We start from the raw sequence: 57328 nt of genomic DNA on the forward strand, positions 1-57328 counted from the left end.
AAAGTACGGATAAATTAATAGAAGGTCCTAGGGGAGGATTAATGGCTGGAAAAGCTAAATTTATTGATAAAATAAAATCTAAATCATATGAATTCGGTTTAGAGGCACAACCACCAGTTATTGCAGGTATGGTAAGGACATTAGAGAAATTCACTCCGGATAGAATTTTTGATGCAAATAAAAAGAAAAATGAGACATATAACGCACTAAATCAACATTTTAAAAATGTTAAAAAAACGCCAACCGGTATAATGTTATCTGCTGAGGGTTTAATCAACGAATTGAAAATCAACGGTCATAAAACAGTTCTCTCATCCCAGGAGGTTTCATTTATATTTGCCATGATACTTTTAAAAAATCATCATATAATAACTATACCCGCAGTAGGGATGCCGGGGGCTTCTGCTACCATACGAATTGATCTGGCATCCAAAGACGCGGTAAAAATAACCACGGATTTTATTGTAAAAGCATTTACAGACACATTTAAGGTCCTCACAGATACAATAAATGATTTAGATGCATGTAAATCATATCTATTTAATTGAGGATTTTCTGAATCCATCAAAACATTAAAAACTATTCTACATTCTTTTTATAGTTTTCAAACATATTTTTATCAAAATATTTTACTGGTTTAAATGATGATAATCATTGATGGTTCATATGGTGAGGGTGGCGGTGCTATTATACGAACTGCGACTGCTTTATCTGCTCTAAAGGGCCAATCAATACATATAAAAAATATCCGTGCTAACCGTCCAAAAAAAGGGTTAGCACCCCAGCATCTTACAGCCATCAAAGCTCTGTCAAATTTGACTGGCGCATATTGTTCTGGTCTAAATATAGGCTCTGAAGAAATTTATTTTAATCCCAGTACCATATCTGGAGGAACTTACCAGATTGATATAAAAACGGCAGGTAGCATTACCCTGGTCCTCCAATCATTAATGATACCTTCCATGTTTGCAGATTCTACTGTAAAATTAGAGATTAGGGGAGGAACAGATGTGAGATGGTCACCATCTATTGATTATTTCAAAAATGTAACACTGCCTCTGCTAAGATTATTAGGATACGATGTCAAAGTCGATTTAATTAAAAGAGGATATTATCCACGGGGCGGCGGGATAATTAAAGCAGTAATAAATCCTTTAAAACAATTAAAACATTTGAATCTAACCTATATAGAGATAGATAGTATAAAAGGAATTTCACATTGCAGCAAACTCCCAGATCATGTTGCAACAAGGCAAGCCCATGCCGCTGAAAAAATCCTTGAAAAATGTGGTTATGATGTAGACATTGAAATCCAGTGTAAATCCGATAGTTTAGGGCCGGGATCAGGTATAGTTTTATGGACCAGCGGAAATAATCCCATTGGTGGAAGTGCTATTGGAAAACCTGGAAAACGTGCTGAAATTGTAGGAAAAAATGCTGCAAATGAACTCATATACCATATATCCAAAAAAGCACCGCTAGATAAGTATATGGGTGACCAGATAATTCCATATATGGCCGCTTCTGGTCATTCTAAAATTAAAACATGTGAGCTAACCCAGCATACTACAACTAATATTTATGTTGCAGAAAAAATAATGGATAAGAAATTTCAAATTCAGGGTAAATTAGGAGAGCCGGCCATAATAAGTGTGAAATGATCTTCAATTCAAATTTTTTTTATCAAGAAAGAAAAAAAACTGTAATTTAATTTAGGTGTATGCACTCCCCTGAGAATACCTTTCTTAAATTACCATCATCTAATTCTAAAATAAGTGCACCTTTTTTGTTAATACCAACAGCTTCGCCTCTTACAACTTTTCCTAGTTTTTTATGCACTTCTACATAGCTTCCAATGGTTTTAGAATACTTTCGCCATTTTCTAAGTATTTCTGGGAATTTATCCTCATTAAATTCAAAGTAAAAGTCTTCGAATTTTTCTAAAAATCTTTGAACAAGTTCCACATAAGATATTTCCCTTTTTAATTCTTGTTTTATTGATGTTGCATCGTTTCTTAACTCTTGAGGGAAAAGTTCAATATCTACGTTGGCATCGATGCCAATTCCAATAATTACGTAGTCTAAAGTATTATATCTGGCATGTGCTTCTGTGAGAATTCCGCAGACCTTTTTTTCATCAATTAATATGTCATTGGGCCATTTAATTTTAACATCCAATCCAGTTTGTTCTTTTATAGTTTCAGCAACTGCAACTCCAGTAACCAGGGTTAATAGGGGAGCTTTTTCAGGGGATATGGTAGGCCTTAATATTATAGTCATCCAAATCCCTCCACTGGGAGATATCCATTTTTTGCCATGTCTTCCCTTACCTCTTCTCTGGGTTTGTGCAATGATTAATGTTCCATCCTCAGCACCATTTTCTGCCAATTCTTTAGCTAAGTCGTTGGTTGAGTCAACTTCTTGGTAATAATAGATCTTTTTTCCAATGAAATCAGTGTTTAAATTTCTTTTTATTTCATAAGGAAGCAATAGATTAGGAGTTTCTTCAATTTTGTATCCCTGTCCCTCAGAGAAGGCTATTTTATATTCCTGATCTTCCAGTGATTGGATAATTTCTATTAATTCTGGTTCTGAAATATCTAAATCAGAAGCAATCTTGGATGCAGGGATATATTTCCCCTTTTTTTCATAGAAAAAATCTAAAACCAATTCGTTTAATCTCATTTTAATCCCCCTTATTCAGCCCTTTTTTGAGATATTGAATGGGCCATATAATTGTTTACGGCAGCAGATATTGCTGCAATTTTTTTATTAGGTAAAAAAGTGGATTTTAACCTTGCTTCTATTTCTTTATCCTCATAAAGAACTTTTTGCATATCATCCATTATACCGTTCTTGTGTTCATCTACAAAATGAGTATGTAACCTGGCTTCTCTAAAGTTTTCATTCTTCATTATAGCCTTATGGAAAGGTATAGTGGTTTTAACTCCAAGTATAATATATTCTCTTAAAGCTCTCTGCATCCGGGCAATGGCGTCGTCCCGGGTTCTGGCCCATACAATAAGTTTGGAGATCATTGAATCATAAAAAGAAGGTATTACATAATTCATATAAACCCCACTGTCAACTCGTATTCCATTGCCTCCCGGCGACCGGTAACCAGTGATTTTTCCTGGATTTGGAGCAAAATCTGAAAGTGGATCTTCTGCATTTATACGACATTCAATGGCATGACCTCTTACCTGTATTTCTTCCTGTTTACAGCATAATTCGTTATTAGAAGCTATTCTCAATTGTTCTTTAACCAGATCAACGCCGGTTATTACCTCAGTAATAGGATGTTCCACTTGAATACGGGTGTTCATCTCTAAAAAGTAGAAATCTCCATTTGAATACAAGAATTCTACAGTCCCTGCATTAGTATATCCAATATGTGTGGCTGCTTTAATTGCAGCTGATCCCATCTGTTTTCTTAATTCATCAGTCATAATGGGTGAAGGAGCTTCTTCTATGAGTTTTTGATGTCTTCTTTGAATAGAGCATTCACGATCAGCTACATGGATGGTATTGCCATGTTCATCAGCTAAGATCTGGAACTCTATATGTCTTGGTTCTTCTAAATATTTCTCTATGTAAACTGTAGAATCTCCAAAAGCAGATTTGGCCACGGATTGTGTAGATTCAATAGCTCTTATCAGTTCATCTTCCTCATAAACTGTCCGCATACCTATTCCACCACCACCGGCAGAAGCCTTAACTATAACTGGATATCCAATAGATTCTGCAATTTTAATTGCTTCATCAATTTTAGTAATTCCCTTATCTGTACCTGGAATTACCGGGACGTTTGCTTTTCTCATAAGCTTTTTAGAGGTTATTTTATCTCCCATGGCTTCTATTACTTTGGGTTCGGGTCCTATCAATTTCATACCATGTTTCTCACATTCCTTTCCTAAATTAGAATTTTCAGCTAAAAATCCGTATCCTGGATGTATTGCTTCTGCCCCATTAGCTTCAGCTACCTGGACTATTTTTTCAATATTCAGGTAACTCTGAGATGGAGCAGATCCTCCAATATTATATGCTTCATCAGCATACTTGGCAAAAAGTGAGTTTTTATCAGCATCTGAATAAACTGCAATACTTTTAATATCTAGTTCCCTGCAAGCTCTCATAACTCTTATTGCAATTTCTCCACGGTTGGCAACCAATACTTTCTTAAACATGGTATCTCCTTATATCTACTTAATTCTTTGATTCATATTCCCTAGATTAAAAAAATTAAATCTATTCATCTTTTTTAATTAGTTACTAATTTATTCAAACTTTCTCAGTGGATAACTATGTCAATTATTATATTTAATAAATTTTATATACTTCCTTTACTTTTTTTATTTTCATATCTTAACCATTTTATTATAAAAATATCAATTCTAATAATATTATTATATAATAAAATTTTTTAAAAAGAAGGTTATTGGGTCTTTTACTAAAGTGTACATAATCAGATTATACTGTTGAATTAGTAATAGGGGAGTAACATGAAACAAATAATAACTAGAAAAAAACAGTTAGAAATGGCCCTTCAAAGAATACCTTCTAATCCATCCCCTAATATTCAATTTGAACAATATCTTACTCCAACTAAAATTGCGGCAGATGTTTTATGGAATGCATATGCCCTGGGAGATGTTGAAGAAAAAAAAGTGATTGATCTTGGCTGTGGCACAGGAATTTTTACAATCGGAGCTGCACTTTTAGGTGCAAAGGAATCTTTAGGTGTAGATATTGATTCAGAGGCATTGAGAGTTGCCAAATTAGAAGCAGAACATTTTGGAGTTGAAAATAGAGTAAAATTTATACATTCAGACATTGAAGACTTCTCATCCAGAGCCGATACTGTAATTCAAAATCCTCCATTTGGTGCTCAAAAGGCCCACCGAAAAAAAGCAGATAGGCTATTTATGCAGAAAGCCTTGGAAATAGCCCCTACAGTTTATTCATTTCACATAAAAGAGACAGAAAAATTTGTTAATAACTATTTTAACTCATTAGGCGGGCTTTTAACTCATAAATTCTATTATGAATTTGTTATACCTCGTATTTACCATTTTCATGAAAAAGAGAAGATTAATATTAATGTAATGGTAGTTAGGGTTATAAAATCATGAATAAGTTTCACTTGATAATTTTTTAAGGTTATAATTTATTATAAAGTTCTTTTTTAGTTTTAGTATTTAAATAAAAATTATATTCCACGAATAGGGGATGATATGTTGATATTGATTATATAATGGGGATGATACTGATCTTCACATATATGAATAATTGATATGAAAAATTATAATCTCATAAATTAATTTAAAAAAATCGGTTCGACCACATATTATATATATTAGAAATCAGAAAATTAATCAAACCTATTTAGACAGATTAATCTATAGACTTAAACTACCATATTACAAGTTTGAATCTAGGATACCACTGAAACTCTGAATGTCTATTCTTGCAAATTATATTGTAAGTGATATTCATATCATATTCAATGAATAATGATATTTCTAGAAAAAGGTAGTTAGGGTTATGGACAACAAGCTTTATAACCTATTAAAACAAATATTTGAAGATGGGAATAAAGCACTTAACCATTTTCATACCGGCCTCTTTAACTGCAGAATCAAAAGATTTAAAAATAAAAACCTATAAGGTAGGACTTATTGGTAGATCTGCAGCAATTTTTAATGTTGATAAGATTGTGGTCTACAATGACGATGCAGACCCCCAAGAGGCAAAGTTTATTAGTGATATTCTCAATTATATGAATACACCCCAATATCTTCGAAAGAAGGTATTTCCTATAAAAAAAGAATTAAAACACGTGGGAATTCTCCCGCCACTGAGATCTCCTCATCATCCCAAAGAAATGCCGGTTCAAGGGGATTATCGACAAGGTTTAACCCTTAAAAGGACAAAAAAAGGTACGGTTGTTGATATTGGAGCCGAAAAATTAGCTTTATGCAAGGAAAAACTCAGTGTGAATAAAATATTAAGCTTTAAAATAACAAAGCTGGCAAAAGAGATAATTATCGAACCAGATGAACCTGACGTTTACTGGGGTTACGATACATTATCCTCTAATAAAAATTTATATGATAGTATTCGGGCAGCAAAACCTGATGTTGTGGTTTCAACATCCCGTTTTGGGGAGCCCATCACTTCTATTCTAAATGAAGTAAAACATAAGTTAAAAGAAGCCAAACATCTAGCTATTTTGTTTGGTGGTCCTTATTCAGGCTTACATGATATAATTCAGGGCCAAAACATTGTGGATATTGATGTAAACACAGTCCCCAAACAGGGGACTAAGACTGTAAGGACGGAAGAAGCGGTTTTAGCTACTTTATCTGTGTTTAATCTAATCTTAAATGCAGAATAATCAGGAAAATTGGAAATTTGCTATATGTAAGGAGGTAAAATTAAATGGTTAGACATCACCAACCAAAAAAAGGATCAGTTGCATTTAGTCCTAGAAAAAGAGCGGCCAAGGAGACGCCTAGAATAAAATCCTGGCCAGAAAATGCAGAACCGAGTCTGCTTGGTTTTGCAGGATATAAAGTGGGAATGACCCACGTAATGATGGAAGATAACGTTAAAAACTCACCAACCGAGGGAATGGAAGTAGCAACACCTGTTACTATTCTTGAAATCCCACCCATGGTGGTTATGGGCATAAGAGCCTATGAAAAAACTACCAATGGCTTAAAAACTATGTTGGATGTTCTAGCAGATAATTTAACAGACGAGTTATCAAGAAAAATAAGTCTACCTAAAGACTATAATACTGATTCTAATTTAGAAAAACTTAAAGAAAACATGGATTTTGTGGAAGATATAAAACTAATAATACACACAAATCCTAAGAATACCAGTGTCCCCAAAAAGAAACCTGAAGTATTAGAGTTTGGAATTGGCGGGAAAAACGTTGATGACAAACTTAACTATGCTCAAGAGATTTTAGGAAAAGAAATAACTGTTAATGATATTTTTTCTGAAGGGGAATATGTTGATTCTATTGCTATTACTAAGGGTAAAGGATTCCAGGGACCAGTAAAAAGATGGGGAATTAGAATACAATATGGAAAAGCTGCAAGAAGCAGTAAAGGACGACATGTAGGTTCTATCGGGCCATGGACTCCTTCTAGAACCATGTGGACTGTAGCACAAGCTGGTCAAATGGGATATCACAAAAGAACAGAATATAATAAGAGAATTTTAAAGATAGGAGAATCATCTGAAGTTGATGCAGTAAATCCCGAAGGCGGATTTGTGAAGTATGGATTGGTAAAAAGTGATTTTATTATGATAAAAGGATCAGTGCCGGGTCCATCAAAGAGGTTAATAGTCTTAAGAAAAGCTATAAGGCCTAATGGAAAACAAGGCGAAGCACCTGAAATATCATTTATCAGCACAGCTTCAAAACAAGGCGTTTAAGTTAAAGAGTGATGCAAATGAAGAAGTTCAAGGTTTATTCATTAGAAGGTGAAGTCGTAGATGAAATTGATTTGCCCGAAATTTTCAGTGAGCAATTCAGACCAGACCTAATAAAAAGAGCAGTTATATCCTCACAAACAGCGAGAATCCAACCATGGGGTTCAAATCCTATGGCTGGTAAGCGTAACACTGCCGAATCTTTCGGTGCAGGGCGTGGAGTGGCTATGGTGCGTAGAATTAAGGGAAGCAGACATCCAGCAGCATCAAAAGCAGCATTCGCACCTCAAACCGTAGGCGGTAGGAGAGCTCACCCACCACGGCCTGAAAAAGTTTTACATGAAAAAATTAATCGAAAAGAGAGAAGATTCGCTATAAGATCTGCCATAGCAGCTACTACCGATCAATCTTTAGTTGAAAATAGAGGACATGAAATTGAAAATGTGCCTCAACTCCCTATAATTGTAGATGATGAATTGATTAAAGTCAAAAAAACCAAAGAAACTAGGGAAATTTTCAAGAAACTAGGATTAATAGATGATATTGTCCGAGCTAAAAACGGTAAAAAAATACGCTCTGGTAAAGGTAAAATGAGAGGTAGAAAATACAAATCACCTAAGGGTCCCCTAATAGTTGTAGGTGAAGACAAGGGAATAAGTTTAGGAGCAAGAAACCATCCTGGCGTAGATGTTGTAGTAGTAGATAACTTGAATGCTGAACTTTTAGCACCCGGTACTCACCCCGGTAGATTAACGGTTTTTACTAAATCAGCTATAGAAAAACTAGGTGACTTATTTCAATAATAATGATTAAAAGGTTGTGTAGATATGGATCCTTATGCAGTAATTGTTAAACCGCATGTCACAGAAAAAAGTATGAATTTAATTGACCAGAATAATGAGCTAACATTTGTTGTTCTAAGACAAACCAACAAAACTGAGATAAAAACAGCTTTTGAGGATTTATTTGCAGTAAAAGTTGAAAAAGTAAATACTCAAATCACCTCCAAAGGAAACAAATTAGCTTACATAAAACTGGCTAAAGAACATAATGCTGAAGACATAGCAGTAAAAATGGGAGTATTCTAATAGGGCCTGATTTTGTAGGTCTATTAATGTTTATGGAGGAAATAAAATGGGAAAACGTTTAAAAACCCAGAGGAGAGGAAGGGGAACTCCAACTTATAAAAGTGCGTCTCACCGTTTCAAAGGAAAAATTGAGTACAGATCATATGATAATTTGGAAAAAGAAGGTAGTTTGAAGGGTAAAGTTGTAAATATTATGCACGATCCTGGAAGGACCGCCCCTGTAGCTCTTGTCAAATTTGAAAATGGTGAAAAAAGATTGATATTAGCACCAGAAAGTATAAAAATTAATGATGATATAATATGTGGAATTTCAGCCCCAATAAATTCTGGTAACTCATTACCACTAGCTGAAATCCCTGAAGGTACACCAGTATATAATCTTGAAAGAAATCCTGGAGACGGTGGAAAATTTGTCCGTTCTTCTGGAACTTACGCTTCTTTGATCACTCATGATGTGGATAAAGCAGTAGTTGAACTGCCATCCGGCGAATTAAAAGCATTTAATCCTCGTTGCAGAGCAACAATCGGTGTTGTAGCAGGTGGAGGTAGAAAAGAAAAACCATACCTCAAAGCAGGTAACAGATATTATGCTATGAAAGCTAAGGGTAAAAAGAATGTTACTGTTAGAGGGGTTGCTATGAATGCTGTAGACCACCCACATGGTGGAGGAAACAGACAGCATCCAGGAAGACCAACCACAATATCAAGACACGCACCACCAGGACGAAAAGTTGGTTCAATAGCTGCTAAAAGAACAGGGAAGAGAAGATAGGAGGTGAATTATTGGCTAGAAAAGAATTTATGTATCGCGGTTATACATTAGAAGAATTACAACAGATGCCTTTGGACAATGTAATAGAATTGTTCCCAGCAAGACAGAGAAGATCCTTAAAAAAGGGCTTTTTACCAAGGCAGAAAAAGATACTGGAAAAAATAAGAAAATTGAAAAAGCAAGAAAACAAAGGTGGAAGACCACAGATTATCAAAACTCATTGTAGGGATATGATAATTCTTCCAGAGATGGTAGGACTAACCTTTGGAATTTACAATGGTAAGGAATTCGTGAATGTGGAAATACAGCCCGAAATGATTGGATGTTACTTCGGGGAATTTGCACTCACCAGGAAAAGGGTGGAACACGGAGATCCCGGAATGGGAGCAACCAGGTCATCAATGTTTGTGCCGCTTAAATAAGGAGAATATACAATGGCAAAAATTAAATACGCTTATACAGGTGACGAAGAAAAAACAGCAAAAGCCGTTGGGAGATCCCTTAAGATTTCACCAAAACATGCTGTTGAGATATGTAACCAAATCAGGGGCATGAAAATAGAGAATGCCAAAGAGTATCTGGAAGAAGTTATTCAAATGAAGAAAGCAGTACCATTCAGAAGACATAACAAAAAAGTAGGTCATAAAAGAGGTATAGAAGGATGGCCTAGCGGTCGCTACCCTGTTAAAGCTGCAAAACAGATTTTAAATGTTTTAATCAACGCAGAGGCTAACGCAGAGTACAAAGGATTGGATACGGAAAGTCTCCGAATAAAACACATATCCAGCCATCGCGGTTTTGTTATAAGGGGATGGACGCCCCGAGCATTCGGGAGAGCAAGTCCTTTTAATACACCAACCACCCACATTCAGATAATTCTAGGGGAGGCATAGATTACATGATTGAAAAAGATTTTGTCACTGAAGGTCTTAGAAGAACAAGGATAGATGAATACCTTGAAAACGAACTTGAAAGAGCAGGTTACGGTGGAATGGAAATCCAAGTAACTCCCTTAGGTACAATGGTAGTGGTTTACGCTGAACGTCCAGGTATGGTTATTGGGAGAGGTGGAAAAACTGTCCGCAGTATAACCCAAAACTTGAAAACCGACTTTGGAATTGAAAATCCTCAAGTTGAGGTTAAAGAAGTTGACGTACCTGAACTGAACCCAAAAATAATGGCATATAAAATTGCAAACATGTTGCAAAGAGGTATGCACTTTAGAAGAGTTGCTTATACTGCCCTTAGAAGAATTATGGGTGCCGGAGCTCAAGGTGTTGAAGTTACTATTTCAGGTAAAATAAGAGGTGCCCGATCAGCTTGTGCAAAATTCACTGACGGTTACATAAAAAGATGTGGTGAACCATCCACTCGATTTGTAAGAGAAGGATTTGCTACTGTTCAACTTAAACCGGGTGTTTTAGGTATATATGTTAGAATTATGCCCCCAGATGTTGTTCTTCCAGATAAAGTGGACATATTAAAACCTGATATAAAAGAAGAATCAGTTGATCAGGTAATGGGAACTTTAGAGACTGAAGATTCTGCTCTTGAAGACATTGACGCTGTAGAAGAAACTGCAAAAAAGGCAGTAGAAGATGTCAAAAAAGCTGCAAAAGAAGTAGCTGAAGATGTCAAAGAAGTTGTTGATGTGAAAAAAGCTAAAAAAGACATTGAAACTATAAAAAAATCTGCTAAAAAGGCTGCTAAAAAGGATGTTGAAGTTATAGAAAAAGCAGCTGAAGATGTCAAGAAAGTTGCTAAAGTAGTAGCTGAAGATGTAGAAGAATCTCCAGAAAAAGCAGCTGAAGATGTCAAGAAAGTTGCTAAAGTAGTAGCTAAAGACGTAGAAAAATCTGCAGAAAAGGTAGTTAAAGATGTCAAAAAAGCTGTAAAAGATGCAGTTGAAACAGCCGAAGAAATTGCTGAAGTTGAAGATACTGAAGAAAAACCTGCTAAATCAGAAACTAAGGATAAAGGTTCATCAAAAGATGATGTTGAACCAGATAAAACTGAAAGTAAGGAAGATTCAACTGAAAAAGCAGTTGAAGACCAACAAACCGAAGAAACTACTGAAGAAAAGTCAGATAAATCTGAATAAATATAACTGAAAAGATAAAATATACATAACAAGGGATGAAGTAAATGGTTATATTAAGGAGCAAAGAAATAAGAGAGATGGAACTGGACGAAATCCAGAAAAAACTGGATGAACTTAAGGCTGAACATGCAAAAAACGTCTCTAAAAGTTCTGCAGCTGGAGTTTACGAAGATCCAGGGAAAATCAAGGAACTCAAAAGAACAATTGCTCGTGTTCTTACTATCATTAATGAAAAAAAGGGAGAAATAAACTAGATGAAAATCTGTGATGTGTGCGGTCTTCCAGAGGAATTATGCGTCTGTGAAGAAATTGCCAGAGAAGTTCAAACAGTTAAAGTCTATACCGTAAGAAGGCGGTTCGGAAAATTAATGACTATCGTCGAAGGGATAGATGAACACGACATTGATGTGAAAGAACTAACAAAAGAGCTTAAAGCAAAATGTGCTTGTGGAGGAACAGCCAAGAAAGGCCAGATAGAACTTCAAGGGGATCAAAAAAGAAAAGTAAAAGAAGTTCTTGCAAATATGGGTTTTTCTTCAGATACGATTGAAATAAGAGATAGATATCATAAATAAAATTATTAAATTAGTTTATTGAATTTAATAGATTCTCTTATTCCATTTCATCTAACAATTGGCAAATCATGGAATATGATAAGTCCACAAAACATCTTTCGGCACGAACTTATTGGACTTTCAGTCCTGATCACAGAAAGTTCAAATTCGGATTTAATCGGAATAAAAGGAAAAGTTGTTGACGAGACCAAGAATACAATTAAAATTGAGAAAATCAATGGAGACGAAGTTTTAATTCCTAAAAATGTAGCAACTTTTCATTTCATATTAAAAGATGGAAATGTAGTTGAATTAAAAGGCAAAATCCTAATGACTCGTCCTGAAGATAGAATTAAAAAAAAATTCAGAAAATATTGGTGATAATATGGTTGGCATTGATGTACCAGAACCTAAATCAAAATGTAATGATCCAAACTGCCCTTTCCATGGCACTCTTCCTGTAAGAGGTCAAATACTGGAAGGGACCGTCACAAGTGATAAAGCAGAAAGGACTATTACAGTAGAAAGAAGTTTTTATAAATTTATTAGAAAATACGAAAGATATGAAAAGAGAAAATCAAAAATTAAAGCACACAAACCCGACTGTATCGATGTAAAAATTGGTGACATAGTGAAGATTGCAGAATGCAGACCACTGAGTAAAACCAAAAATTTTGTTATAGTTGAGGTTAAAGGAGAGAAATAAGATGAAGGCTATTACATCAAACGTTACAAAAGCCCTGCCTATAGGTGCAAGACTCCAGTGTGTGGATAACACCGGCGCAAGAGAACTTGAAATAGTCTCTGTAAAGGGTTATAAAGGTGTTAGGAGAAGACTAGCTCCTGCAGGTGTGGGTGACATGGTGATAGTCTCTGTTAAAAAAGGAACCGCAGACATGAGAAAAGAAGTACTTACCGCCATAGTGGTAAGACAAAAAAAGGAATATCGAAGGGCTGACGGTTTAAGAGTTAAATTTGAAGATAATGCTGCTGTTATTATAACTCCTGAAGGAACCATAAAAGGTTCTGAGATCAGAGGACCTGTTGCTAAGGAAGCAGCAGATAGATGGCCAACTGTTGGCAGTGCAGCAAGCATAATTGTTTAAATATAATTTTTTAATTATCAAGGTGATTATATGTCAAAACAACCGAGAAAACAGAGAAAGTTCATCCATAACGCACCATTACACAAGCGTAATAAATTAATGGGTGTTACTCTGAGCAGTGAACTTCAAAGTAAATACGATAAAAGATCTCTACCTGTGAGATCTGGTGACACAGTTAAAGTCATGCGTGGGAACTTTAAAGATCACGAGGGAAAAGTGGAAAAAATTGATCTTAAACATTATAAAGTAATGGTAGAAGGATTAATAATAAAAAAACCTGATGGGAATCAAGTTTACTCCCCTATCCATCCCTCAAACCTAATGATCATAGAGTTAGATCTAAGTGATGATGAAAGAAATAATATATTAGAGAGGAAGGGATAAAATGGCAAAGATGGGTTCAAGAAAACATCTTAAACGTTTTAAATCGCCAAAAACATGGCCTATTCATACAAAAGAAGATAAATGGACAGTAAAACCTAGTGCAGGTCCTCATTCTATAGAAAATTCTTTACCTTTACTTATAATAATTCGTGACATCTTAAAACTCGCGGATAATTCAAGAGAAGCAAAAAGAATTATAAATACTGGAAAAATTTTAGTTGATGGACGAATAAGAAAAGATTATAAGTTTCCTGTAGGATTCATGGATGTTATTGAAATTCCGGATTCTGAAGATACTTACCGAGTTCTACCTGACGAAAAGGGTAGGTTGGTTCTTCATCCTATACCCAAAGAAAATTCAGAATTTAAATTGTGTAAAATTGAAGACAAAACCACTATTAAAGCTGGAAAAATTCAATTAAATCTTCATGATGGTAGAAACTGTCTAGTAGACGATCAATTTAGCGCTGGTGATGTTTTAGTATTGAAAGTTCCTGAACAGGAGATAACTAAAACTATAAACTTCGAAAATGGGACTATTGGTCTGGTAACTGGAGGAAAACACATTGGTGAAATAGGCAGAATTAAAGAAATTAATATTACCAAATCATCCATGCCTAACACTGTTGTAATTGAAACTGATGACAAAAAGTCTTTCCTTACCTTAAAAGATTACGTGTTTGTAATCGGTAAAGAAGAACCTGCAATTTCACTTCCCGGAGGTAAATAGATGAATCCGATGGAAGAAGTAAAGATTGCCAAAGCCACAGTAAATATTGGTGTAGGTGAGGGGGGAGAAGCATTAGTTCGAGCTGAAAAACTTTTAACCTCCATGACCAATCAGAAATCTGTTCGTACCTACTCTAAAGTTACTAATCCTGAATTTGGTATAAGAAAGGGACAACCTATAGCATGTAAAGTTACATTAAGAGGCGAAAAAGCTAAAAATGCTATTAAAATGGTATTAGATGGTATAGGCAACAAATTAAAAGCAAAACAGTTTGATAATCAAGGAAATGTTTCATTCGGTATAGAAGAACATATTGATATTCCAGGAATGCGTTACGACCCTGATATTGGTATATTTGGCATGAATGTTTCCATAACATTTGAAAAACCGGGTTACAGGATTAAAAAAAGAAAAATCCAAAGAAAATCCGTTCCAACTAAACATAAGGCCACACCAGAAGAAACTATGGACTTTATGAAGGATAAATTTGGGATTAAGATAAAATAGGTGATAATGTGCCAAGAAAATATGGAAAGGCATCAAGAAAATGTAGAAGATGCGGGGACCATTCTGCCATGGTTAGGAGATATGGTCTAATGTTATGCAGACAGTGTTTCAGAGAACTCGCACCAAAAATAGGATTTAAAAAATATAATTAGAGGTGTTTATTGTGACTCTTATGGATCCTCTAGCAAATGCTCTAACAAACATGAGAAACAATGAATTGCAGGGAAATAAAAGATGCACTGTATCTCCTGCATCCAAGTTAATTGGTCGTGTTTTAAGAACAATGCAAAAAGAGGGATATATAGGCGATTTCGAATTTGTAGACGATAACAAAGCAGGAAAATTTATAGTAGAACTGGAAGGAAACATTAACAAATGTGGTGTAATCAAGCCCAGACACGCTGTAAATAAGGACGAATTCGAAAAATTTGAGAAAAGATATTTACCTGCTAAGAATTTTGGTATTATGATAGTTACAACACCACAAGGTATAATAACCCACAAAGAAGCGAAAGATAAAGGTATTGGTGGGCGGCTCCTTGCGTTTATTTACTAAGGTGATATGATGGTTCAAGCAGCAGTTCTAAGGGAAGAAATCCCTGTTCCAGATGACGTGGAAATAATCCTAAACGATACAGTACAGGTTAAAGGACCTAAAGGAGAGCTTTCCAGAAAATTTTCCTCAAAAAATATTTTCATAAAAACAGAGGATAACAATGTCATTGTGGAAGCACACTTCCCAAAAAAGAAAGACAAAGCCATGTTAGGAACAACAAAATCTCACATAACTAATATGATTCATGGAGTAAAGGAAGGCTTTACCTATAAAATGAAAATTGTTTACGCTCATTTCCCTATGACGGTAAAAGCAACTGGAAATAAAGTAACCATTGATAATTTTCTTGGTGAAAGATATCCCAGAACTGCAAAAATCGTAGGGGATGCTAAAGTTCAGATAAAGGGCGATGAGGTGTTAGTCACTGGAATCAATAAGGAAGATGTCGGACAAACCATGGCAAACCTGGAACAGGCTACCAAAATAAAAGGAAGAGATCCAAGGGTATTCCAGGATGGTATATACCTTGTAGATCGAGCATAATCGGTAATAATGATTTAACGGTGATCCAATGAGAAAGAAATTTAAAAGACAGGAATATGCCAGGTACAAAAAACTTGGTCAAAAATGGAGAAAACCCAAGGGCAGAACAAGTAAAATGCGAAGATATGAAAAGGGTAAACCAGCTATGCCCAGTGTTGGTTATGGATCTCCAAGCGAGACAAAAGGTCTTCATCCATCCGGTTTTGAAGATGTGCTTGTTTGCAATATAAGGGAACTTGAGAGTTTGGATCCAGACACTCAAGCAGGTAGAATCAGTTCCACAGTCGGCAGAAGAAAAAAAGAAATAATGATTGAAAAGGCAAAGGAATTAGGAATAAAAGTTCTTAACAAAAACCTTTGAACTTGTGGACTGAAAAATTAAATAAATGAAATAGAATTTGGTTAAAAAAGGATTAAAAGGAAAAAATATAATCTAAAATTATAAAATTTCAGATTATTATCAATTAACCTGACCAAATGCATTGTATGTATAAAATGATGTTCGCATCATTTATCTGAAATCGAATTGATTGAATCCTAATCAAGGAAAATTGTACTAATATAAATTATAATATTTGGAAATTGTACTCATAATTTGATGTTCAGATTAAAACTTTTAACAACCTTTTTTAAGGTTGAACGGAGGTTTATTAATGAATCTTACTACTCAAAAAAGATTGGCTGCAGATATACTAAAAGTTGGGGTAAACAGGGTATGGATAGACCCTGAAAACATTGAAGAAGTATCAAGGGCCATTACCAGAGAAAGCGTTAAACAGCTCGTTGATAGTAAAATTATCAGAGCCAAACCCCAAAAAGGAATTAGTAGCTACAGATCAAAGAAAATAGCTCAACAAAAAAGTAAAGGAAGAAGAAAAGGACATGGTAGTACAAAAGGAGCTAAAGGGGCTAGAAATCCTAAGAAAAAAGCTTGGATGACTACTATACGGGCCTTACGAAAAGATCTAAAAGGCATGAGAGATAACCGGGAAATTAACAAGACCACCTACCGTAAACTCTACAAAATGGCGAAAGGTGGCGCATTCAGAAGCAAATCATACATGAAAACTTATGCCAGAGATCATGGTTTGCTTAGGTAGGCATGGAGGGATTTAATTGGCACACGGATCAAGATATAAAGTTGCTTTCAAAAGAAGAAGGGAAGGAAAAACAGATTACGGGGCAAGATTAAACCTTATCGAAGTTGATAAGTCAAGACTTGTAGTAAGAATAACCAATAATCATGTTATAACACAGATTATAAATGTTGCTCCTGAAGGTGATGAAACATTAATATCTGCACATTCCAGAGAACTTAAAAATATGGGATGGCTGGGGAATACTAAGAATATTACTGCAGCATATCTAACCGGATATTTATGTGGTAAAAAAGCATTAAAAGAAGGGATAACTGATGCAGTATTGGATATTGGTTTAAAATCACCAATAAAAGGTTCTAAAATATTTGCTGCTTTGAAAGGCGCAGTAGACGCAGGCCTTGAAATTCCTCATAATGATGTTATTCTCCCTGAAGACTCAAGAATCCAAGGAGAACATATAGTAGAATACGCTAAAACTCTAGATGAAGATGAACTTAAAAAGAAATTTTCACAATACTTAGATAATGGCCTATCACCTACAGATCTCCCTAACCATTTTGAAGAAATAAAGCAGAAAATAACGGATGAGGTATCATAATGAATTATAATAAGGAAGAATGGGAACCCAAAACTAAATTGGGATACATGGTGAAGGAAGGTACCATCACCGATATTGACGAAATATTCGAAAAAGGCCTTCCCATAATGGAACTGGAAATAGTTGACACTTTACTACCAGATCTAGAAGAAGAAGTAATGGATGTAAATCTTGTACAGAGAATGCATAAATCTGGTCGGAAAGTTAACTTTCGAGTAATTGTTGCAGTAGGTAACAAAGATGGTTATGTTGGGCTGGGTCAAGGAAAAGCCAAAGAAGTAGGACCAGCCATAAGAAAAGCAGTCGACGATGCTAAGTTTAACATTATAAAAGTTAGAAGAGGTTGCGGAGATTGGGGATGTGTATGTGGAAAACAACACACTGTTCCCTTCAAAGTAACTGGCAAAAGTGGTAGTGTACGAGTAACACTCATACCTGCACCGGGAGGAGTTGGTCTTTCCATAGGAGACGTTGGTAAAACTTTAATGAAGCTCGGTGGGATTGACGATGTTTGGTCACAGACCATGGGTCAGACTCAAACCACAGTGAACTTTGCATTCGCAGTTTTTGATGCTCTTAAGCAACTAACAAAAGTCAAAGCAAGCCAAAAAGAATTAAAAAACCTTGGCGTCCCTGTATAATAAAAAAATAATATATCGGTGATAAAATGATAACAGCAATAAGGGTAAGAGGTACTGCTGGTGTAAATAAAGATATTAATGACACTTTATTAATGTTAAAACTTAACAGAATAAATCACGCAGTATTAATCCCGGAAAATCCAAGTTATCAGGGAATGTTAGTTAAATCAAAGGACTACATAACCTGGGGAGAAATTGATGAAGAATCCTTATCTCAACTTATTAAAGAGAGAGGTGAGCTGATCGGAGGTAACAAAGTTACTGATGCTTACCTTAAAGAGAACACTGACTATTCATCAATAATGGATTTATCCAAAGCACTTTTAGAATCAAAAGTTAAATTAGAAGATGTTAACATTAAACCTGTTTTCAGGTTACACCCTCCTCGTAAGGGATATGAAAATACCAAAAAATCCTTTAAAGAAGGTGGAAGCCTGGGATACAGGGAAGATCAGATTAAAGATCTCATAAAAAAAATGGTTTAAATAATTAATTAATCAAAATCTTGTAAATGTCATAGGTTAATATGGAATAATTAACCACAATTTATATGATAATATTGAATAATTATCAACCTTCTTGGTTTAAATGGAGGTATTAATGATGATAAGAAGAAAAAGAAAAATAACCAAAATGAGAGGCTCCCGGACAGTCGGAGGCGGCTGTTCTAAGAAAAGAAGAGGAGCAGGCCATAAAGGTGGAAAAGGAATGGCCGGTGGCCACAAACATATGTGGACATGGATGGTTAAGTACGATCCAAATCATTACGGTAAATATGGATTTAAAAGGCCACCATCAAGCATAGCTAAAATTGATACAGTTAATTTAAGTTATTTGGATGAAAAATCAGAGGAATTATTAGAAAAAGGATTAGCTACCAAAGAAAAAGATAAAATTGTAATAGACATCACAGATCTTGGCTATGATAAATTGTTAGGAAGCGGTAAAATAACCAAACCCCTTATTATTAAAGCTCCTTCTTTCTCAAATCTAGCTGAAAAAAAGGTCCAGGATGTTGGGGGAGAAATAGTTACCCTTTAATTTAATAATTTTAAGGTATTCCAAAGCAAGGCAGAGTGAGGAGTGAAATTCATTGATTGAAAAACTACAGCCATTTTTTTCCATACTACCTGAGGTCAAATCACCAGTGCACAGAATTTCTTTTAGAGATAAACTCAAATGGACAGGTATAATCCTCATATTATATTTCTTTTTGACCCAGATACCATTGTATGGACTAAGCCCATTAGCAGTAGACCAGTTTGCACAGCTTAGAGCAGTACTGGCAGGTAACTTTGGTTCAATCCTTACCTTAGGGATAGGCCCCATTGTTTCTGCATCTATCGTGCTGCAGCTTCTTGTCGGTGGAAAAATTATAAATCTTGATCTCTCTCGACACGAGGATAAGGCAATATTCCAGGGAACACAAAAACTCCTTGCAATTGTTTTCGTTTTATTTGAAGCATTAGTGATGGTACTAACCGGCGCAATTTCTGCCACTTCACCAGATTTTCTATGGATCCTTATACTGCAAATGTTTGTAGGAGGAGTATTGGTAATATTCCTGGATGAAGTAATTTCTAAGTGGGGATTCGGAAGTGGTGTAGGATTATTTATTGCTGCCGGAGTAGCACAACAGATGATTGTAGGAACATTCAACTTCTTATCATCACCAACTCAGCCGGGAGTACCTGCAGGTAAGATACCTGCATTTATTTACTCACTAACTATAGGACAACCTTCGTTTGACTATTTAATACCTGTGTTTGCAACTATAGCTGTTTTCCTGGTTGTAGTATATGCAGAAAGTATGAGGGTAGAAATACCATTATCTTACGGCGGTGTTAAAGGTGCCAGAGGTAAATATCCTCTTAGGTTTATCTATGCCAGTAATATGCCGGTTATTCTGACCAGCGCATTACTATTGAATGTACAACTGTTTGCCAACATATTCCAGAGAATAGGATTTCCAATTTTGGGTACCTTTTCCAATGGTCAGGCCATTACTGGATTGGCATATTTCTTAACCCCACCATATTCAATAGATCAACTTTTAACTGAACCTTTAAGAGTTCTATTCTATGGAGTGGTATTCATATTGGCTTGTGTCCTGTTCTCATGGCTTTGGGTAGGATTAAGTGGAATTGGGCCTAAACAAGTGGCAAAACAGCTTCAAGGAATGGGGATGCAGATTCCAGGTTTTAGAAGTAATAGAAAACAGTTTGAAAAGATATTAAAAAGGTATATTCCAATTATAACTATTTTAGGCGGAGCATTTGTAGGATTATTAGCGTTCGGGGCAGATCTTACCGGTGCATTAGGAGGAGGTACAGGTGTACTTCTGACTGTAGGTATCGTCTACAGATTGTATGAAGAAATTGCTCAAGAACAATTAATGGATATGCACCCAATGCTTAGAAAGTTCTTAGGTGATTAAACCAATTGGGAAAATTTGCCCATAAAAAATAAGAGGTATGGTGAGGTTAAAAAAATGAAAGTTGTCGTATTAGCCGGAATTCCAGGATCAGGAAGTACTACAGTATTAAATCATGCTTTGGAAAATCTCAATTACATAAATGTGAACTATGGAGATGAGATGTTAAAGATAGCTCAAGAAGAGGGGTTAGTTGAACATCGAGACGCTTTAAGAAAATTATCTCCAGATATACAAAAAAAAGTTCAGAAAAATGCGGCTAAAAGTATTAGAGAAAAAGCCGAGAAAACCAACATTATTGTTGATACTCATTGTACCATAAAAACACCATCTGGATTTTTGCCGGGACTTCCCAAATGGGTTTTAGATGAACTCCAGCCAGATGTTTTCGTATTGATTGAAGCTGATGGCGATGAAATCCTGCTGAGGAGAATAACTGATGAAACAAGAAAAAGGGATATGGAAAAATTAAAGGATATTGAGCTTCATCAAGAAATGAACCGGGCGGTATCAATGGCATACGCAGCCCTAACCGGTGCAACAGTTAAAATTATTGAAAATCATGATAATTTACTAGAGAAATCTGTTGAAGAAATGGTAAATACATTAAAATGACTTAAAAGTTAATTAAATATTTAAAGTGAATTAATTTAAATAGTTCATATTTCTAAATTAATCAATTAATAGTAAAAAATAAAATTTGAGGAAACAAGATGGTACTTGAAGTATTCTTTAATGCATTGGACATGGTATTTGATCCCATATTATACTTATTTAAGGATCAACCTTTCATGGTGATATTGTTAATTGCTGCAGTAATTTCTTTTGTAAGTACACTTGCAAACAAATTATTGATAAATCAAGATAGATTAGAGTATTTAAAAGAGGAAATGCAGGGTTTCCAGCAGGAAATGATGGAAGCCAGAAAAACTAATGATCCTCAAGCTCTGGCTAAAGTTCAAAAGAATCAGGCCGAATTCATGGATCTTCAAAAAGAAATGATGACCATGTCTTTCAAACCTATGCTGGTCACATTCGTTCCTATAATCATTGTATTCTGGTGGATGGCCCAATCAGCATTGAACACGGTAGTTGTAAAGTTGCCAACTGTAGCATATTATGTGTTACTGGTTCCGCTCTGGCACATGTTCTATCACCCGGCTGCCACAACACCGGTAGGGGCTGTTGAATGGCTGGGCTGGTACATACTTTGTTCGTTTGGACTGTCTATGTTATTTAGAAAAATCCTTGGTATTAAGGGTCAAGGAATGTAGTTTGAACTCATTAAAAGCGAAAAAGATGATTTTAAGTTATTTCATGTTTGAGTTTATAAAAATATTTAAATAATATTATAAAAAAATTAGATAATCTCAATTCATAACTTAAATTTTTATTAACATTTTTTTGCTTGTTTTTCAAGAAGTAGTTCTAAAATTAAATTAGGAGATGTGAAAATGCCCGAATTAAGATACAGATCTAGATCATACAAGAGAACATTTAAAAAAACCCCTGGAGGAAAAACAGTATTACATTATAAGAAGAAAAAACCCAGCAAACATGTGTGTGCTGAATGTAACAAGCCTCTTCATGCTGTTCCACGGGGAAGACCATACCAAATAGGAAAACTTTCCAAATCAAAAAAGAGACCTAACCGGCCATACGGTGGATATCTCTGTCCTGAATGTTCTCGTAGATTGTTCAAGAAAGAGGCAAGAAAATAATGATTATTACTATCGGTGGATTAGCAGGAAGTGGAACAACCACTGTTGCTAAAATATTATCTGAAAAAATGAACATGCCTCTTATTTCTGCAGGCGATATATTTCGTCAAATGGCAGCTGAAAAAGGTATGGACATTTTAGAATTCAGTGAATTCGCCGAGAATAATATAAATATTGACATAGAAATTGATAAAAGACAAGCTGCAATAGCTAAAAAAAAAGACAATTTAATTGTTGAAGGACGTTTATCAGCTTTTTTTGTGGATGCTCAGCTTAAATTATGGTTTATGGCTCCTTTAGATATACGAGCTCAACGTATAGGTCAAAGAGAAGATAAAACATTTGACATTGTTAAAAAAGAAGTTATCATAAGAGAAGAGAGCGAGACAAAACGGTACTGGGATATACACAACATTAACATTAAGGATATGGATGTGTATGACTTTATTATAAATACCAATCGTTTTGAAGCTGAAAACGTTGCAGATATTATATTAAAAGTAACAGAGGTGATTTAATGCCAGCAATAGAAGTAGGAAGAATCTGTGTTAAAACTGCAGGAAGAGAAGCAGGAGAAAAATGTGTAATTGTTGAAGTTATCGATGATAAATTCGTAGAAGTAATTGGTACATCTGTAAAAAACAGAAAATGCAATATAAAGCATTTAGAACCTTTAGAACAGACCATAGAAATTAAATCCGAGGATCCTGAAGCAATAAAAAAGGATCTGGAGAAAGCTGTTGCTTAACTAATCTCAGAAGCTAAAACTTTGTTAGATGGAATTAAAAGGTTTTCCAATGGTAAATTTTCTTATAAAGGCAGAAACAGAATCTGATCCTTCTTATGGATGTCTGCCCAATGAGAGGTCCATTGAAGAACATATAAATAAAGGTGTTATAAACTTAGATAAACCTCCTGGTCCTACATCCCATGAAGTTGATTCATGGGTTAAAAAAATTCTAAATGTGGAAAAAACCGGCCACGGAGGTACTCTAGATCCTCGAGTTACAGGAGTACTGCCAATTGGAATAAACCAGGCCACAAGAGTTATTCAATTATTACTTGAGGCAGGAAAAGAATACGTCTGTCTCATGAGACTTCACAAAAAGGTCACAGAATCCAAGATACGTAAAATTTTAAATGAATTCCAGGGAAAAATATTTCAAACCCCGCCAATTAAAGCCGCAGTAAAGCGGGAATTGAGAGTTCGTAACATTTATTACGTTAACATTCTAGAGATTGATGGCCAAGATGTCCTTTTTAAAATAGGATGTGAAGCCGGAACATATATTCGGAAATATTGTCATGATATTGGTGAAGCATTAGGATGCGGAGCTCATATGGCTGAACTTAGAAGAACTAAGGCTGGTCCTTTCAAGGAGGATGAAACATTAATCACTCTCCAGGATCTAACTGACGCATACTATTGGTGGAAAAATGAGGATAATCCCAAATACCTTCGAAAGTACATATTACCTATGGAATCTGCTGTAGAACATCTTCCTAAATTATTTATAAGGGATTCGGCTGTAGATGCAATCTCTCATGGAGCAGATCTTGCATCGGGTGGAATAGTATCATTACAGGATAATATAAAAAAGGATGATACTGTGGCAGTCTTAACACAGAAAGGTGAACTGGTGGCTTCCGGCAAAAGCCTGGGAACATCTAATGAAATTTACAAAAAAAATAAGGGCATTGTGGTGGACATAAAAAAGGTTTTTATGGAACCGGGAACATACCCTAAGATGTGGAAATAAGTACAAAAATAATTTACTTACAAAACAAAAACTATTTAGATAGTAAAATATATAAAACAATAATCTAATATTTCAAATAGTAGTTTAACAAACCACATCTTTTAGCTGATAATTATCTGAATATTTGAATTAAATAATCACTGGTTCTGATGTATAAAAACAGCTCCAGCAAGTAATATCATTAAAAACTAATACTAAATAATTTGATCTAAATTCAATACTATCGACATGTTAGATTAGGTTATAAACAAGGTAAAAATTGCCAATGTTATCATATGCCGGGATAGTCTAGCCTGGTAAGGCGCAAGACTGGAAATCTTGTGGAGCTTTGCTCCGCCTGGGTTCAAATCCCAGTCCCGGCGCTTATTAGCAATTTAATTGCTTTCCTATGACTGCTCAATGCAGGAATGCATTGAAATTATAAATTTGCACGAATAAAATAATAGAGATAAAATAATGGAAATAAGATGCTTACTCTTATTGGAGGTTAAATAATGGAAGAAGAATTCAAGCACATGGTTCGTATTTCCCGTAAGGATATAGACGGAAATAAAACCATCGAAAATGCCCTAACTGATATAAAAGGTGTAGGTAATGGGCTATCAAGGGCAATAGGCATTGTAATGGGCTTTGATCTTAATGAAAAAATAGGTTATCTTTCTGATGAAGATGTATCCAAAATTGAAGTACTGCTAAAAGATCCTAAAAAATATGATATTCCTGAATGGATGTTGAACCGGCGTAATGATTATGAAACTGGAGAAACTCTTCACTTAATAGAATCTGATCTGGCCATGACTTTAAGGGATGATTTAAACAGAATGAAAAAGACCAGAAGCTATAAAGGAAGAAGACACGAAGTAGGACTACCAGTTAGAGGACAAAGAACTAAATCCACTTTCAGAAAGGGTAGCTCAGTTGGAGTTAGAAGAAGAAGGGGAAGACCACAATAAGGAGATATTGATATGGGACATCCAAGAAAAGCTAGAAAAAAATACGATACACCACCTCATCCATGGAATGCAGATAGGATCAAAGAAGAGAACAAGCTTACTAATAAATATGGATTAAAAAGTAAGAAGGAAATATGGAAAGCAGAAACTATGGTAAGGCGTTACCGAAGAGATGCCAGACACCTTCTAGGTTTATCAACTGAACAAACATCAGATGAAAGATCACAACTTTTAGGGCACCTTATGAAATTAGGTTTCTTAGGTGAAAATGCCAAACTTGAAGATGTATTGAATCTAACGGTTGATGATGTGTTACAAAGAAGATTACAGACTATGGTTCACAAAAAAGGACTTTCCAAAACGGCTAAAGAAGCAAGACAATTTGTTATACATGGACACATAGCATTGGACGGCAAAAAAATCGACTCTCCAAGTTACTTAGTAAAGAAGGGTCAGGAAGATCTTATAAATTACTACTCTTCATCCCCAGTACCAAAAAACCTAAAACAAGTATCTGAAGAAGGAAATAAAGATAAAAGAGAATAATAGGTGATAACATGGCAGAAAAAGAAAAATGGGGAATTGCGAATATTTACTCATCATTTAACAACACCATAATAACTGTTACAGACATAACTGGTGCAGAAACCATTACTCAATGGTCTGGTGGAAAGGTGGTTAGAGCAGACCGACAGGAAGCTTCACCATTTGCAGCAATGGAAGCTGCTACTAGAGCAGCAGATGACGTCAAAGAAAAAGGTATAGTTGGATTACATATTAAAGTTAGAGCACCTGGTGGAAACGGGCCAAGAACTCCAGGACCTGGAGCACAAGCAACCATAAGAGCCCTTGCAAGAGCAGGTATTAAAATAGGTAAAATTGAAGATGTTACTCCAATACCTCACGACGGTACAGGCAGACCCGGAGGTAAGCGGGGAAGAAGGGTCTAAAATGGAGATAGACGTAAAGAAAAAAACTGATAATGAACTTCTCTTTATTGTAGAAGGAGTAGATGTTCCATTTGTTAATGCCTTAAGAAGGATAAGTATGATGGAAATTCCTAAAATGGCTATTGAAAATGTGGACATTATTAGAAATGACTCTACATTATTTGATGAAGTATTAGCTCATAGACTGGGACTAATTCCAATCACATCAGATACAGCATCAAAATCGATAATATTTGCCAGTGAATGTGACTGTGGAGACCACTGTCCAAAATGCAGTGCTTCATTTATCTTAAAGGAAAAAGGTCCAAAAGTTGTTTATTCCAAGGATTTAAAACCGGAAGATCCGGATATTAAGCCAGTATATGATAGTGTTCCAATATTAAGACTTAAAAAAGATGAAGAAGTGGAACTAGCTGCCATTGCACAGCTTGGAATAGGCCTTGAACATGCAAAATGGGAACCTACAACTGCCTGCGCATACAAGTACTACCCTAAGATTACAATTGACGATGATTGTGATTCGTGTGGTAAATGTGCTGAGGAATGTCCAAGAGGCGTACTCGAATTAAAAAAGAATAAAATAACAGTGGTGGATGCTGAAAATTGTTCAATGTGCGGAACTTGCATGAGAATATGCCCCACTGGCGCAATTGATATAGGTGCAGAAGAAGGGAAATTCATATTCAGAATAGAGACGGACGGTTCTCTATCCCCAGAAGAAATTTTAACTAAAGCATGTGATGTTTTATCTGAGAAATCAGAAAGAATTATAGAATTTTGTTAATAAGGAGGAAGTTAAATGGTAAAAAAGATTACCAAGACTAATCCCAATCTCATCGAACTCATAAGAAATCTTAAAGAAAAATCTTATCAAGAAAACGTTGCAATATGGAAGGATGTTGCCAGAAGACTGGAAAGATCAAACAGAAGAAAAGCGGAAGTAAATATATCCAAAATAAACCGATACAGTGATGATGATGAAATAATTCTCATACCTGGTAAAGTTTTGGGAAGCGGCAGCATGGATCATAAGGTAAATGTTGCAGCCTTGGGTTTTTCACAAACAGCCTTGGAAAAAATTAAGACTGCTGGTGGAGAATGCTTGGAAATAACAGAAATATTGGAAAAAAATCCTAAAGGAAGTAAAATAAGGATAATTGAATAAAATAGCATGATATTTGCTATAATATTAAAATTGCGGATTGGTGTACTTTATGATTATTGATGGAGAAGGACACGTCTTAGGAAGACTTGCAAGTGTTGTAAGCAAGAAACTACTTGAAGGCGAAAATATAGTAATTTTAAACGCTGAAAAAGTTTTAATTTCAGGTTCAAAGGAATGGGCATACGCAAAATATAAACAAAGAATTGACAGGGCCAGCATATCAAATCCTAGAAGAATGGGACCTAAATATCCGAGAAGGCCTGATGATATTTTAAGAAGAACAGTAAGAGGAATGCTCCCTTATAAAAAAACTAAAGGTAGAGAAGCTTTCAAAGGTCTAAAAGCCTTTGTAGGAGTTCCTGTAGAATTTAAAGATGCAGAAATCATAAGAATTCCTGAAGCAGAACCTAAAAACATTACAAAAAGCATAGAATTAGGAGAAGTTTCAAAATTACTTGGAACTAAGTATGAAGTTTAAGGATGTTAAAGAATGAAAAAAGTAATTCATACCAGTGGAAAAAGGAAAACTGCCATAGCCAGAGGGACATTTAGAAAAGGAAAAGGCAGAATTAGGGTTAACAGATGTCCAGTAGAACTTTACGATCCAGAACTGGCCCGACTCAAAATCACCGAACCTGTAATGTTAGCAGGTGACATTGTCAATGACCTAGATATAGACGTTAAAGTTATAGGCGGCGGAATAATGGGTCAAGCTGAAGCAGCGCGTATGGTAATAGCCAAAGGTTTAATTCAGTGGACTAGTGACATGGATTTAAAAGAAAAGTTCGTTCAATATGATAGGACCATGCTGGTTGGAGATCCACGAAGATCTGAACCTAAAAAGTATGGTGGAAGAGGCGCAAGAGCCAGAAGACAGAAAAGTTACCGATAAATTAAAATCTTTAATTTATCCATATTTATTATATAAAATGTGCAAAGCACAAAACTCAATAGATGATTTGTCATGATCCCAGTAAGATGTATAAGTTGTGGTAAAGTCGTATCCGCCTTTTTCGATGAATTTCAAAAAAGGATTGACGACGGAGAAAATCCCAAAGAAATTCTTGATGATCTTGGAATAACAAGATACTGTTGTAGAAGAATGATAATTGCCCATGTAGAGGCATGGTAGGGGCCGTAGGGTAGCTTGGTCCATCCTCCCAGCCATTGAATTAAATTTACAGATGTATTATATAAATAAAGGTTTTAATAAGTCCTTTATTGTATTATCCTAAAGATTCTAAATAATCTTTATAATTCTATATTTATTCAACTGGAACGGGGATGGTCACACCGGAACGCTGGAGACCCGAGTTCAAATCTCGGCGGCCCCATCTTTAATTATAAGGAGAAGATGCAGATGACATCTAAACTTACAAGATTTGAAAAAGCAAGAATTATTGGTGCAAGAGCTCTTCAACTTTCAATGGGCGCAAAACCATTGGTAGATATACCAGAATCTCTTGATCCGATAGATATTGCAACATTAGAACTTAAAAAGAAAGTAATCCCTCTTGATATCAGGAAATAACCATTATTTTTTTAAGAAGAGGTGTTTTTGTGGATAGCGTTATTGAAGACGTTCGTGTCAGAAAAATTTTAGATAGTAGAGGAAATCCCACAGTAGAAGTAGATGTAATAACGTGGAATGGTTTTGGAAGGGCAGCAGCTCCAAGTGGTGCCAGCACTGGAATGCGTGAGGTTGTTTCTTTTCCCGAAGGTGGCGTTGATAGAATAATAGGTGAAGTTGAAGAAATTATTTCATCAGAACTTATTGGTATGGATGCAGAAGATCTCAAAGATATAGACATGATTCTAAAGGAGATCGACGGTACAGATGATCTATCTGCCTTAGGTGGAAACACCATAGTGGCAGTTTCAATGGCTACGGCCAAAGCTGCAGCATCATCATATAACATGCCCCTTTACAGATTTTTAGGCGGAAATATGCCTGATGAAATTCCTTATCCTTTAGGTAACATGATTAACGGAGGAGCACACGCAGGAAAACATGCTCCCGATATACAGGAATTTTTAGTAGTTCCATTAGGAGCTCAAAATATTACAGAAGCTGTATTTGCTAATTCTAATGTTCACAAAAGAATTAAAGAACTTATCCAAATGAAAGATAAATTATTCACCGGTGGTAAAGGAGACGAAGGTGGTTGGGCACCTAATCTTTCTAACAATGATGCACTGGATATTCAAGCTAAAGCCTGTGAAGAAGTAGGCGATGAGATGGGGATAGAGATAAGGCCATCTTTAGATTTTGCAGCAAGTGAAATGTGGAACAGTGATGAGCAAAAATACTATTATGAACAGGATAATATAAAAAGAGACACTGGTGAACAGATAGACTTTGTAGAAGAAATTATCCAAACCTATGGCATGTTCTTTGTTGAAGATCCCCTACATGAAAGCGATTTTGATGGTTTTGCCCAGCTTACCAAAAGGGTAGGTCAAAGATGTCTTATATGTGGAGACGATCTTTTTGTTACCAATGCTTCCATATTAGAAGAGGGAATTAAACAAAAAGCTGGAAATGCTATTATTATAAAACCCAATCAGATCGGAACTTTAAGCGACACCTATGATACAATCAGGCTGGCTAAAGATAACAAATATGTCCCTGTGGTTTCTCATAGATCAGGGGAAACAACAGATGAAACTATAGCCCATCTAGCTGTGGCATTTTCATGTCCCATGATAAAAACCGGAGCTTTAGGTGGAGAGAGAATAGCAAAACTTAATGAGTTAATAAGAATCGAGGAAGAAATACCTAACTCCAGGATGGGAATATTTGGGTAGTTAAATATCTATTATTATGATTTTAGACAATAAAAATTTAATTTACTAATATTAATGAAATTTTAAAAAATATAATAAAAGGAAATAAAGTAAAAAGGAGATTAATATGGTTAAAATAGTTATTGATCATGAAAATTGTGATGGTGCAGACTGTGGAGAATGTGTAGATGTATGTCCTATGGAAGTTCTTGTAATTGAAGGGGACAAAATTGTAATTCAAAACATAGAAGAATGTAGTCTATGCGAAGTATGTATGGATGTATGCCCTAACGAGGCAGTAGAAGTAAAAGACGATTAAAACTTTTATTATTATAATAATAATTAATGATTTTAAAATTCTATTTCAAAATTAAGAATAATACTAATTAAATTATAAAAAACACAGATTAACTTTGATATAAAATGAGGTGATAAGTTGTCAGAACTATTAATTCCACTGGACAAGTACTTAGCAGCAGGTTTACACATAGGAACTCAACAAAAAACTGGAGACATGGAACGATACATATACCGAGTAAGATCCGACGGATTATACGTATTGGATGTTAGGAAAACAAACGACCGAATATTGGCCGCTGCAAAATTCCTTGCAAAATTTGATCCAGACGATATCCTGGTTGTGTCCACAAGACAATATGGACAAGCTCCTGTAAAAAAATTCGGAGAACTAACCAAAACTAAAACCATACCTGGAAGATTCATCCCAGGTACATTAACCAACCCTAACTATGCTAAATTTATTGAACCCAAAGTTTTAGTGGTAACCGATCCAAGATCAGATTTCCAAGCTATTATTGAGGCAAAACAAATAGGCATACCTGTAGTAGCGCTTTGTGACACTGAAAACTTACTTGGAAATGTAGATATTGTCATACCCGTAAATAACAAGGGTAGAAAAGCTATTGCACTGGTTTACTGGTTAATTGCCAGACAATATTTAAGAGAAAAAGGAATTCTTGCTGAAGACCAAGATCTAGAAATCTCACCAGCAGAATTTGAAATAAAGATTTAATAATATATCTTCCAAAAAAGTTTAAATTAAGTTTAAATTAAATTTAACGGTTTAAATTAAATTTAATTAAATTTATAAGGATTTTATAAGGATTAATATTTTTAAATTAAATATCTTCAAATATTTAATTAAGAAAAAAATGGCAGTGGTTTTATGATAAGAAAACCTGCGGTGGCAGGTACTTTTTATGAAGGAACCCGTGAATCCTTAAAAAAGAGAATAGAATGGTGTTTTAAACATAAAATGGGCCCAGGAGTTATTCCTGATAAAATTGGAAATAAAAGAAGTATAAAAGGAGTTCTGGCTCCCCATGCCGGGTATGCAGCTTCCGGACCTGTTGCGGCACACACCTATTATAAGCTTGTTGAAGACGGTTTTCCAGAAACATTCGTAATTTTATGTCCCAACCATTATGGGATTGGTTCTGGAGTATCTGCCATGACCAGTGGAGAATGGGAAACACCACTTGGAAATGTGGAGATAGACCAGGAGTTTGCCCAGCAATTAATCCAAAATTCAGATATCATTGATTCTGAGTCCTCAGCACATCTGCGAGAACACAGCTGCGAGATCCAAATTCCATTTTTACAGTACTTTAAAGAGGATTTCAAGATCGTGCCTGTAAGTATGTGGATGCAGGACGTTGAAACTTCCCATGATATTGGGATTGCTATCAAAGAAACAGTAGAAACCCTTGGAAGGGACACAGTAGTAATCGCTAGTTCGGATTTTACTCACTATGAACCTCAAAAGGCAGCATACGCTAAGGACAGACAAGTACTGGACGCAATTGCTCAACTCGATGAAAAATTAATGGTTAAACGGGTTTTTGAGCTTAATGTAACTATGTGTGGGCCTGGACCTGTAGCTGCAACTATTGTGGCTTCAAAAGGTCTCGGAGCTCAGAATTCAGAAATAATAAAATATGGTACTAGTGGAGATGTAATAGGAGATAAAAGAGAAGTAGTTGGTTATGCTTCAGCCATATTCTGGTAATTTCTTTACAAGTTCAAATTTACATATAAACCTAAAAATTTAATAAATTGTTCAAATTGGGGATAATTAAGTAATTTTAATTAACAAATCCCTTTTTAGCTAAATAAAATAGTTAATATTTTCACAATTATAGGGCTCAAGGTGAATTTATGGAAGTTGAAGCATCTGCACCAGGTAAAGTAATTTTATTTGGAGAACATGCTGTAGTCTATGGAAAACCAGCCATTGCAGTAGCTGTGGATAAAAGAGCCATTATTAAAATATCAGAAAATGAAAAAGATCATATTCGAGTACATATAGATAATCTTGGGGCATCAGCTACTCTTGATCAATTAAATCATGAGATATCAGTTGAAAATGGTAAATCAGGGATTTTAAAATATGTTTTAGAAGCGCTGAAAATGGTGCACAATGCATCGCCAATAGATATTGAAATAGACTTGAAACTTCCTATTGGTGCAGGTTTAGGGTCATCTGCTGCTGTAACAGTAGCAACCATAGCTGCGGCATCCAAATATAATAATAACAAACTAACTAAGAAGGAGATAGCTCAAAAAGCTCATCAAGTAGAACTTAATGTTCAAAATTCTGCCAGTCCCATTGACACCACTATAAGTACTTATGGGGGTGCAGTTTATTTATCAGAGAATGCAGAATACATAAAACCTCTGAATATTAACTGGGATTACCCATTGATAATTGGGTTTACTCCTAGACCGGGAAACACTGGAAAGCTGGTGGAACAGGTTAGACTTAGAAAAGAAGCATATCCTGATATTATCAACCCCATAATTGATTCTATGGGTCTTCTTACCAAAACAGCTCTAAAAGCACTGCTTGAAAAAGATCATACTAAAATCGGAGATTTAATGAATATTAATCATGGCTTCTTAGATTGTTTGGGGGTTAATACTAAAGAACTTTCCAACATGGTTTATACCGCTAGAAAAGCAGGAGCTTTAGGTGCAAAGATTACGGGAGCCGGCGGCGGCGGAAGTATAGTGGCTCTATGTCCTGAAAATAATTTAAATGTCTTATCGGCCCTTAAGGATATTGAAGATGCTGTAGAAGTTAGTATTTCACAAACTGGTGTTGAATACGTAAAGTAGATCCTACTATTGTAAGACAATTTAGAAGCAATACTATCTCAAAATCCCTTAAAAATAGAATATTTCAGGATGCAAATGTTATTAAATTACATCACTCATTAAAATAGGTTTAGAAGAAAGTTTAGGTGTGTATCATTTGATTATTTTAAAACTCGGCGGAAGTGTGATAACTAAAAAGGATTCTTTAGAACCTGAGGCAGATTATAAAAATTTGGATAGAATCGCTCGGGAAATTGCTGATTATGCTGCAGATGGGTTAATAATTGTTCATGGGGCTGGCTCTTTTGGCCATCCCTTTGCAAAAAAATACGCTATAGGTAGCCCTATCGAAAATGAAGATGATTTTAAAGAGAAAAAGATGGGTTTTTGCTTAACACAAAGCTGGGTTAAAAAGTTAAACACAATAGTATGTGATAATCTAAGAGAAAAAGGAATTTTTGCTGTTTCTATACAACCTTCTTCCTTTCTCACCACTAAAAATAAGAGGATATATTCTGGAGAACTCCAGTTAATAAAGAAATATCTGGAAATGGGATTTGTGCCAGTTATATACGGCGACGTGGTAATTGATGTTGACAATTATATTAAAACTGCAGTTTTGTCTGGAGATCAAATAATCAAATATTTAGCTGAAAATTTAAAGCCAGAAAGAGTTATTTTAGGTTCTGATGTGGATGGTATTTACACAAAAAATCCTAAAAAATATAGGGATGCTGAGTTAATTAAAGTTGTTTCCTCCATGGAAGATTTGGAACTTATTGAAGGGGCAACTAATGTTGATGTAACTGGAGGCATGGGTGGAAAACTAAAAGAACTTCTAATACTGGCTCAGATGGGAATTGAATCTGAAATTATCAATGCAAATGAATCTAATTATATAAAAAAAGCTTTAAAAGGCGAAAAAGGAATAGGAACCATAATAAAATGAAAAAATTATATTTAAAAAAAATTAAGAGGCGTATAAAATGATTTCAGATAGAAAATTAGAACATTTATTATTATGCGCACATTGTGACGTAGAATTTAAAAATAAAAAGACTGGATTTAGTGATATTGAATTAATCCATAAAGCTCTTCCAGAAATTAGTAAGGAAGAAATAGATATATCTACAACCATTTTAGGTAACGAAATTGACGTCCCACTGATAATATCTGCCATTACAGGTGGACATCCATCATCACTAATTATAAACCGGGAACTTGCCAAAGCAGCTGAAAAACTGAATATTGGTATGGGAGTTGGCAGCCAAAGAGCCGGAGTAGAAAATCCTGAACTGGTTTCAACCTATACTGTTGTAAGAGAAAATGCACCAAATTCCTTTATTATTGGAAATATTGGAGCACCCCAGATTGAATATGCAAAAAAAGCTTCAGATATGATGGAAGCTGATGCACTGGCAATTCATTTAAATCCATTACAAGAATCAATACAACCCGGAGGAGATGTTGATGCTACAGGGTATCTTGATTCGATAACCAAAATCAAAGAAACAGTAGATATTCCTATTATTATTAAAGAAACAGGAGCCGGAATATCTATGGAGGGTGCAATCTCTCTTGAAAAGGCAGGAGCTGACGCTATAGATGTTGCTGGAGCAGGCGGTACAAGTTGGGCTGCTGTTGAAACGTACCGGGCCAATGATAAACACCTGGGAGAACTATTCTGGGATTGGGGGATACCAACGGCAGTAAGCACAATTGAAGTATGTGAATCTGTTAATATACCTGTAATATCATCTGGAGGTATAAGAACAGGTCTAGATGCAGCTAAAGCATTAGCACTAGGTGCTGATGCTGTAGGAATAGCTTTACCATTACTTAAAGCATCTTATAAAGGACATAAGGCAGTTATCGCTAAGGTAATGAAATTTGTTGAAGAATTAAAAGCTACAATGTTCCTGGTTGGAGCAGAAAATCTAAAAGATTTGAAAAAATCTAATCTTATAATTAAAGGTCAAACTAGAGAATGGCTTAATGAAAGGGGCTTTGATACTAAAAAATACGCAAGGAGGATACATAGTGAGCGTTGAAGTTATAGCAATCGGTGGATACGAAGAAGTCGGAAAAAATATGTCAGCAGTTAAAGTCGGAGATGACGTAGTAATATTTGACATGGGTATTCACTTGGACAGATTACATATTCATGAAGATACAGACATTGCCAGAATGCACAGTCTGGATCTAATAGAAAGAGGTGTCATCCCTGATGACACACTAATGAAGGAGGTTGATGGTAAGGTTAGAGCCATAGTATTTACTCACGGCCATTTGGACCATATTGGGGCGGTAGCTAAACTAGCTCATAGATATGAAGCACCAATCATTGCAACGCCTTACACTTTAGCCTTAATTGAGCGAACCATAAAATCAGAAAAGAAATTCAAGGTTACTAACCCTCTACAAATTTTAAATGGGGGGGAAAAATGTCAAATATCTCCCGATATAACACTTGAATTTATTAAAACTACCCATAGTATCCCTCAGACAGTAACTGCTGCTCTACATACATCTGAAGGAATCATAATATATGCAAATGACTTTAAATTTGATAATCACCAAAAGATATCACCCCCACCAGATTATGGTAGGCTAAGAGAGCTAGGAAGAAAAGGAGTTCTGGCCTTGATCGTGGAAACCACACGGGCAGGGGAAAAAGATGAAGTTAAAACCAATTCCGAAAAGATCGCTAGAATTATGCTTAATGACATAATGAATGCTCCACTTGAAGAGAAAGCCGGAATGATTATAACCACCTTTTCTTCACATATTGAGAGAATACAGGCAATATGTGATATTGCCAAGCACAGTGACCGGAAAATTTTATTATTAGGACGATCTATGGAAAGATACTGCAGTTTAGCTGAGTCAATGGGTTTATTAAAGCTTCCAAAGTCAACCAGTATATATGGAAGCCCAAAATCAGTTAACCGGGCTCTAGCCAAAGCTGAAGAACACAGGGAAAAATATTTGATGGTGACAACCGGCCACCAGGGAGAACCAGATGCATTGCTTCCCCGTATAGCCAATGCCCGAACTCAGTTTAATATCCAAAGAGGAGATAATGTCATTTTTTCCGCACCAGTTATACCTAATCCTATGAATATTGCTAACCGGAATCTTCTGGAGAAAAGAATTAAATCTAGCGGGGCTAGAATATTTACTAATGCACATGTTTCAGGACATGCTGGCAGGGAAGATCACCGTGATTTTATAAAAATGTTAAACCCCCTGCACATCATTCCTGCTCATGGAGATCTAACAATGCTTTCAGATTATACAGAACTTGCAGAAGAAGAAGGTTACAAATTGGGTAATGACATTCATATACTTAGAAATGGTCAGGCACAAGTTTTTAACGGGGGAATTTAATGGTAGATGTAATTGAAATCCTAAAAAAGTATTCTAAAAGTATTGATGAAGAAATTAATAAATCATTAGTTACAATTGATCCTAAAGGTCTTCGCCAATCATCAGAACATCTTATAAAAGCAGGTGGAAAGAAATTACGTCCATCTCTTGTTGTTTTATCATGTGAAGCTGTAAGTGGAAATCCCAAAAATGCATTGAAAACTGCAGCTGCCATGGAATTAATCCATACTTTTTCACTGATTCATGATGATATAATGGATAAAGATGAACTAAGAAGAGGGGAACCATCAGTACACATTTTATGGGGAGAGCCAATGGCTATACTTGCTGGAGACACCATATTCTCCAAGGCCTTTGAAGCAATACTGGATACAAAAATTGATGATGTTTCATCAAGTAGAGTCATTGAGGCCCTTAAGACAGTAGTAGATTCATGTATCAAAATATGCGAGGGACAGGCCTGCGATATGGGCTTTGAAGAAAAATTTGATGTTAAAGAAAAAGAATATCTTAGCATGATCTACAAAAAAACCGCGGCACTTATTGCTGCGGCCACAAAATCTGGTGCAATTCTTGGAGGGGGAGATCAAGAACAAATAGAAGCACTATCAGAATACGGGCGTTTGATTGGTATGGCCTTCCAGATCCAGGATGATTATCTTGATGTGATCAGTGATGCAGAAAAAATAGGCAAACCTGCAGGGAGCGATATAGTGGAAGGAAAAATGACTCTGATGGTGGTTCACACTATAGAAAACGCTTCACCAGAAGATAAAGAAACATTAATATCCATATTGAAAAGTGGTAGTGAAGATGAGGTCGAAAAGGCCATTTCCCTATTTGAAAAATATGATTCAATAGAATACACCCGCAATATTGCTTTAAATAATGTAAAGCAGGCTAAAGAATTGTTAAATATTTTAGATGATTCTGAAGCAAAAGAATCTCTACTTCATATTGCTGATTTTGTTCTGCAGAGAAATTTCTAATATTTCTACACTTTCTAATATTTTCTTTTAATTAGTTTTTATTATTTAAGGGGAATCCTAATGAATGATCTTAAAAGTTTAGTATACAAACATGCACTGATAAATGCAGTTAAACATAAAGGAAAAGCCAATGAGGGGGCAGTAATTGGTTCTATCATGGCCTCCAATCCAGAAATGAGAAAAAATGCTGGTGAAATTGTCAAAATTGCTAAAACTGTGGTGGCCCAAGTGAATGATATGGAACCACAGCACCAAAAAAGTGAACTGGAAAAAACAGGGGGTAAGATCGCAGATAAGAAAGTGGAAGAAAAAGGATTGGTTGATCTTCCAAACGTTAAAGGAGAGGTTGTATTAAGATTTGCACCAAATCCCAGCGGACCATTGCATATTGGCCATGCCCGAGCGGCTATATTAAATAACGAATATGTAAAACGCTATGGCGGTAAATTAATACTTAGGATTGAGGATACAGATCCTCGCCGGGTAGATATGGATGCATATGAAATGATTCCTGAAGATCTTCACTGGTTAAATGTAGAATGGCAGGATATAGTGGTTCAAAGTGACCGGATCCCCATATACTATGAATACGCTGAACTTCTAATCAAGAAAGGTGCAGCATATATGTGTGACTGTTCTGGTGCTGATTTTAAGAGATTAAAAGATTCATCACAACCTTGTCCCTGCAGGGAAATGACTGTGGAAGATAACCTGCAGCGATGGTTTGAAATGGAGAATATGAATGAAGGCGATGCTGTTTTAAGAGTTAAAACTGACTTAAATCATAAAAATCCTGCTATAAGGGACTGGGTTGCTATGAGGATTGTAGAAGAAGAACACCCTCGTATAGGATCCAAATACAAGATATATCCTATGATGAACTTTTCTGTGGCTGTAGACGATCATCTCATGGGCATTACCCATGTATTGCGGGGAAAAGATCACCTGGCAAATTCTGAAAAACAAAAATATTTGTATGGGCATTTTGAATGGGATGTTCCTGAATTCATACATTATGGACGACTTAAAATGGAAGACATTGCATTAAGCACATCTAAAGCTCGTACTGGTATAGAGGAAGGGATCTACACTGGCTGGGATGATCCTCGTTTAGGGACCATAAGGGCCATAGCCCGTAGAGGAATCAGGCCAGAAGCAATCCACCGGTTGATGATCGAGATCGGTGTAAAAATAGCAGATTCAATATTAAGCTGGAAGAAAATATATGGATTAAACCGTAACCTATTAGAAAAAGAGGCTAATCGCTACTTTTTTGTTGAAAAACCAGTTAAATTGTCCATTAAAAATCTGCCAGAATCAACCAAGGGAATAATCAAACGAGCCTTGCATCCAGACTTTTTAGATCGAGGGTACCGTAAGATACCATTTGACGGAGAGGTTTACATCCAAATGGATGACTTTAAAGAGGGTAAAATCTTAAGATTGATGGATGCAGTAAATATCATAATTAAGGATAATGAGGCAGTTTTTCATAGTGTAAGTTTTGAAGATGCCCGCAAAGTTAATGCACAGATCATCCAGTGGATACCTTCAAACGAAAATTTGGATGCAACTATTGTCATGCCTGATGCAAGTTTAATAGAGGGTCTTGCAGAACCACAGTGCATCAACTTAAATGAGGGAGATGAAGCGCAATTTGAACGATTTGGCTTTGTCCGTTTAGATCAAAAAAATTCATATAAACTAAACTTTTACTTCACCCATAAATAATATGATATTAAAATCCATTTACTTTATTTCTTAAAATAATTAAAATTAGGAGAGTTTTTTCAAATGCCTGTAAAAATTAATGAAAACTACCAACTACTCAAAAGCAGTTACATATTTGCTGAAATTAATCAAAGAGTTGAAAAATTCCAGAATGAAAATCCTGATGCAGATGTAATACGTATGGGGATAGGTGATGTTACCAGACCTCTGCCCCAAGCAGTTATTAAAGAATTCCATAAAGCTGTAGATGAAATGGCTAGTTCTGAAACATTTAAAGGGTATGGTCCAGAACAAGGATACTCTTTTTTAATAAAGGATATAATTGAAAATGATTTTTTACCAAGGGGAATTGAAATTTCAGAAGACGAAATATTTGTAAGTGATGGGGCCAAGTGTGATACAGGTAATATACAGGAAATATTTGGCTTAGACAACATTGTAGCTGTAACCGACCCAGTATACCCTGTTTATGTGGAAACTAATGTCATGGCTGGAAGAACTGGTCCTATGACTGCTGATGGAAAATATGAAAAACTGGTATATCTTCCCTGCACTGCAGAAAATGATTTCGTACCAGAACTTCCTCAAGAAAGGGTAGATCTTATCTATCTATGCTTCCCTAACAATCCTACTGGAACCAGTCTCAACAAGGAACAGTTAACTAAATGGGTGGATTATGCACGAGAAAATAAATCTATCATCCTATTTGATGCAGCTTACGAAGCATACATAACGGAGGACGATATTCCTCATAGTATTTATGAAATTGAAGGTGCTAAAGAGGTGGCTGTGGAGTTTCGTAGTTTCTCCAAAAATGCCGGATTTACAGGTACTCGGTGTGCCTATACTGTGGTTCCTAAAGAGGTCATGGCCTATGATGAAGAAGGTAACCCTCAACCAGTAAAACCCCTCTGGAACAGGAGGCAAACCACTAAATTCAATGGAGTATCTTATCCAGTTCAAAAAGCAGCAAGTGCAGTGTATACTCCTGAAGGACAAAAAGAAATAGCAGAATCAATAAATTACTACATGAAAAATGCCACTATAATCCGTGAAAGTCTTTTGAATATAGGACTTCAAATTTATGGGGGTGTAAACTCTCCTTATATCTGGGTTAAAACCCCGGAAGGAATGGATTCCTGGAAATTCTTTGATCTCTTATTGGAGAAAGCTAATGTGGCAGGAACTCCTGGTGTGGGCTTTGGTCCAAGTGGAGAAGGTTACTTCCGTCTTACGGCGTTTAATACATTGGAAAATACTAAAAAAGCCATGCAAAGGATATCTAAACTTTCCATCTAATTTTCTTAATTAATTTTTAATTTAGTTGAATAGATAGTTATCCTCATTAAAACTTAATTATTAAAACCTAATTTATATTAATTTTTTTAAAAATAGATATTGAACTGGTAATTTTAAATTATATTTTTTTAAAAATTGAGATTATTACTTACTTAACCTGTATAGTCAATTTAACTCGCATTATTTTTGCCAAATAATATTATTTGAGGTAATTCATTTAGTTTAGAGGATTTCCTTTTTCAATTAGTTTTAATGAAATTTCCTCAAATTCATCCCACATCCTGGGGGCTTCTTCATGAAAACGATTAGAACGAGGAATAGAAGCCAATTCAAAACCCCGTGAAGCATAAGTACTGTTATATTCTCGATCCTTAGCATCTAAATCTATAAGTTTGGCATAAATTGATCTGAGGACTTCTAAACAATTATTAAAAGCAGATATAGCAATAATTTCCTTATCATTAAAAGTAATTGCTAATAAAGAAGCTTGTTTATTCCACATTACATCATTCCATGAAGGTATGGGCATTTTAATCAATTTGTGGGCAATATCGATTTTCGATTCCTCATGGTTAACTTCAGATTCCTCTGTTCTGTTAAGTTTATACCAAAATTCTTTAAGCAGTTCTAGATTTCTTTCATTTTCAAGGGAAATCAGGGTTCTAGTAGAATTTATTTTCCTCCTTTTACTTTTTCTATCTCTTCGCCAGTTACTTAATTCACTGGAAGCCAACCCCATGGTAACACCCAAAATTGTGGATATTATAGGGGTATAATTTGTAATATTTAACACAAAATCAACTCCAAATAATATTTATTTCGAAAAAATGTGAAGCTTTAAAAAAATAATTTATAACCTTTTAATCAAATTAAAAAAAGAAATATTTTGAATAATTTTCACTCTAATTTCGTTATATTCTATTTGAATTCCAGTGCATATATACTTATTATCTACTTATCAAAAAATTTAACAAATAAAATATAATTTGAATTCAATTTTAAAATCAATCCATTAATGAAGATTATATTAAATTAATTATAATTTTAGAAATTTAATCTTTTATTTTCTAACTTTCATCTATCTATAATTAATTAGCTTTTTTTTTAAATTTATTTTCATATTGTAGATCATTTTTGTATAAAATTTATCAATGAAAAATTAATTATAAATCAACTACATATCTATGGATATGAGGGGGTAAAAACATGGAAGAGAAAGAGTTTTATTCTACAATTTTTAAAAGAAAGTCTGTTAGAAATTATGAATCCATTCCCATTGATGAAAATCTGCTGACTGAAATTAGTAGATTTATGGAATCTCTAAATCCTCTCGATCCAGAGATAAAAACTGAAATAAAAATTATCTCTGGAGAGCATGTTAAAAGTTTAATTCCTCAAAAAAAGTCACCTCATTATTTTGCTGTCTTTTCTGAAACTAAAGAAGGATATTTAACTAACATAGGTTTTATGATGCAGCAGATGGATCTGTTTTTATCAGCAAACGGCATAGGAAGCTGCTGGCAAGGAATTCCAAAGCCCACCAAAGAAGTATTAAAAAGTTCGAATCTGCATTTTGTGATTTTAATGGCTTTCGGTAATTCTAAAGAGGATCTGCACCGTACTAATATTTCTCAATTTAAAAGGAAATCTTTAGATGAGATAACAGATATTAAAGGGGAAGAAAAACTTTTGGAACCGGTTCGTATTGCACCTTCGGCAACTAATAGTCAACCATGGTATTTTACTAGAGACAACGAAGTTATACACGCTTATTGTAAAAAATTAAACTTTTTAAAGGCAAAATTAATGGCCAAGTGGAATAAAATAGATATGGGCATAGCTTTATATCATTTAACCTTATCTGCTGAATACCAGGGAAAAAAAGCTGAAATAATTTATGATAAAGATGTCGAGAATAATCCTCCCCGGGGTTACTATTATATTGCCTCAGTAAAAATAAAATAAATATCATTGAATAATACTTACTAGAAGGTGATTGATTTGGAAGATAGTCAAAAAAATAAATGGTCATTTAAAAACACTTTTTTGAAAGAAAAGGAATTTAAAACCTCTGAATTTGTCGTAGCAATCATAGCTAATATAATAGTATTGTATATTGTTAACAACCTGCTTAATTGGAATTTATCATTTATAGCTCCTTCATTTACTGAAGTTTTGTTTATATTGAATGTTTCTATTGTGGCTAATATTGTGGCTAATATTGGTTTTATTGTCTATCAAAAAGGGTGGTTTAAGACATTAGTCCAGATAGTTTTGAATATAATTGGATTTATAGTAGCTAATACTTTGTATACAGTGTTTCCATTCACATTCCAAACAATTGCATTTGCATATATCCTTAAATTTATATTGATAATAGGAATGGTAGCTTTGGTTATAGCAACCTTGGTAGAAGTAGTAAGATTTATTTTAATATATATTCTGAAAATAAATTCATAGAAAGAAATTTATTACTATTATAATTTTTAAAGTGAAAAATTAGATAAAATACTATTGATTTGAGAATACAGAGATAAAAATTAGATGTGGTTGTTGAAAATTTATGAATTTCAATGGATTTGTTTTACCATTATTAATTATAATAACTGGATTTGTAGTAGGATTATTATTTGAAATAATAATTTTTAAAAAAATAAGGGAAAAAAGCTTAGAAACTGATTGGGATGGCTTTAAAGTTGTCACGAAATCTTTGAGAGGATTATCGATTTTTTCTTTTACTATTGCAGGGATCTATATTGCTTTGGGATATATGGATTTAGGTGCTGCCAACTTAGCTAATATTCATAAAATTTTAACCATTATCCTTATTTTATTGATTACATGGGCCGTTGCCATTTTAACATCGGGTTTTGTTAATATTTACACCCGAAGGGCTGAGGGAGTTTTGCCTTCTACCTCTTTTTTTGGAAATATAAGTAAATTAATTGTCGTTTTTATTGGATTGATGGTGGTAATTCAATTTCTGGGACTTTCCATAACTCCTATGCTCACGGCTTTTGGTATTGGTGGTATTGCACTAGCTTTAGCTTTGAATGATACATTTTCTAATATGTTCGCTGGTTTAAATGTAATCACCTCCAAGGAAATGAAAATAGGTGATTATATAATGTTAGAAACAGGTGAAGAAGGGTATGTTCAGGATATAACTTGGCGAAATACCACCATAAAAGCCATTACTAATAACACAATTATTGTGCCTAACTCTAAAATAGCTTCCCATATAATTACCAATTATCACCAGGACCAGAAAGAGATGCTGGTAAAATTAAATGTTGGAGTATCCTATGAGAGTGACCTTAAAAAAGTAGAAATGGTGACTGTGGATGTGGCCAAAGAAGTAACAGAAAAACTTACAGGGGCTGATGATTCAGTAGAACCTTATATAAGATACAATGAATTTAATGATTTCAGCATTAATTTCACTGTATTTTTAAGTGTAACAGAATTTATTGAGCAATATAAATTAAAACATGAATTTATAAAAAAATTACACGAAAGATACAATCAGGAAGGTATTGTTATTCCTTTCCCCATTCGTACCGTGTATATGAAAAACGAACTAGAATAATTAATTGCAAAATAGATGCAAAATATTGATTTTGCTACATTAAAAATAAAAAAGATTATAAAAAAATAGAGATTTAAAAAAATTATAATATTATAATAATCACTTAAACTTAGTTTCTTGAAGTTATATCTAAAAAAAGGATTTAACTGGTTTTAGGGTTTTTAACCGCTCTTCCTCTTTTACTTCCAGCTTTTTTATAATGAGATTTTTGTCTTGTTCTTTTATTAGTTCCTTTAATTTTTGCCATTTTATTCAACTCTTAATTTCGTAATTTTAAATATTCAGATTGTACTTATATTCTTAGTTTAGTACTATTCTCTCCTGATTAATTTATATAAATATTATCAGGTTTATATCCGCGACAGATTTATAAAATATTTCATGATTTTATTGTCGATATATATCTTTGATATCTTTTTTAATTAAGATTAATATACTTTGTCCATCAATCTTTTAAAAGTTATCCTAAATTAGATAAGGTTTAGCTTTATTTATTTTAAAATGCCTGAGAGTTGTAATATTATGAAAATAAAAATCATAAAAAAGACACCATTCGGACCGGTGGTCTTATTATGGACTTTATTCGATGATAATCCAGTAATAGTTAGGATTATATTATCTAGTCCACAATTTTCTGCTGAAAATCTTGTTCACAAGCTTTATCCTAACTCGATCCAATCTTCATGTGCAGAAATTGATAACCTGGCTTTAGATATCAAATCTTTCCTGGAAGGTGAGAAGATTGTATTTGCACTGGATAATATAGCTCTAGAGAATTGTTCTGAATTCCAATACAATGTTTTAATGACAGAATACAGGATTTCCTGGGGAAGTGTTGGCACTTATCAGTTAATAGCAAGGTATTTAGGCAACGAAAAAGCTTCACGTGCTGTAGGAAATGCTCTGGCTAGAAATCCGTTTCCAATAATCATACCCTGTCACCGAGCTATCCGCTCAGATGGAAGTATAGGAGGATTTCAGGGGGGAGCGGATATGAAGCGTGCTTTACTTGAAAATGAAGGAATCATTTTTGATGGTAAGGGAAAGGTTCCGAAACATTGTTTGTTGAATAAAATTTAATTAGTAATTTTATTTTTACTCAGAATAATTAATTTAAAAAAAGTTAAAATTTATACTTATTAAAAAGATGGGCGGTATAGGGACGCAAATAATACCCTGTAACTCCACATGAAATTGTTTATAATGCCTCTAATTACAGGTATACATGACAAGGGTTTTTTTATTTTTAATTTAGAGGATCTAGAACAATAGTCATGTGTAAATTGAATGGAGATTTTTTGTAACTCAATGGACAGGTTAAAGTGATAAGGGATTAAAAATATATTTAGGGTATTATTAATACCGCCCAATTAACCCTTACACTTTTCAAGGACTCAAATAAATGTTGTTTTGAATCTTTTCGTACATCATTTTGTTCAATTATAATTTAAAAGTTTAAATATATAAAGTTTTCTATAAACTGTTGAATCGGAACATAATCTAAAGTTTTAAATTTTCTTTAGGCGAATTTTTAAACTAAGAATGACTTTTTTGGAGCATAATATCCAGTATTAGTTGGTCGACTTTTACCATTCCACTGTTTGCCACATTACAAAAATTTTGCATAGTTTTTTCAGCTTCATCTTCAATTATGCCTTCTTTAGCATCAATTGAAATTCCATCCAATGCCATTAATGCTGTTTGTACTGCAGCGAATGTACAGGTTGATATTTTTAAGGCGCACCCAGATTTTGCACCGTCACATATTATTCCCGTAACATTAGCCATCATTAGTTGGAGTGCAGATTCAATTTCCCTTCTTTCACCGCCTAATAAAAATGTAATGCCACAACAAGCCCCCATAGCAGATATACTTGCACCACAAACAGCAGATAATCTCCCTATATTCGATTTAATAAATAGAGTTATTAAATTGCTTAAAGTAACTGCCCGAATCTCTTTTTCCATTGGAAAGTTCATTTCTTCTGCCACTACGACAACAGGGATGGTGGCTGAGATTCCCTGATTCCCGCTACCTGAGTTGCTCATAGCTGGCAGGGAACATCCCGACATTCTGGCATCAGATCCTGCTGCAGTGTATGCCACCACGTTGGAAACAATATCATTAGAGAAAAAGCCTGTTGATTTATTTATTTCGATTGATCTTCCTACTTTAAGGCCATAAGATTTCTCAAGACCTTCTTGGCAAATGTTTTTATTTATTTTGATTGTTTTTTTAATAATTTCAAGTTTAGAAACTTCAACTTTTTGAACAAATTCCAATATTGATTTTATATTTAAAAAATTATCATATTCACATTTTTTAGTGGTATTGGAATGGACGTGGTCATTTTTTTTAATTATTTCCCCATTTACCTCTATTAATTTCACATTGGAATGTGAATCTTCAATTACCACTCTGGCCAAGGAGGCTCTACTTTCGACGATTACTTCCAAATATAATTTTGATTTTGAATCATAGAGATTTATATCAATTAATCCTTCACTTACCAATTCTTTGGCATTTTCTACGTCATTTTTGTTTAAATTAATAAGTATTTCAAAATTTTTTTCTTTCAATGGTTTTATTACTCCCAGAGCTCCAGCAAGAAGAGCAGATGAGAGGTTTATTTTGCAACTTCTGGTTCCAGGGATTGTGACACTCATAGCATTCTTTATTAAATTACGGCTGGCTTTAATTTCTACTTTGGTAATTAATTCATTTTTTATCTGTTTACGCGCAAGGGCCACAGCGTAGGTAATTGTAATAGGTTCTGTACACCCCAGAGATCTTACAAGTTCCTTATTTAAAATTTCAATGATATTGGATTCTTTCAAGTTATCACTCCTACTATCATATAGTTACATTTAAATAATTAAACTTTTACATTATACATATAATTTATGTAAAATTTTTAGGAGAAATTTAAATGAGAACTAAATTTAAAATAACTTTTTATTTTACGATTTTTCTGTCTTTATTTCTTATTATATCTCCCATTAATGCATGGGATGGGGCCACTCACAGAAAAATTGCGGATGAGATTTATTATAACCTCCCTTCTGATGTTCAGGAACATTTAAAACCTTACCTTTCAGTGATGGGGGAAGGATCCACCTATCCAGATATAATGCCTAGTGATCAAATTAATCACAAAATTAATCACAGATATCCAGGTAGTTACATACAAACTAAGATATGGTTGAATAGAGGTAGGTCAGCTTATGAAAACGGAAATTACAAGGAAGCAGCATGGTGTTTTGGTATCGCTTCCCATTATATTTCTGATAATTTCGTCGCATACCATTGTGCATGGATCGAAGATAAGGAGAAGTTTTGTCAGGTTGGGAACCAACTAACTCCTAAAAAACAAAAATTTCTAGGCATGGATATCATGTATATTGATCTTCAGCACATGTTCAAATACGGTTTTGAAAGGGGAAAAGAAAGCGCAATCAACTGGGACAAAACAGAAAATCCTGATGTTGTACAGCAAAACCTTGACCAGAGTTTTACAGCATCATATATTGCCATATTTTACCAGATTATTCCTTGCAGGGTTTCATCGCATAATGTGTATACATCACAAATGAATCTTTAAAATGAACTAAAAAGATAAAAAAATGTGAAAAAATGGGATGATAATTCATTCCAGATATGCATTAGTTGGATAATCTTCTAAACATTCCACATATACCTTTAATAATATTTTAGAAGATTTTTACATTTTTTTAGATCATTAGCCTCTGCATAAAATCTTTTTTTATCTTTCAGTGATAAAATTTATAGATGGCTCTGGTGCAAAAAATTATTTTTAGGGTAATAATAAATTCACTCTGCTTATTTTTAATTTTTTTGAAGTTTGTTAAGGTTTTTTTTTTTATTGTGGAAGTTAATTTTATATTCTAATATAAATTATTAAATTATTATACATAACACGGAGGATTAATTTCCATGGAAGACATATATGAACGTTCTCTTAAAGGCGATATTACAAAAGATGATGCTTTGCAACTGATTAAATCAAATCCATTTCAACTCTTTGACGTGGCAGATAAGTTACGCCGTGAAATAGTCGGCGATGAGGTAACATTTGTAGTCAACAGAAACATCGACATCACAGATCAATGTATGATCAAATGTGCCTTTTGCTCCTTTAGAAATAGTATAGGATATGAAATGACAATTGATGAAATATTAGAAAGTGTTAAAGAAGCAAAAGAAGTTGAAGCCACTGAAATATGTCTATTTGGTGGTATAATGCCTCACATGGATGTTGATTATTACTGTGAAATTATGGATGCTATTAAAAAGAATTTTGATATTGAAATCCACGGCCTATCGCCAGTGGAAATATATCATACAGCTCAGGCATCTGGGGTAGCTACCTATGATGCTTTAAAATCTTTGAAAAAAGCGGGTCTGGATACATTAACTGGTGCATCAGCGGAAATTCTAGTTGACTCGGTAAGGGCCAAGATATGTCCTAATAAGGTTAATACTGCTCAGTGGGTTGAAATTATCAAAGAAGCCCATAATCTGGACATTCCAACCACCTCAACCATCATGTATGGAACTGTTGAAAGTTGGGAGGATCGTATTGATCACCTGTTGATACTGCGGAATATTCAGCGCGAAACAGGAGGATTTACAGAACTGGTCCCTATGACTTTTTTGAATGAGAATAATCTGGCGGGAAGTAGATCTGCAGGGGTAAGTGGAATGGAAGATTTACAACTACATGCTATCTCCCGGATAATCCTCGGCAGGGACATACCTAATATTCAGGCGTCATGGATAAAAATAGGAACCCGTATGGCCCAGGTAGCACTCTGCTGTGGGGCAAACGATTTAGGGGGTACTATGATGGAGGACAAGATATCCATAGCTGCCGGCGCATCCCATGGTGAACATTTACCTCATCAACAAATGAATGAAATTATAAGGGCCATTGGACGCATACCTGTAGAGCGGACCACAGTATATGAGCGGGTTTGATTTTGGATAGTATCATTATCACCCAATTTCAAAGGACATTAAAATAAAATTTAAAGAAGGTTTTAATCGGGGGGGCTGGTTTTATCATCTTTTAATCCTTCAAGTTTAGCTATTTCATCCACCCATTCCCCACATTGACCCTTTTTTTCTGCTCTTTTTATTAAAAATATGCCTATTATTGCTCCGGCAATTCCCCCTAAAACATCGGTAAAAAGATCAGCCATGGTATCTGCCAGGGGGTTCATGCTAGGTGAACCCTGGGTAAGGCCTGTGGGCAGTACATGGGAAATATGAATGTATAAAAAAGCGTCGTAGAAATATTCTATCAGTTCCAGTATTGATCCAATACCTATGGTGATTAAAATTATTAAAATTGCCATTATAGGAAGGCTGGTCTTTATCCGGCCGTAAACATAGGCGGTGTACATGAACATCATTCCTGTTAAAGCTAAAATCAGAGGAATGGTGAAGTGCATGAATTTGTCGTAGCTGTGAATTAAACCATACAACCCAAAGGTGTTGCCTAATACGTATTCCAGGATCACCACGGCTAGAAACAGAATCTCCACTTCTACCGGTATGATCTGCAGATGCTTCCGGTTGAATACAGTAGGAAGATAAATAACTGTCAATGCTATGAGAGCCATCAATCCAAATACTTTGGTTCCACCAGTTCCAAATATAATAATACTACTTCCTAATATTAGAAGAGATAAACGCATAACAATGAGTAATTTTTTCTTCCAGGAACTTACTCTGGCTTTGGGGTTGGTAAAGCTCATTTTTAATCACCGAATAGTAGTATTTAATTTATTATTAATTATTGTAGTAGTATTCTATATTGGATTATTAATGTTTTTAACCTTTAATTTTTATTTAAAATAGAAGAAATAAATAATAAATTTTTTTAATAAAAAAAGAAAAAATTTACCACAGACCGTGGTAATGTTATCCAATAACCTCCTAGTTGTAGTATAAAGGTAAGGAGGCAAGTGCAAGTAGGGTATATATTGGGTATAAACATTTCAAAATTTTTATTTTCTGAATATAATTAGATAATGGGATTTAAGACCATTTTCAAGGTCTTCTCCAATTTCATTATCAACTTTAATCTTTTTTAATCCATTTCTTTTAAACATTTCTTCCAGTTCTTCTGGACTTCTTCTAGCATGTAATGGGGGTCCGTGTTTAACATCCATCTTCTTATAATCCATAATTGCTATCTTTCCACCGGGTTTAACAATTCTTTTGAGTTCTGTAATTGTTTCATCTATGTTGCCCTGTACCATCAATCCATGAAAAACATTAATCATCAAAATAATATTTACTGTATTATCGGGCAGATCTATCTCTTCTGCAATGTTGGTTTGGATAGGAATTATATTTTTTATCCCTTTTTCTTCAATTTCATTCTCCATATCTTCAATAGAGGGTTCATATATATCTAAAGCATATATTGTTGCATCATCACCCATCATTTCATGGGCAATCATGGCGACGTGGCCGTCTCCACAACCGGCATCCATGAAGACTTCATTTCCTTTTAAATTTAATCTGGAAACTACATCTCTTGCATCAATAAAAGATTCACTTGTTCTTCCTTGGATTCTGTGTTTATTTGATGGGGCTATCCCTGTCTTATTAGCCATATCATTATCTCCTTTTTTTAATATTATTTCCTTTTCAATCTATACTTCGAAATGATAATATATACATTTCGGTATTAAATTCTTAATATTTTTTTATAACTTCTCACCATTATTTTTTTCTGTTTTTCTGTACATGCTGTGATTTTTCTGTTTAAAATTTACGTAGTAATTTTTCTTTTTTGAGGGAATGGTTATATAAGTTTTTGGTCATATTTTTTAATTGAATTTCTAAAATAGAGTTTTATAAGTATTTAAATGGAAAAAAACGATTAAAATTCAATTTATTTATTTTTATAACTATTATGGACAGTCAATAATAACAGATTAAGTCTAGATTTATCATTATGTTTGTTAGAAATTTCGATATGTATATATGATATAACAAAAATATACGAGTTATAATTAAATACATATCGTTGGTAAAAACTCAACCAGATGTACTTAATTAAAAAATAGACTAAATAGGGAGGAATTTTAATTAGAACTAAAATGAATGTATTGACCTTGCTCATGGTTTTTGTTATAGTTTCTACAGGAACAGCACTTGTAGGGCCTGTATCTGCAGCAACCTTAAATGTAGCTGCTGGTTCAACGAGTCAACAGATACAGGACATTATTGACGCGGCTGCGATTGGGGATACAATAGTATTTTCACCGGGGGAATATACTGATATAAAAATTAAAATCAACAAAACACTTGATTTGATGGGTAATGGTGCCATTATTAAGGGTATTAATGAAACTGACACCAATATTTTCACAATAACTGCTGAAGGTGATGCAGATGGTTCAAATTCGAAAATTGAAGGATTTGAATTTTTCCTGCTGAACAATAATATTACATCTGGAAGTAAAACTAAATCAACAGGATATGCTATTAATTTAGATCGCGTAAATAATGTTGTGGTTAACAACGTTACTTCTCACGATGGTAAAGCAGCTGTATATAATGGAAATTCATTTAACACCCTAATAGAAAACTGTACTTTCACTGACGATTACATGAAATCTTATTCTGTACATATAATGGGTGGAGAAAATATCACTGTGAGAAATAGTACAATCAGTGGTGCTATGGACGCAATATCCATTGCTTCAGGAGCCAAAAATGTATATGTAGATGGTAATACATTTTTGAACAATGATTTCGGCGCTTTCTTTGGTGGGGGCATATCATACATAACCTTCATTAACAACATTTTTGACGGTTTCAACGAAGGTTTAGCCATCGAAAAATCCGCTAATTTGACTTCTGTAATTAACAACACATTCATCAATGGAAATGGAGATGCTATATATATTAAAAACTCAGATGCCCATGGGCCGTGGACTGTAATAACTGATATTGAAATAATTGGAAATGTATTCCAGGATATCGTTAATGGTGCTGCAATAGGAATTGATAAAGAAGGAATATTCCATGCAGGGGGTACAGGAGATTCCATTATTGGTAGAAATAATACAGTTATCAATGTTGAAAATGGATATGTAACACTCTACTCAAGTGGTGAAAATTTAAATTTCACAATGGATTCATCATTAGAAACACCACCAGTCGAAGCAAATGTTTCAATCTCCAGCACAGTTTCTTCTGCAGCTATTAAAAATGGGGACAAAGCTACCTACACCGTAACTGTGAAAAATACTGGAAATGGAGATGCAACCAATGTTAAAGTCAGTGACATTCTAAAAAGTTACTACTTCTCAAGTTATACTACCTATGCATCTCAAGGAACTTATTCTAATGGAAACTGGAACATAGGAACTTTAGGGGCAGGTAATACTGCTTCACTGGTACTTTCAGCCACAGCTGTTAAATCTGGTCTAGCTTCTTCACAGGCCAAGGTAACTGCTGATGACAACATTACAGCCACATCCAACAAAATAGAAAAAACCATAAATAAAAATATTAAACTGTCTTATTCCAATTCTCTTAGCAAAACTAAAGTTAAAAGGAATAGTTACGTTTATACAACCACAAAAGTCAAAAACTCTGGAAAAGACAAGTCCAATACAGTTAAAGTAAAAATTACTTTACCTAAAGGTACTAAAATTGTTAATGTAGGCAATGCCCATGTTTACAATAAAAATACCAAAACTTGGACGTTCACGATCCCTGCTGGAAAAACATATACCTTTAAAACTAAAATTAAAGCTACATCTAAAGGAACCAAAAAGGTAGTATTCAACGTCAACGGTAAAACCCAGGCCAAATACTTCAAAGTGTATTAACCTGTTTTAGGATTAGTCTTCTTTTAAAGAAGACTAAAATTCTTTTATTTTTAAATTAAAAATTTTAAACATGTTATAAAATGCTAAATTAAATAGGGAGATGTTTTTATTAAGTTGAATAAATGGATTTTGCTGTCTATTTTTTTCATGAGTTTACTCGTCATCAATATTTCATCTACAGACCCTGCATTTGCAACTGTCTGGACCATAAATTTTGCTGATTCTGGAATGGCAACTAATGAACAAATACAGGATATTATTGATAATGCAGAAGCTGGAGATACATTATTATTCACAGGCACACAGTATACCCATATCCATCTTTCAATAAATAAACCACTAAATATAATTAGTAATGTTGGGACCCAGTTGTATGCATGTCCCATGGAATTTCCAGTAGGATCGGATAATCTAACTGTTTTTTCAATTCACAATGGTGCTTCCGGAACCAACGTCACCGGATTCAAAATTAACAATAACAATGAGGGATATGGGATAAACATAAATAATACTAGTCAGATTAACGTGAAAAATAACATCATAAGCTGTAAAAATGGAACTGGGATTAATATAATTAGTAGTGACAGCATAAATGTAAACAACAATACTCTAACTAATTCTAATTCAGGAATTAAAATATCAAATTCCAATTTAACCACTATAATAGACAACAGTATCCTCAATAATAATGAAAATGGAATACTTTTTGGAGAAGATGTCTCTAACACCTTAATACAACACAACAACATAAGTTCCAACAAACAAGTTGGTATAAACTTATTAGAGTCCTGTGATAATGTCAACATTACTGGAAACAGCATAACATTTAACCAAAATGAGGGTAAAGGCAGCGGTGTTCACATCAATACAACCATTTCTGGCCTTAATATCACCAGTAATTTCATTTACATGAATGGGGAGACAGGAATTCTTTATTATACAGGTGTACCTGACTTACAAGAAACTACTGCAACAGTTGACAGTAATTACATCACTGGACACACCTTCAGAGATGTCATAAGGCTGGTCTATGATGAAGAACAGCAGGATGTGGTAAGAAAAGAAGTCTGGTTAAACGAAACCTGTTTTGGGGGTATGAAACGGTTATGTCCCTCAGCCCATATAGCTGGTGAGGCAATAATGAGCAACATCACTCAGGTAACTAGTGGAATATACAACATATCCTTTATTGATAAAGATACTCATTTAACTGCTAATGATCTTGGTTCATTTTATGTAACATTTTTCTTGAATAAAAATGATACCAGTAAAGGCACAGCTGATGCAGGCGATATCTGGAAAGAAATTTTAGTTCAAAATGGAGTAGCAACAGTTGACTTTACCAATGCAACCTATAAAACATCTAATAACACTATATTTGTTGTGGCGCCTTATATTTCATTCAATTCAGCCTTAAAAGATGAATTTAAAGTTAGTGATTCAGATATTCCATTCTCCAAAATCAATCTTTCAGCTTCTTCCAGTGTAAGTAAATCCAGCTTAAAAAATGGAGATACTATAATTTACAGGGTAACAATAAAAAATAACAATATTAAAGATGCCACTGGTGTTAAAGTGAGTAATATCTTATCTTCTACTTATTTCTCCAGTTCTGCAAAACCTCCACGGGGATCTTATTCAAGCGGGGTTTGGAATGTGGGCACTTTAAAAGCAGGAGAAACACTTAACCTGTCTGTAACTGCCAGGGCCAAAAAATCAGGAGTCACAAAGTCTCAAGCGAAAATAACTGGAACCAATACTAACACTCTCTACTCTAACAGTATACAAAGAACCATTAATAAACATATAAAATTGTCTTACAAAAATTATGTTAACAGTAGCAAGGTTAAAAAGTATAAATATGCTTATTTAACTACTAAAATCAAAAATTCTGGAAAAGACAGATCTAACACTGTTAAAATAAAAATCTCTTTACCAAAAAGTATGAAATTGGTTAAAGTGGGTAATTCTCATGTTTACAACAAAAAAACAAACACATGGACATTCACTATTCCTGCTGGAAAAACTTACTCCTTTACAGTTAAGGCTAAAACCACCTCCCGAGGAACCAAAAAGATACAATTCAATGTCAATGGTAAGAAATCGTATAAGTACGTCAAAGTATATTGAGTAGCAACCAGAAAACTACCCTTTTTTTGATGGGAGGGTATTAATCCCTTTTTATTTTATTTTATTTTATTTTTTATTAAATCTTTTAATCAGTTTTGAAGCTTTAATTGTTTGTTTTACAATTTTTTTAATTTATTCACCAATTTTTACCATTTTTATTGACATGTATTTATATACAATTCGTCTATAATTAATAATGCAAATCCATATTTTTGATGGTTATTGTTTCAAGATGAACTAAAAATAATCTTCAAAATCTATTGAAACTATCAAGGAGGTGAAAAAAATAAGAAACCAATCATACATGATATTTATTTTTGGCGTAATTTGTTTAAGCATGATATTTTCAGGGCCAGTTTCTGCAGCGACGATTTATATTAATGATTCATCATCCTATGATACCAGCATGGTTTCACTCAATGAACAGATACAAGATATTATAGATGCAAGTAGTGCAGGAGATACCATTGAATTTATTGGAAATTACTATGAAAATTTATCTCTTGTAGTTAACCATTCATTGAATATAATAAGCCAGGTAAGAACAATGATTTCAGGTTCTTCTAATCCGATTTTTCTAATAAACAGTAGTGGAAGTTTTGGAACTAATATCACCGGTTTCAATCTGGAAATGAAAAATGGGGACTCTATAATCATAAATAACACCAGCAAAATACTCATTTCCCGCAACAATATTAGCGCGGTTAATGGGACAGGAATCAATATCACAGGATGCTCTGGTGCAAACATAAAAAACAATAAAATCAATAATTCAAAAACAGGTATATCTATTGATGACAGCAGAAATATTATGGTGACAGGTAATTCCATCAAAAATAATGTAAATAACGGGGTTAATGTTAAAAAAACTCAAAATAGCGTTATTAATAAAAATCAAATCTCATCAAATGGTAACAACGGCGTCTCCATAACTGATAGTAAAAATATCACAATCGAAGATAATTCTATAGACAAAAATGGTAATAATGGGGTCACATTAAAAAACAGCAACAAAACTAGCATTAATGGCAACAATATTAATGAAAACCAAGGCAGTGGCATTTATTTTGATGGAAATGTGAAGGATACTCAGATAAAAAGAAACAATATAAATTACAATAAGTATTCAGGCATTGCACTTGCGAAATCTGGTGCCAATACTTACATTAACGGCAATAATATAACTGGAAATGTTATCGGGATTAATATTAATTGTTCCAGTGATAATCTGGTTATAACCCAGAACATGATTACCAATAGTATTAAACAGGTCGATGATGATAGTGGAACATCAGGGGTCGGGATAAATTTTGGTTCTAATTACGGGTCTTCTTCCACATTTAAGGTTAATTATAATGCCATCTACGGAAACCAGAGAAGAGAAGTTGAGATACGTGATACCAGTGATACGGTTATTTTTGGAGCTAACTGGTATGGACATAGTTTATTGAGTGGTTGTAACTTCTGCCCTAAACTTCAAACACGATTAATAACTGTTAAACTCATTCAATCAAAAAGTGGAGTTTACAGGGCTGTTTTTTATGATGGTAATAATGTAGCAAGTCTACTTCCATCTTTTGATGTTACTTTTAAACTTAATAATGGAAACCTCCAAAAAGTAACGGTTGTAAATGGGATAGCCACATCAACTTTCAGTAAATCTTTATACGCATCTGGCGGTAATGTTGTTTCAGTTAGAACTACCTATCAAACACAATCTCTAAATCTATCTGAAGATGATCTTAAAAGAATTTTGAATTCTGATGATTCTTCTTCTGGTTCTGGAGGTGATGGTGCAGGTAGTGGAACCGGGTCTGGATCTGGACAGGGTTCAGGTTCAGGAACAGGAGGTACCTCTGCTTCTGGATCTTTTCAGGGCAGTGGCTCCCTTTCCATGGGAACAACAGATTTATCTGGAGATCCTGGGGGTAGTCCTGGTTCGTCCACTGATTCTGGTGGATCTTCTGGTGACGAAGAGAAACAAAAAAGTGCTCAGGAAGTTTTTCTCGATGAAACAACTAAAAATCCACAGATAAAAAGCATCATAGGCTTGATTGTAATAGTGGTCATAATATTGATTGCTTATTACAGAAAAGATCTAATAAAACTGGTCAGGAAATAATTTTTTATTTAACTTTTTTTATTTTTTAATTCCATTATCCATTTTTTATTTTTATAATTAGGCTCCTTTAGCTATAATTTTCCATGGTTTGATGGGATAAAAATATATATCCTACCATGGCGATATGTTTAAATAACCATATCGAAATAATATAAACAAATTTGGAGTTCATGATATGGAAA

General features: G+C 34.4%; 70 protein-coding genes and 1 tRNA gene (1 of these 71 cut by a window edge). 65 read left to right on the plus strand and 6 right to left on the minus strand.

Going from position 1 to position 57328, the window contains the following annotated elements; all coding sequences use genetic code 11:
* Together CIT01_08650 and CIT01_08655 are read left to right on the plus strand one after the other, a co-directional pair.
* Positions 1 to 548 carry the end of a TIGR03576 family pyridoxal phosphate-dependent enzyme gene (locus CIT01_08650; protein ID AXV38264.1) on the plus strand. The gene continues 613 nt to the left of window position 1, outside the view, so only the last 548 of its 1161 coding nucleotides appear in the window; the start codon falls outside the window, past its left edge; the stop codon is at positions 546 to 548.
* 96 nt (positions 549 to 644) lie between these two features.
* Positions 645 to 1661 (plus strand): RNA 3'-phosphate cyclase, encoded by a 1017-nt coding sequence (locus CIT01_08655; GenBank protein ID AXV38771.1) that lies wholly within the window; start codon positions 645 to 647, stop codon positions 1659 to 1661.
* 46 nt (positions 1662 to 1707) lie between these two features.
* Here the strand turns inward: CIT01_08655 and CIT01_08660 are convergent, their stop codons facing one another.
* Complete coding sequence (locus CIT01_08660) at positions 1708 to 2685, minus strand: biotin--[acetyl-CoA-carboxylase] ligase (GenBank protein ID AXV38265.1); 978 nt, start codon at positions 2683 to 2685, stop codon at positions 1708 to 1710.
* Positions 2686 to 2696: 11 nt separating this feature from the next.
* A complete protein-coding gene (accC, locus tag CIT01_08665) occupies positions 2697 to 4187 on the minus strand; it encodes an acetyl-CoA carboxylase biotin carboxylase subunit (GenBank protein AXV38266.1) in 1491 nt (496 codons plus the stop codon).
* A gap of 315 nt (positions 4188 to 4502) precedes the next feature.
* Here accC and CIT01_08670 point away from each other — a divergent pair, with 315 nt between their 5' ends.
* The 54 genes from CIT01_08670 to CIT01_08935 all read left to right on the plus strand — a co-directional run bounded on the left by CIT01_08670 (position 4503) and on the right by CIT01_08935 (position 40425).
* Positions 4503 to 5132, plus strand: a complete 630-nt coding sequence (locus tag CIT01_08670) for an RNA methyltransferase (protein ID AXV38267.1) — start codon at positions 4503 to 4505, stop codon at positions 5130 to 5132.
* 455 nt (positions 5133 to 5587) lie between these two features.
* Positions 5588 to 6397 carry an RNA-binding protein gene (locus CIT01_08675; protein AXV38772.1) on the plus strand — a complete coding sequence of 270 codons (810 nt, stop codon included), beginning with the start codon at positions 5588 to 5590 and terminating at the stop codon, positions 6395 to 6397.
* A gap of 44 nt (positions 6398 to 6441) precedes the next feature.
* A complete protein-coding gene (gene rpl3p / locus CIT01_08680) occupies positions 6442 to 7452 on the plus strand; it encodes a 50S ribosomal protein L3 (protein ID AXV38268.1) in 1011 nt (336 codons plus the stop codon).
* A 17-nt stretch (positions 7453 to 7469) separates the two neighbouring features.
* Complete coding sequence (locus tag CIT01_08685; protein ID AXV38269.1) at positions 7470 to 8252, plus strand: 50S ribosomal protein L4; 783 nt, start codon at positions 7470 to 7472, stop codon at positions 8250 to 8252.
* Between the two features lie 24 nt (positions 8253 to 8276).
* Complete coding sequence (locus CIT01_08690) at positions 8277 to 8537, plus strand: 50S ribosomal protein L23 (GenBank protein ID AXV38270.1); 261 nt, start codon at positions 8277 to 8279, stop codon at positions 8535 to 8537.
* A gap of 46 nt (positions 8538 to 8583) precedes the next feature.
* Complete coding sequence (locus CIT01_08695) at positions 8584 to 9309, plus strand: 50S ribosomal protein L2 (GenBank protein ID AXV38271.1); 726 nt, start codon at positions 8584 to 8586, stop codon at positions 9307 to 9309.
* 11 nt (positions 9310 to 9320) lie between these two features.
* Complete coding sequence (gene rpsS / locus CIT01_08700) at positions 9321 to 9731, plus strand: 30S ribosomal protein S19 (protein ID AXV38272.1); 411 nt, start codon at positions 9321 to 9323, stop codon at positions 9729 to 9731.
* A gap of 12 nt (positions 9732 to 9743) precedes the next feature.
* Positions 9744 to 10202 carry a 50S ribosomal protein L22 gene (locus CIT01_08705; protein AXV38273.1) on the plus strand — a complete coding sequence of 153 codons (459 nt, stop codon included), beginning with the start codon at positions 9744 to 9746 and terminating at the stop codon, positions 10200 to 10202.
* A gap of 5 nt (positions 10203 to 10207) precedes the next feature.
* Positions 10208 to 11410 carry a 30S ribosomal protein S3 gene (locus CIT01_08710; GenBank protein AXV38274.1) on the plus strand — a complete coding sequence of 401 codons (1203 nt, stop codon included), beginning with the start codon at positions 10208 to 10210 and terminating at the stop codon, positions 11408 to 11410.
* Positions 11411 to 11454: 44 nt separating this feature from the next.
* On the plus strand, positions 11455 to 11664 hold the full coding sequence (gene rpmC / locus CIT01_08715) for a 50S ribosomal protein L29 (protein AXV38275.1): 210 nt from the start codon (positions 11455 to 11457) through the stop codon (positions 11662 to 11664).
* Positions 11665 to 11985 (plus strand): stress response translation initiation inhibitor YciH, encoded by a 321-nt coding sequence (gene yciH / locus CIT01_08720; protein AXV38276.1) that lies wholly within the window; start codon positions 11665 to 11667, stop codon positions 11983 to 11985.
* 75 nt (positions 11986 to 12060) lie between these two features.
* Positions 12061 to 12345 carry a ribonuclease P gene (locus CIT01_08725; GenBank protein AXV38773.1) on the plus strand — a complete coding sequence of 95 codons (285 nt, stop codon included), beginning with the start codon at positions 12061 to 12063 and terminating at the stop codon, positions 12343 to 12345.
* 4 nt (positions 12346 to 12349) lie between these two features.
* On the plus strand, positions 12350 to 12670 hold the full coding sequence (locus tag CIT01_08730) for a 30S ribosomal protein S17 (protein AXV38277.1): 321 nt from the start codon (positions 12350 to 12352) through the stop codon (positions 12668 to 12670).
* Position 12671: 1 nt separating this feature from the next.
* Positions 12672 to 13070, plus strand: a complete 399-nt coding sequence (locus CIT01_08735) for a 50S ribosomal protein L14 (protein AXV38278.1) — start codon at positions 12672 to 12674, stop codon at positions 13068 to 13070.
* A gap of 30 nt (positions 13071 to 13100) precedes the next feature.
* On the plus strand, positions 13101 to 13454 hold the full coding sequence (locus CIT01_08740; protein AXV38279.1) for a 50S ribosomal protein L24: 354 nt from the start codon (positions 13101 to 13103) through the stop codon (positions 13452 to 13454).
* Between the two features lies 1 nt (position 13455).
* A complete protein-coding gene (locus CIT01_08745; GenBank protein ID AXV38280.1) occupies positions 13456 to 14184 on the plus strand; it encodes a 30S ribosomal protein S4e in 729 nt (242 codons plus the stop codon).
* Positions 14185 to 14691 (plus strand): 50S ribosomal protein L5, encoded by a 507-nt coding sequence (locus CIT01_08750; protein ID AXV38281.1) that lies wholly within the window; start codon positions 14185 to 14187, stop codon positions 14689 to 14691.
* Between the two features lie 8 nt (positions 14692 to 14699).
* Positions 14700 to 14843 (plus strand): 30S ribosomal protein S14, encoded by a 144-nt coding sequence (gene rps14P / locus CIT01_08755; protein AXV38282.1) that lies wholly within the window; start codon positions 14700 to 14702, stop codon positions 14841 to 14843.
* Positions 14844 to 14854: 11 nt separating this feature from the next.
* Positions 14855 to 15247, plus strand: coding sequence for a 30S ribosomal protein S8 (locus CIT01_08760; GenBank protein ID AXV38283.1), 393 nt, complete (start codon positions 14855 to 14857; stop codon positions 15245 to 15247).
* A 9-nt stretch (positions 15248 to 15256) separates the two neighbouring features.
* On the plus strand, positions 15257 to 15790 hold the full coding sequence (locus tag CIT01_08765; protein ID AXV38284.1) for a 50S ribosomal protein L6: 534 nt from the start codon (positions 15257 to 15259) through the stop codon (positions 15788 to 15790).
* A gap of 28 nt (positions 15791 to 15818) precedes the next feature.
* The gene (locus tag CIT01_08770; protein AXV38285.1) at positions 15819 to 16151 is read left to right on the plus strand and encodes a 50S ribosomal protein L32e; all 333 of its coding nucleotides are present in this window, start codon (positions 15819 to 15821) and stop codon (positions 16149 to 16151) included.
* 292 nt (positions 16152 to 16443) lie between these two features.
* Positions 16444 to 16890, plus strand: a complete 447-nt coding sequence (locus CIT01_08775; GenBank protein ID AXV38286.1) for a 50S ribosomal protein L19e — start codon at positions 16444 to 16446, stop codon at positions 16888 to 16890.
* A gap of 16 nt (positions 16891 to 16906) precedes the next feature.
* Entirely contained in the window at positions 16907 to 17488 is a 582-nt protein-coding gene (locus tag CIT01_08780) for a 50S ribosomal protein L18 (GenBank protein ID AXV38287.1), read from the plus strand.
* Positions 17485 to 18129, plus strand: a complete 645-nt coding sequence (gene rpsE / locus CIT01_08785) for a 30S ribosomal protein S5 (GenBank protein ID AXV38288.1) — start codon at positions 17485 to 17487, stop codon at positions 18127 to 18129. Before CIT01_08780 ends, rpsE begins: the two co-directional genes overlap by 4 nt.
* Positions 18130 to 18155: 26 nt before the next feature.
* A complete protein-coding gene (gene rpmD, locus CIT01_08790) occupies positions 18156 to 18614 on the plus strand; it encodes a 50S ribosomal protein L30 (protein ID AXV38289.1) in 459 nt (152 codons plus the stop codon).
* A 118-nt stretch (positions 18615 to 18732) separates the two neighbouring features.
* Complete coding sequence (locus CIT01_08795) at positions 18733 to 19170, plus strand: 50S ribosomal protein L15 (GenBank protein ID AXV38774.1); 438 nt, start codon at positions 18733 to 18735, stop codon at positions 19168 to 19170.
* 52 nt (positions 19171 to 19222) lie between these two features.
* Positions 19223 to 20566 carry a preprotein translocase subunit SecY gene (locus CIT01_08800; GenBank protein ID AXV38290.1) on the plus strand — a complete coding sequence of 448 codons (1344 nt, stop codon included), beginning with the start codon at positions 19223 to 19225 and terminating at the stop codon, positions 20564 to 20566.
* A 54-nt stretch (positions 20567 to 20620) separates the two neighbouring features.
* Entirely contained in the window at positions 20621 to 21178 is a 558-nt protein-coding gene (locus CIT01_08805; GenBank protein AXV38775.1) for an adenylate kinase, read from the plus strand.
* A 98-nt stretch (positions 21179 to 21276) separates the two neighbouring features.
* Complete coding sequence (locus CIT01_08810) at positions 21277 to 21837, plus strand: hypothetical protein (protein ID AXV38291.1); 561 nt, start codon at positions 21277 to 21279, stop codon at positions 21835 to 21837.
* Positions 21838 to 22017: 180 nt separating this feature from the next.
* The gene (locus tag CIT01_08815; protein ID AXV38292.1) at positions 22018 to 22284 is read left to right on the plus strand and encodes a 50S ribosomal protein L34e; all 267 of its coding nucleotides are present in this window, start codon (positions 22018 to 22020) and stop codon (positions 22282 to 22284) included.
* Positions 22284 to 22802: a cytidylate kinase gene (locus tag CIT01_08820; GenBank protein ID AXV38293.1), complete on the plus strand. Its 519-nt coding sequence runs from the start codon at positions 22284 to 22286 to the stop codon at positions 22800 to 22802. Before CIT01_08815 ends, CIT01_08820 begins: the two co-directional genes overlap by 1 nt.
* Positions 22802 to 23032 (plus strand): 50S ribosomal protein L14e, encoded by a 231-nt coding sequence (locus tag CIT01_08825; GenBank protein AXV38294.1) that lies wholly within the window; start codon positions 22802 to 22804, stop codon positions 23030 to 23032. Before CIT01_08820 ends, CIT01_08825 begins: the two co-directional genes overlap by 1 nt.
* Before the next feature lie 49 nt (positions 23033 to 23081).
* Complete coding sequence (locus CIT01_08830; GenBank protein AXV38776.1) at positions 23082 to 24044, plus strand: RNA-guided pseudouridylation complex pseudouridine synthase subunit Cbf5; 963 nt, start codon at positions 23082 to 23084, stop codon at positions 24042 to 24044.
* A gap of 277 nt (positions 24045 to 24321) precedes the next feature.
* A tRNA-Ser gene (locus CIT01_08835) sits at positions 24322 to 24406 on the plus strand.
* Positions 24407 to 24538: 132 nt separating this feature from the next.
* Positions 24539 to 24997: a 30S ribosomal protein S13 gene (locus tag CIT01_08840; GenBank protein AXV38295.1), complete on the plus strand. Its 459-nt coding sequence runs from the start codon at positions 24539 to 24541 to the stop codon at positions 24995 to 24997.
* A 12-nt stretch (positions 24998 to 25009) separates the two neighbouring features.
* The gene (locus CIT01_08845; GenBank protein AXV38296.1) at positions 25010 to 25543 is read left to right on the plus strand and encodes a 30S ribosomal protein S4; all 534 of its coding nucleotides are present in this window, start codon (positions 25010 to 25012) and stop codon (positions 25541 to 25543) included.
* An 11-nt stretch (positions 25544 to 25554) separates the two neighbouring features.
* Positions 25555 to 25947, plus strand: coding sequence for a 30S ribosomal protein S11 (locus CIT01_08850; protein ID AXV38297.1), 393 nt, complete (start codon positions 25555 to 25557; stop codon positions 25945 to 25947).
* A 1-nt stretch (position 25948) separates the two neighbouring features.
* Positions 25949 to 26731 carry a DNA-directed RNA polymerase subunit D gene (locus CIT01_08855; GenBank protein AXV38298.1) on the plus strand — a complete coding sequence of 261 codons (783 nt, stop codon included), beginning with the start codon at positions 25949 to 25951 and terminating at the stop codon, positions 26729 to 26731.
* Positions 26732 to 26746: 15 nt separating this feature from the next.
* Positions 26747 to 27112, plus strand: coding sequence for a 50S ribosomal protein L18e (locus CIT01_08860; protein ID AXV38299.1), 366 nt, complete (start codon positions 26747 to 26749; stop codon positions 27110 to 27112).
* Positions 27113 to 27161: 49 nt separating this feature from the next.
* On the plus strand, positions 27162 to 27590 hold the full coding sequence (locus CIT01_08865) for a 50S ribosomal protein L13 (protein AXV38300.1): 429 nt from the start codon (positions 27162 to 27164) through the stop codon (positions 27588 to 27590).
* Positions 27591 to 27602: 12 nt separating this feature from the next.
* The gene (locus CIT01_08870; protein ID AXV38301.1) at positions 27603 to 28004 is read left to right on the plus strand and encodes a 30S ribosomal protein S9; all 402 of its coding nucleotides are present in this window, start codon (positions 27603 to 27605) and stop codon (positions 28002 to 28004) included.
* A 72-nt stretch (positions 28005 to 28076) separates the two neighbouring features.
* Positions 28077 to 28244, plus strand: coding sequence for a DNA-directed RNA polymerase subunit N (locus tag CIT01_08875; protein ID AXV38302.1), 168 nt, complete (start codon positions 28077 to 28079; stop codon positions 28242 to 28244).
* Between the two features lie 222 nt (positions 28245 to 28466).
* Positions 28467 to 28643: a DNA-directed RNA polymerase subunit K gene (locus tag CIT01_08880; protein ID AXV38303.1), complete on the plus strand. Its 177-nt coding sequence runs from the start codon at positions 28467 to 28469 to the stop codon at positions 28641 to 28643.
* Positions 28644 to 28672: 29 nt separating this feature from the next.
* Positions 28673 to 29920 carry a phosphopyruvate hydratase gene (gene eno / locus CIT01_08885; protein AXV38304.1) on the plus strand — a complete coding sequence of 416 codons (1248 nt, stop codon included), beginning with the start codon at positions 28673 to 28675 and terminating at the stop codon, positions 29918 to 29920.
* A 106-nt stretch (positions 29921 to 30026) separates the two neighbouring features.
* Positions 30027 to 30218 (plus strand): ferredoxin, encoded by a 192-nt coding sequence (locus tag CIT01_08890; GenBank protein ID AXV38305.1) that lies wholly within the window; start codon positions 30027 to 30029, stop codon positions 30216 to 30218.
* 117 nt (positions 30219 to 30335) lie between these two features.
* On the plus strand, positions 30336 to 30932 hold the full coding sequence (locus CIT01_08895; GenBank protein AXV38306.1) for a 30S ribosomal protein S2: 597 nt from the start codon (positions 30336 to 30338) through the stop codon (positions 30930 to 30932).
* 153 nt (positions 30933 to 31085) lie between these two features.
* Positions 31086 to 31928, plus strand: a complete 843-nt coding sequence (locus CIT01_08900; protein ID AXV38307.1) for a hypothetical protein — start codon at positions 31086 to 31088, stop codon at positions 31926 to 31928.
* Positions 31929 to 32077: 149 nt separating this feature from the next.
* Positions 32078 to 33037, plus strand: coding sequence for a mevalonate kinase (gene mvk / locus CIT01_08905; GenBank protein AXV38308.1), 960 nt, complete (start codon positions 32078 to 32080; stop codon positions 33035 to 33037).
* 136 nt (positions 33038 to 33173) lie between these two features.
* Positions 33174 to 33965 (plus strand): amino acid kinase, encoded by a 792-nt coding sequence (locus CIT01_08910; protein ID AXV38309.1) that lies wholly within the window; start codon positions 33174 to 33176, stop codon positions 33963 to 33965.
* A 37-nt stretch (positions 33966 to 34002) separates the two neighbouring features.
* Positions 34003 to 35067 carry a type 2 isopentenyl-diphosphate Delta-isomerase gene (locus tag CIT01_08915; protein AXV38310.1) on the plus strand — a complete coding sequence of 355 codons (1065 nt, stop codon included), beginning with the start codon at positions 34003 to 34005 and terminating at the stop codon, positions 35065 to 35067.
* Positions 35057 to 36406 (plus strand): ribonuclease J, encoded by a 1350-nt coding sequence (locus tag CIT01_08920; GenBank protein AXV38311.1) that lies wholly within the window; start codon positions 35057 to 35059, stop codon positions 36404 to 36406. Before CIT01_08915 ends, CIT01_08920 begins: the two co-directional genes overlap by 11 nt.
* Positions 36406 to 37395 (plus strand): serralysin, encoded by a 990-nt coding sequence (locus CIT01_08925; GenBank protein ID AXV38312.1) that lies wholly within the window; start codon positions 36406 to 36408, stop codon positions 37393 to 37395. The genes CIT01_08920 and CIT01_08925 overlap by 1 nt, the downstream gene beginning before the upstream one ends.
* A 60-nt stretch (positions 37396 to 37455) precedes the next feature.
* Positions 37456 to 39126, plus strand: a complete 1671-nt coding sequence (locus CIT01_08930) for a glutamate--tRNA ligase (protein AXV38313.1) — start codon at positions 37456 to 37458, stop codon at positions 39124 to 39126.
* A 63-nt stretch (positions 39127 to 39189) separates the two neighbouring features.
* Positions 39190 to 40425 carry an LL-diaminopimelate aminotransferase gene (locus CIT01_08935; protein AXV38314.1) on the plus strand — a complete coding sequence of 412 codons (1236 nt, stop codon included), beginning with the start codon at positions 39190 to 39192 and terminating at the stop codon, positions 40423 to 40425.
* 217 nt (positions 40426 to 40642) lie between these two features.
* Here the strand turns inward: CIT01_08935 and CIT01_08940 are convergent, their stop codons facing one another.
* Entirely contained in the window at positions 40643 to 41164 is a 522-nt protein-coding gene (locus CIT01_08940; GenBank protein ID AXV38777.1) for a hypothetical protein, read from the minus strand.
* Between the two features lie 467 nt (positions 41165 to 41631).
* Between CIT01_08940 and CIT01_08945 the strand changes: the two genes are divergently transcribed.
* The 4 genes from CIT01_08945 (at position 41632) to CIT01_08960 (ending at position 45094) form a co-directional block, all read left to right on the plus strand.
* The gene (locus tag CIT01_08945) at positions 41632 to 42390 is read left to right on the plus strand and encodes a nitroreductase (protein ID AXV38315.1); all 759 of its coding nucleotides are present in this window, start codon (positions 41632 to 41634) and stop codon (positions 42388 to 42390) included.
* A 27-nt stretch (positions 42391 to 42417) separates the two neighbouring features.
* A complete protein-coding gene (locus CIT01_08950; protein ID AXV38316.1) occupies positions 42418 to 42885 on the plus strand; it encodes a hypothetical protein in 468 nt (155 codons plus the stop codon).
* 103 nt (positions 42886 to 42988) lie between these two features.
* A complete protein-coding gene (locus CIT01_08955) occupies positions 42989 to 44014 on the plus strand; it encodes a hypothetical protein (GenBank protein AXV38317.1) in 1026 nt (341 codons plus the stop codon).
* Positions 44015 to 44515: 501 nt separating this feature from the next.
* The gene (locus tag CIT01_08960) at positions 44516 to 45094 is read left to right on the plus strand and encodes a hypothetical protein (protein AXV38318.1); all 579 of its coding nucleotides are present in this window, start codon (positions 44516 to 44518) and stop codon (positions 45092 to 45094) included.
* Between the two features lie 456 nt (positions 45095 to 45550).
* Here CIT01_08960 and CIT01_08965 read toward each other — a convergent pair whose 3' ends face one another.
* Positions 45551 to 46852, minus strand: coding sequence for a hypothetical protein (locus tag CIT01_08965; protein AXV38319.1), 1302 nt, complete (start codon positions 46850 to 46852; stop codon positions 45551 to 45553).
* A 92-nt stretch (positions 46853 to 46944) separates the two neighbouring features.
* Between CIT01_08965 and CIT01_08970 the strand changes: the two genes are divergently transcribed.
* Positions 46945 to 47616, plus strand: coding sequence for a hypothetical protein (locus CIT01_08970; protein ID AXV38320.1), 672 nt, complete (start codon positions 46945 to 46947; stop codon positions 47614 to 47616).
* 353 nt (positions 47617 to 47969) lie between these two features.
* Positions 47970 to 49013: a 7,8-didemethyl-8-hydroxy-5-deazariboflavin synthase subunit CofH gene (cofH, locus tag CIT01_08975; protein ID AXV38321.1), complete on the plus strand. Its 1044-nt coding sequence runs from the start codon at positions 47970 to 47972 to the stop codon at positions 49011 to 49013.
* A gap of 62 nt (positions 49014 to 49075) precedes the next feature.
* On the opposite strand, the gene CIT01_08980 is transcribed toward cofH, so the two are convergent.
* Both CIT01_08980 and CIT01_08985 read right to left on the minus strand, forming a co-directional pair.
* Positions 49076 to 49795: a hypothetical protein gene (locus tag CIT01_08980; GenBank protein ID AXV38322.1), complete on the minus strand. Its 720-nt coding sequence runs from the start codon at positions 49793 to 49795 to the stop codon at positions 49076 to 49078.
* A 252-nt stretch (positions 49796 to 50047) separates the two neighbouring features.
* Positions 50048 to 50662 (minus strand): SAM-dependent methyltransferase, encoded by a 615-nt coding sequence (locus CIT01_08985; GenBank protein AXV38323.1) that lies wholly within the window; start codon positions 50660 to 50662, stop codon positions 50048 to 50050.
* Positions 50663 to 51151: 489 nt separating this feature from the next.
* Here CIT01_08985 and CIT01_08990 point away from each other — a divergent pair, with 489 nt between their 5' ends.
* From CIT01_08990 to CIT01_09000, 3 genes are all read left to right on the plus strand, one after another.
* Positions 51152 to 52894: a hypothetical protein gene (locus tag CIT01_08990; GenBank protein AXV38324.1), complete on the plus strand. Its 1743-nt coding sequence runs from the start codon at positions 51152 to 51154 to the stop codon at positions 52892 to 52894.
* A gap of 114 nt (positions 52895 to 53008) precedes the next feature.
* Positions 53009 to 55024, plus strand: a complete 2016-nt coding sequence (locus CIT01_08995) for a hypothetical protein (GenBank protein AXV38325.1) — start codon at positions 53009 to 53011, stop codon at positions 55022 to 55024.
* 304 nt (positions 55025 to 55328) lie between these two features.
* Positions 55329 to 57146, plus strand: coding sequence for a hypothetical protein (locus CIT01_09000; GenBank protein ID AXV38326.1), 1818 nt, complete (start codon positions 55329 to 55331; stop codon positions 57144 to 57146).
* Positions 57147 to 57328 lie beyond the last annotated feature (182 nt).

The sequence above is a fragment of the Methanobacterium sp. BRmetb2 genome, from assembly GCA_003491285.1.
In the GTDB taxonomy this organism is placed as follows: Archaea; Methanobacteriota; Methanobacteria; order Methanobacteriales; family Methanobacteriaceae; genus UBA117.

What these genes read in the sequence shown, in the direction of transcription:
- CIT01_08690 (AXV38270.1), top strand. Translation starts at nt 8,277, where the DNA reads ATGGATCCTTATGCAGTAATTGTTAAACCGCATGTCACAGAAAAAAGT.
- CIT01_08850 (AXV38297.1), top strand. Translation starts at nt 25,555, where the DNA reads ATGGCAGAAAAAGAAAAATGGGGAATTGCGAATATTTACTCATCATTT.
- CIT01_08840 (AXV38295.1), top strand. Translation starts at nt 24,539, where the DNA reads ATGGAAGAAGAATTCAAGCACATGGTTCGTATTTCCCGTAAGGATATA.
- CIT01_08685 (AXV38269.1), top strand. Translation starts at nt 7,470, where the DNA reads ATGAAGAAGTTCAAGGTTTATTCATTAGAAGGTGAAGTCGTAGATGAA.
- CIT01_08915 (AXV38310.1), top strand. Translation starts at nt 34,003, where the DNA reads ATGATTTCAGATAGAAAATTAGAACATTTATTATTATGCGCACATTGT.
- CIT01_08750 (AXV38281.1), top strand. Translation starts at nt 14,185, where the DNA reads ATGAATCCGATGGAAGAAGTAAAGATTGCCAAAGCCACAGTAAATATT.
- CIT01_08710 (AXV38274.1), top strand. Translation starts at nt 10,208, where the DNA reads ATGATTGAAAAAGATTTTGTCACTGAAGGTCTTAGAAGAACAAGGATA.
- CIT01_08775 (AXV38286.1), top strand. Translation starts at nt 16,444, where the DNA reads ATGAATCTTACTACTCAAAAAAGATTGGCTGCAGATATACTAAAAGTT.
- CIT01_08890 (AXV38305.1), top strand. Translation starts at nt 30,027, where the DNA reads ATGGTTAAAATAGTTATTGATCATGAAAATTGTGATGGTGCAGACTGT.
- CIT01_08745 (AXV38280.1), top strand. Translation starts at nt 13,456, where the DNA reads ATGGCAAAGATGGGTTCAAGAAAACATCTTAAACGTTTTAAATCGCCA.
- CIT01_08870 (AXV38301.1), top strand. Translation starts at nt 27,603, where the DNA reads ATGAAAAAAGTAATTCATACCAGTGGAAAAAGGAAAACTGCCATAGCC.
- CIT01_08900 (AXV38307.1), top strand. Translation starts at nt 31,086, where the DNA reads ATGATAAGAAAACCTGCGGTGGCAGGTACTTTTTATGAAGGAACCCGT.
- CIT01_08860 (AXV38299.1), top strand. Translation starts at nt 26,747, where the DNA reads ATGGTAAAAAAGATTACCAAGACTAATCCCAATCTCATCGAACTCATA.
- CIT01_08825 (AXV38294.1), top strand. Translation starts at nt 22,802, where the DNA reads ATGCCAGCAATAGAAGTAGGAAGAATCTGTGTTAAAACTGCAGGAAGA.
- CIT01_08940 (AXV38777.1), bottom strand. Translation starts at nt 41,164, where the DNA reads ATGGGGTTGGCTTCCAGTGAATTAAGTAACTGGCGAAGAGATAGAAAA.
- CIT01_08875 (AXV38302.1), top strand. Translation starts at nt 28,077, where the DNA reads ATGATCCCAGTAAGATGTATAAGTTGTGGTAAAGTCGTATCCGCCTTT.
- CIT01_08925 (AXV38312.1), top strand. Translation starts at nt 36,406, where the DNA reads ATGGTAGATGTAATTGAAATCCTAAAAAAGTATTCTAAAAGTATTGAT.
- CIT01_08670 (AXV38267.1), top strand. Translation starts at nt 4,503, where the DNA reads ATGAAACAAATAATAACTAGAAAAAAACAGTTAGAAATGGCCCTTCAA.
- CIT01_08815 (AXV38292.1), top strand. Translation starts at nt 22,018, where the DNA reads ATGCCCGAATTAAGATACAGATCTAGATCATACAAGAGAACATTTAAA.
- cofH (AXV38321.1), top strand. Translation starts at nt 47,970, where the DNA reads ATGGAAGACATATATGAACGTTCTCTTAAAGGCGATATTACAAAAGAT.
- CIT01_08945 (AXV38315.1), top strand. Translation starts at nt 41,632, where the DNA reads ATGGAAGAGAAAGAGTTTTATTCTACAATTTTTAAAAGAAAGTCTGTT.
- yciH (AXV38276.1), top strand. Translation starts at nt 11,665, where the DNA reads ATGAAAATCTGTGATGTGTGCGGTCTTCCAGAGGAATTATGCGTCTGT.
- accC (AXV38266.1), bottom strand. Translation starts at nt 4,187, where the DNA reads ATGTTTAAGAAAGTATTGGTTGCCAACCGTGGAGAAATTGCAATAAGA.
- CIT01_08770 (AXV38285.1), top strand. Translation starts at nt 15,819, where the DNA reads ATGAGAAAGAAATTTAAAAGACAGGAATATGCCAGGTACAAAAAACTT.
- CIT01_08820 (AXV38293.1), top strand. Translation starts at nt 22,284, where the DNA reads ATGATTATTACTATCGGTGGATTAGCAGGAAGTGGAACAACCACTGTT.
- rpl3p (AXV38268.1), top strand. Translation starts at nt 6,442, where the DNA reads ATGGTTAGACATCACCAACCAAAAAAAGGATCAGTTGCATTTAGTCCT.
- CIT01_08655 (AXV38771.1), top strand. Translation starts at nt 645, where the DNA reads ATGATAATCATTGATGGTTCATATGGTGAGGGTGGCGGTGCTATTATA.
- mvk (AXV38308.1), top strand. Translation starts at nt 32,078, where the DNA reads ATGGAAGTTGAAGCATCTGCACCAGGTAAAGTAATTTTATTTGGAGAA.
- CIT01_08855 (AXV38298.1), top strand. Translation starts at nt 25,949, where the DNA reads ATGGAGATAGACGTAAAGAAAAAAACTGATAATGAACTTCTCTTTATT.
- CIT01_08930 (AXV38313.1), top strand. Translation starts at nt 37,456, where the DNA reads ATGAATGATCTTAAAAGTTTAGTATACAAACATGCACTGATAAATGCA.
- CIT01_08765 (AXV38284.1), top strand. Translation starts at nt 15,257, where the DNA reads ATGGTTCAAGCAGCAGTTCTAAGGGAAGAAATCCCTGTTCCAGATGAC.
- CIT01_08865 (AXV38300.1), top strand. Translation starts at nt 27,162, where the DNA reads ATGATTATTGATGGAGAAGGACACGTCTTAGGAAGACTTGCAAGTGTT.
- CIT01_08810 (AXV38291.1), top strand. Translation starts at nt 21,277, where the DNA reads ATGGTACTTGAAGTATTCTTTAATGCATTGGACATGGTATTTGATCCC.
- CIT01_08795 (AXV38774.1), top strand. Translation starts at nt 18,733, where the DNA reads ATGATAAGAAGAAAAAGAAAAATAACCAAAATGAGAGGCTCCCGGACA.
- CIT01_08740 (AXV38279.1), top strand. Translation starts at nt 13,101, where the DNA reads ATGTCAAAACAACCGAGAAAACAGAGAAAGTTCATCCATAACGCACCA.
- CIT01_08735 (AXV38278.1), top strand. Translation starts at nt 12,672, where the DNA reads ATGAAGGCTATTACATCAAACGTTACAAAAGCCCTGCCTATAGGTGCA.
- CIT01_08660 (AXV38265.1), bottom strand. Translation starts at nt 2,685, where the DNA reads ATGAGATTAAACGAATTGGTTTTAGATTTTTTCTATGAAAAAAAGGGG.
- CIT01_08960 (AXV38318.1), top strand. Translation starts at nt 44,516, where the DNA reads ATGCCTGAGAGTTGTAATATTATGAAAATAAAAATCATAAAAAAGACA.
- CIT01_08675 (AXV38772.1), top strand. Translation starts at nt 5,588, where the DNA reads ATGGGAATAAAGCACTTAACCATTTTCATACCGGCCTCTTTAACTGCA.
- CIT01_08730 (AXV38277.1), top strand. Translation starts at nt 12,350, where the DNA reads ATGGTTGGCATTGATGTACCAGAACCTAAATCAAAATGTAATGATCCA.
- CIT01_08970 (AXV38320.1), top strand. Translation starts at nt 46,945, where the DNA reads ATGAGAACTAAATTTAAAATAACTTTTTATTTTACGATTTTTCTGTCT.
- CIT01_08990 (AXV38324.1), top strand. Translation starts at nt 51,152, where the DNA reads ATGAATGTATTGACCTTGCTCATGGTTTTTGTTATAGTTTCTACAGGA.
- CIT01_08845 (AXV38296.1), top strand. Translation starts at nt 25,010, where the DNA reads ATGGGACATCCAAGAAAAGCTAGAAAAAAATACGATACACCACCTCAT.
- CIT01_08935 (AXV38314.1), top strand. Translation starts at nt 39,190, where the DNA reads ATGCCTGTAAAAATTAATGAAAACTACCAACTACTCAAAAGCAGTTAC.
- CIT01_08705 (AXV38273.1), top strand. Translation starts at nt 9,744, where the DNA reads ATGGCAAAAATTAAATACGCTTATACAGGTGACGAAGAAAAAACAGCA.
- CIT01_08880 (AXV38303.1), top strand. Translation starts at nt 28,467, where the DNA reads ATGCAGATGACATCTAAACTTACAAGATTTGAAAAAGCAAGAATTATT.
- CIT01_09000 (AXV38326.1), top strand. Translation starts at nt 55,329, where the DNA reads ATGATATTTATTTTTGGCGTAATTTGTTTAAGCATGATATTTTCAGGG.
- rpmD (AXV38289.1), top strand. Translation starts at nt 18,156, where the DNA reads ATGATAACAGCAATAAGGGTAAGAGGTACTGCTGGTGTAAATAAAGAT.
- CIT01_08725 (AXV38773.1), top strand. Translation starts at nt 12,061, where the DNA reads ATGATAAGTCCACAAAACATCTTTCGGCACGAACTTATTGGACTTTCA.
- CIT01_08985 (AXV38323.1), bottom strand. Translation starts at nt 50,662, where the DNA reads ATGGCTAATAAGACAGGGATAGCCCCATCAAATAAACACAGAATCCAA.
- CIT01_08955 (AXV38317.1), top strand. Translation starts at nt 42,989, where the DNA reads ATGAATTTCAATGGATTTGTTTTACCATTATTAATTATAATAACTGGA.
- CIT01_08805 (AXV38775.1), top strand. Translation starts at nt 20,621, where the DNA reads ATGAAAGTTGTCGTATTAGCCGGAATTCCAGGATCAGGAAGTACTACA.
- CIT01_08980 (AXV38322.1), bottom strand. Translation starts at nt 49,795, where the DNA reads ATGAGCTTTACCAACCCCAAAGCCAGAGTAAGTTCCTGGAAGAAAAAA.
- CIT01_08830 (AXV38776.1), top strand. Translation starts at nt 23,082, where the DNA reads ATGGTAAATTTTCTTATAAAGGCAGAAACAGAATCTGATCCTTCTTAT.
- rpmC (AXV38275.1), top strand. Translation starts at nt 11,455, where the DNA reads ATGGTTATATTAAGGAGCAAAGAAATAAGAGAGATGGAACTGGACGAA.
- CIT01_08695 (AXV38271.1), top strand. Translation starts at nt 8,584, where the DNA reads ATGGGAAAACGTTTAAAAACCCAGAGGAGAGGAAGGGGAACTCCAACT.